The following is a 56,938-nucleotide window of genomic DNA, read 5'->3' as shown; positions in this document are numbered from 1 at the left end:
CTGGCCCAGCCCTCCGGGTCCGTACGGGCCGTCAGGGTGGGGTCGCCGCCGCCGACCAGGACGAGTTCGTTCGTGTCGGGCTCCAGAGCGGCCCTGGTGGTGAGGCGGTGGTCGGCGCCCATGGCGGAGAGCGCGGCGACGGCCGTGGCGATCTTCGTCGTCGAGGCGGGGACCAGCGCCTCGCCTGCCCCCAGGCCGTACAGGCGCTTTCCGGTGCCGACGTCGACGACTGCGGCCGTCCGACGGGTGCCGAGCGCGGGGTTCCTCAGGAGCGGGTCCAGAACGGCCGCGAGGGCCTTTCCGACGGGTGCCGCCCTCAGGGTGCCGGTGGCGCTGCCGAGGCCGGCCAGCACGGAGGGGGCGCTCGGCGCGGGCGCGGGCGCCCCGGCCGACGTACCGGAGGCACCGGACGTGTCGGACGTATCAGAATTACGACCGTGATCTGTGCCACCGGATCGCTCCTGGACGGCGGCCCAGTCCCGCTCGGCCGTACGCTGACCGGAGGAGTCCCAGGGGCCGGCGGCGGTCACCACGCCGGCGGTCAACGCCAGTCCGGCGGTGGCGGCTCCCGCGGTGTACTGCCAGGTCCGCAGGTTCTTCGGCATCGACAGCGGCAGTGTCTTCAGGGGCTGAAGAGTGCTCGGCCTCGGGAGAGCGGCGAGCTTCGGGGCCACCGCCTGTGTGATCCGTGCGACCCGCGGTTTCACGGCGGCTGTGGCTCGTCCGGCTCGTGCGAGTTGCGGTTTCACAGCTGCTGTTGCCCGTCCGAGCTGCGGTTTCACCGTTGCCGTGGCCCGGGTGAGACGGGGTCGTACGGTTCGCGCGAGCCGCGCCATCCGTGGCCTCGCGGCCCGCCACGGCCTCAGCTCTGGCACGACCACCAGCCCCTTTCGCGATCACACACCTGCGTGAGGGACACTTAACCACCAGAACTATGTGTTGATCATGGAGGAGCCACCGGTGGAGTTCGACGTCACGATCGAGATTCCGAAGGGTTCACGGAACAAGTACGAGGTGGACCACGAGACCGGTCGGATCCGTCTGGACCGTCGCCTCTTCACCTCGACCAGTTACCCGGCCGACTACGGCTTCGTCGAGAACACCCTCGGCGAGGACGGCGACCCGCTGGACGCGCTGGTCATCCTGGACGAGCCGACGTTCCCCGGCTGCCTCATCCAGTGCCGCACGATCGGCATGTTCCGGATGACGGACGAGGCCGGCGGCGACGACAAGCTGCTGTGCGTGCCCGCGCACGACCCGCGCGTGGAGCACCTGCGCGACATCCACCACGTGTCGGAGTTCGACCGTCTGGAGATCCAGCACTTCTTCGAGGTCTACAAGGACCTGGAGCCCGGCAAGTCCGTCGAGGGCGCCAACTGGGTCGGCCGCGCCGACGCCGAGGCCGAGATCGAGCGGTCGTACAAGCGCCTCAAGGAGCAGGGCGGCCACTGAGGCCCCCGGATCCCGTTGTGCTCAACGGGCCGCACGCGCACGCGTGCGGCCCGTTCGTGCGTCTGTGCGCATACTGAGGGGCGTACTGGAGGGGCACGCGCAGGGAGCGATACGGAGTGACGGACGAGGACCGCAAGCCGGCATCGGACGAAGCCAGGGGTGTCTACGCCGTTCCCCTCACAGGTGGGGCTTCGGGCGGTGGGGACGGGGACTCGTCCACCACCTCCGAGTTCGCGCTTCCCCAGGGGATGGCCCCGCCCAGGCCCGTCACCGTTGAGTCCGAGACCACCTCCGAGTTCGCCCTGCCGGACGGGCTCGACGCTCCGCAGCCGCCCGGTGGCGATTTCGAGGGGTCGGCCTTCAGCACCCCGCTCACGTACCGGGCGCCCGCGTTCACGCCGCCTACCGGTATCCCTGTGGTGAGTCTCACCAAGGACGTGCCCTGGCAGGACCGGATGCGCACGATGCTGCGGATGCCGGTGGCCGAGCGGCCCGCGCCGGAGCGGTTGCAGAAGGTGGCCGAGGAGGGCGGACCGGCCGTCCCGCGCGTGCTCGACCTGACTCTGCGCATCGGCGAACTGCTGCTCGCGGGCGGCGAGGGCGCCGAGGACGTGGAGGCGGCCATGTTCGCCGTCTGCCGGTCCTACGCCCTCGACCGCTGTGAGCCGAACGTCACCTTCACCCTGCTGTCGATCTCGTACCAGCCCTCGCTCGTCGAGGACCCCGTTACGGCGTCACGGACGGTCCGGCGCCGGGGCACCGACTACACGCGCCTGGCGGCCGTCTACCGGCTTGTGGACGATCTGAGCGACGAGGAGACCGCCACGTCGCTGGAAGAGGCTTACAGGCGCCTCGCGGAGATCCGGCGGAACCGGCACCCGTACCCCGGCTGGGGGCTCACCGTGGCCGCCGGGCTGCTCGCGGGCGCCGCCTCCGTGCTCGTCGGCGGTGACCTGGTCGTGTTCGTGGCGGCGGCGCTCGGCGCGATGCTCGGCGACCGGCTGGCGTGGCTGTGCGCGGGGCGCGGGCTGCCGGAGTTCTACCAGTTCACGGTGGCCGCGATGCCGCCGGCCGCGATCGGGGTCGCGCTGACGGCCGCGCACGTGGACGTGAAGGCGTCCGCCGTGGTCACCGGTGGGCTGTTCGCGCTGCTGCCCGGGCGGGCGCTGGTGGCCGGGGTGCAGGACGGGCTGACCGGGTTCTACATCACCGCGTCCGCGCGTCTGCTGGAGGTCATGTACTTCTTCGTGGGCATCGTCGTCGGGGTGCTGCTGATCCTGTACTTCGGCGTGAAACTGGGCGCCGAGCTCAACCCTGATGCGGCGCTGGGGAGCGTGCAGCGGCCGCTGTGGCAGATCAGCGCGTCCATGCTGTTGTCGCTGACCTTCGCGATCATGCTTCAGCAGGAACGTTCCACCGTGCTCATCGTGACGCTCAACGGGGGTGTGGCCTGGAGCGTGTACGGCGCGATGCACGACACCGGCGACTTCTCGCCGGTGGCCTCGACGGCCGTCGCGGCGGGGCTGGTGGGGCTGTTCGGGCAGTTGCTGTCGCGGTACCGGTACGCGTCAGCCCTGCCGTACACCACGGCGGCGATCGGGCCCCTGTTGCCGGGGTCGGCGACGTATTTCGGGCTGTTGTCGATCGCACAGAACGATATGGACGCGGGGCTGGTTTCGCTGTCGAAGGCGGCGGCGCTGGCCATGGCCATCGCCATCGGCGTGAATCTGGGATCGGAGATCTCGCGGCTGTTCCTGCGTGTGCCCAGCGGCTCCGCCGGGGGTAGGCGGGCCGCCAAGCGGACGCGAGGGTTTTAGCGCCGGGTTCCAGCAGCCGACTTCGCGCGGTTCCTGGCCACGCCGGACTTCCTGAGCGGTGAATTCATTCGGGCATGTTCGGTCATATGTCCGGCCACTCAGTATTCCGTGGTAGTCCCTGCTTGGGATCGATGTATCCCCCGCGCGCGGGGGCCGACGCGGCTACGACTGCCGCGAGTCAGGCCCGGCGGAGGCAAAGACCTGGCGGATGAACCGCCGTTGCCAGGGCACCTCGACCGCACGGGAGTGGTAGTTCCGCCGCACCCAGGTCACGGCTTCCTTGGGGTCCATGCCCTCGAAGACGCACATCGCGGACAGTGCCGTACCGGTCCGCCCGACCCCGCCCCCGCAACAGACCTCGACGCGTTCGCTCGTGGCGCGCTCATAGGCGACGCGGAGCTTGCGCATCGCGTCGCCGGGGTCGGCAGGAAGCCAGAAGTCCCGCCAAGGGACCCACAGGGACTCCCACGCCGGATCGGGTGGCTGGTGATCCGTTAAGTGGACAGCGAGTGTGGGTGTCTGGCCCTCCGGGAGGTCATACCTGAGCCCCCGTCCCCGAATCAGCCGTCCCGAGGGGAGTTGAATCACCCGCGGAGTATCGGTATTCCATTGTTCGGTCATCGTGAATCCCGTTCCGATCGGTCACGTGGAAATGTGTTTCCGACCATTGTGATCATCCCCAGCGGGATCTGGGGAAGTATTTGCTGGGCATGGAAGGCTGGTGCCCAGTTGACCCGGCAGGGTCGGCAGGATGTTGGACACCTCGATCGACAGCAGGATGAGTACCAGGACGGCCGCCGACAGCCGTAGATCGAGGGCTCGGGTGAGGAACGCCGCAAGCGCCACGACCGTGGCGACGACCTGCTCACCGCCCTCATCGACGCCGAGGACGACGGCGACCGGCTCGACCACGACGAACTGGTGGCCCAGGTGGCCATGATCTACGTCGCCGGCTACGAGACGACCGTCAACCTGATCTCCGGTGGGACCCTCGCGCTGCTGCGCCATCCCGACCAGCTCCGGCTCCTGCACACCACGCCCGAACTCGCCCGGAACGCGATCGAGGAACTGCTCCGCTACGAACCGCCGGTCCACCTCGCCCGGCGCATCACCCTCCGTCCCCACCGGGTGGCGGAACACAAGAGATCCCGGCCGGCGCGATCGTCCTCGCCAGCCTGGCTGGTGCCAATCGCGACGAGGATTTCTGGGGCCCGGACGCCGACCGGTTGCGGCTCGACCGCGAGAACGCGCGCCGCCACGTCACCTTCGGCGGCGGTGCCCATTACTGTCTCGGCGGGGCACTCGCCCGGATCCAGGGACGGGTCGCCATCGGGGAACTGGTCCGCCGTTTCCCGGACGTGGAACAGGCGGGCGAGGTTCGCTGGAACGGCCTGCTGAGCCTGCGAGGCCCCGCCCACCTCCCGATCCGCCTCTGACCGTACGGACCGGCACGACCACGCCCGTCGCCCGGACTCCGTTGCTGTGAGGAGCACGGGCCCGGGACGGCGGGCGTGAGAGCGGCTGATCCGGGCGCGGTCGGCTTCGTCTGCCGTTGGCACTCCGCGCAGGTGGTCGACGGGCGAGCCTCCGGACTGTGCCTCGCAAGCCTCCGCTGTCGCTTCGGGCGGCGCCCAGGACAGGTCAGTTCTGCGGGTAGCCGTTGTTGTACGGGTACTGCTGCTGGTCCTGGTGGTCCTGCTGGTAGCCCTGGGGGTATTGCGGGGTGTAGGGCTGCTGGGCGTAGGGCTGGTCGTAACCCTGGTCGTAGCCCTGGTTCTGGCCGTACTGCTGCGGGTAATCGTCCTGCTGCTGTGCCGGGGGGATGCGGCGCAGCTGAGTGGTCGCGTCGTCCATCGGGGCCGGGTACTGCTGCTGGGCCGGGGGCTGGGGCTGCTGGGGCGGGTTCTTCTTGGCCTTGCTGCGGGCCCGGGCGAACTCGATGATGATCGGGACGACCGAGATGAGGACGATCAGCAGCAGGATCGGTTCGATGTTCTTCTTGACGAAGTCGATCTTTCCGAGCCAGGAGCCGAGCAGGGTGACGCCCGCGCCCCAGAGGACGCCGCCGATGATGTTCCAGGTGACGAACGAGCGGTACTTCATGCCGCTGACGCCGGCGATGATCGGCGTGAACGTGCGCACGATGGGCACGAAGCGGGCCAGGACAAGCGACTTCGGACCGTACTTCTCGAAGAATTCGTGGGCCTTGGCGACATTCTCCTGCTTGAAGAGGCGGGAGTCCGGGCGCGTGAAGAGCGACGGGCCGACCTTCTTGCCGAACATGTAACCCGCCTGGTCGCCGAGGACCCCTGCGACACAGATCAGGGCGATCGCGCCCCACAGCGGGAAGTCCAGCGTGCCCGCCGTGATCAGCAGACCCGCCGTGAACAGCAGCGCGTCGCCCGGCAGAAAGAAGCCGATGAGCAGGCCGGACTCGGCGAACACGATCAGGAGCAGACCCCAGATGCCGAACTGGTCCAACAGGTAGTCCGGGTCCAGCCAGCTCGGTCCGAGGGCAAGCGTCGTCACTGTTCCGGGCTCCTGAGGCTTGGCAGAGATGAGGGGGCCAAAGCTATCAACGCAAGGTGACCCCTCCAGGTTCCCTCAGCTTCCATGCGCCACTCCGGGGTGCGCTGTGCGGCAACTGGGACCACCCTGTGAGGTTATGGGCATCGAAGAGTACGGCGGCGGCCAGGGACCTCAGTCCGACGTCCTGGTCGTGACGACGAACGACATCCCCGGCTACCGGGTGGAGCAGGTCATCGGTGAGGTCTTCGGGCTGACCGTGCGGTCACGGCATCTCGGCAGCCAGATCGGGGCCGGGCTGAAGTCGATGATCGGCGGTGAGCTGAAGGGGCTGACCAAGACCCTCGTCGAGACGCGCAACCAGGCAATGGAACGTCTCATCGAGCAGGCACGCGCACGTGGCGCCAACGGCGTGCTGGCGTTCCGCTTCGACGTGACGGACGCGCAGGACGTGGGCACGGAGGTGTGCGCGTACGGGACCGCGGTGGTCCTGGTCCGGGAGTAGCCCCGGACCAGGTCGCCTCTACGAGGTACGTCCACGAGGTGTGTCTACGCGGTGTGCCGGGCCGCGTTCGCCGTGATCGCCTCCCGGAGGTGCTCGGCGAGGCCGGGGCGCATGGAGTCGTAGAACTCCTTGAAACGCTCGTCGGACACGTACATGTCGGCGAGACCCTGGTGGATTTCGTACGTGCATTCGTAGAACCACTTGGTGATGTGCCGCCGGTGTTCCTCGGCCATGGCCATGGCGGCCTCGCCGGACGGGGGCCCACCGGCGGCCATCAGGGCGTCGTAGCGCTCGCCCCAGGAGGTCACCTCGGCCTGCATGCGCTTCCAGTCGTCCTTCGTGTACGAGGCCGCGCGGCGCTGCGACTCCGCGTACGTCTCCGTGCCGCCCCAGCGGCGCTCGGCCTCCTGCGCGTGTGCCTCCGGGTCCTTGTCGCCGAAGACCTCGAACTTCTCCTCGGGTGTCAGGTTGATGCCCATTCTGCGTGCCTCCATGGCGTGCTCCACGGCCGCCGCCATCTGCTGGAGCCGTTCGATCCGGGCGGTCAGCAGCTCGTGCTGACGGCGCAACTGCGCGCGCGGGTCCGCTTTCGGATCGTCCAGCAGGGCGGCGACCTCTTCGAGCGGAAACCCGAGCTCCCGGTAGAACAGGATCTGCTGCAACCGGTCGAGGTCGGCGTCGTCGTAGCGCCGGTGGCCCGCGTGACTGCGTCCGCCCGGCACGAGGAGGCCGATCTCGTCGTAGTGGTGCAGGGTACGCACCGTGACGCCGGCGAAGCCGGCGACCTGTCCCACGCTGTAGCTCACTTCCGCCCCCTTCTCGGTACGCACTCCACACTGCTTCCTCACGCTGCGTTAGGTGCAAGCCCCGCGGCCCGGCCCTACCGTCGTAGGTATGCCACTGCATCGTGGGGACAGCGAAACACCTGACGACAAGGGCGACGGGCGCAGGCTCGCCGTCAACCCCTTCTTCGGGGAGGCCAATCCGGTCGGCGGCATGACCGAGGCCCCGCCCACACACCGGCTCCCGGACGCCCCGCTGCCACCTACGACGGCGTACCAGCTCGTGCACGACGAACTGATGCTCGACGGCAACTCGCGGCTCAACCTCGCCACCTTCGTCACCACCTGGATGGAGCCGCAGGCCGGCGTCCTGATGGGCGAGTGCCGGGACAAGAACATGATCGACAAGGACGAGTACCCGCGCACGGCCGAGCTGGAGCGGCGCTGTGTGGCGATGCTCGCCGACCTGTGGAACGCGCCCGATCCGGCCGCCGTCGTGGGCTGTTCGACCACCGGTTCGAGTGAGGCGTGCATGCTCGCCGGGATGGCGCTGAAACGGCGGTGGGCGGCGCGCAACGCCGACCGGTATCCAGGGCGGGATGTCCGGCCGAACCTCGTCATGGGCGTCAACGTGCAGGTCTGCTGGGACAAGTTCTGCAACTTCTGGGAGGTCGAGGCGCGCCAGGTGCCCATGGAGGGCGAGCGGTTCCATCTCGATCCGCAGGCGGCGGCCGACCTGTGCGACGAGAACACCATCGGGGTCGTCGGGATCCTCGGGTCCACCTTCGACGGGTCCTACGAGCCCGTCGCCGAGCTGTGCGCGGCGCTGGACGCCCTTCAGGAGCGGACCGGGCTCGACATCCCGGTACACGTCGACGGGGCCTCAGGAGCCATGGTGGCGCCTTTCCTGGACGAGGACCTGGTGTGGGACTTCCGGCTGCCGCGCGTGGCCTCGATCAACACCTCGGGGCACAAGTACGGGCTGGTCTACCCGGGCGTCGGCTGGGCGCTGTGGCGGGACAAGGAGGCCCTCCCCGAGGAGCTCGTCTTCAGCGTGAACTACCTCGGCGGCGACATGCCGACGTTCGCGCTCAACTTCTCGCGCCCCGGAGCCCAGGTCGTCGCGCAGTACTACACGTTCCTGCGGCTGGGCCGCGACGGCTACCGGGCCGTGCAGCAGTCCACGCGGGACGTGGCGCGCTCCCTCGCCGGGCGGATCGAGGAGCTGGGCGACTTCCGGCTCCTCACGCGGGGCGACGAGCTGCCCGTGTTCGCCTTCACGACCGGGGCGGACGTGACCGCGTACGACGTCTTCGACGTTTCGCGGCGGCTGCGTGAGCGCGGCTGGCTGGTGCCCGCGTACACCTTCCCGGAGAACCGGCAGGACCTGTCCGTACTGCGGGTCGTATGCCGCAACGGGTTCTCCGCGGACCTCGCCGAGCTGTTCCTGGAGGACCTGGAGCGGCTGCTGCCCGAACTGCGCCGGCAGCCGCGTCCGTCGACGCACGACAGGGACGCAGCCACCGGTTTTCATCACTAGGGCCCCGCCTTACCGGCTCAGGCGCCCGAACCTCCGTACCGCCAGTGGGAAGAAGACCGCAAGCAGGGCCAGGGGCCAGACGACGGCCGCCCAGAGGTGGCCGGGTTCGCCGCCGGGGTTGCCGAACAGGTCGCGTACCGCGGTGGCCGTCTGGGACATCGGGTTCCACTGGACGGCCGTGCCCAGCCAGCCCGGCATGGACTCGGGGGTGGCGAAGGCGTTGGACAGGAAGCCGACCGGCCAGACCAGGATCTGGACCGCCTGCACCAGCTCCGGCTTGCCGGCCACCATGGCCAGCTGGATGCCGATCCACAGCATGGCGAACCGGAAGAGCAGAAGCAGGCCCACGGCTCCCAGGAGGGCCGCCACGCCCCCGTGGGCACGCCAGCCGATCGCGTACCCCACCGCGAGCATCACGGCGAGCCCCAGCGCCGACTGGAGCATGTCGGCGGCCGAACGACCCACCAGGACCGCGCCGTTGGCCATGGGCATCGACCGGAAGCGGTCGATCACGCCCTTGTTGAGATCCTGGGTGACGGCGAGCATCGTGCCCTCCAGGCCGAAGGCCATGGTGAGCACGAGCATGCCGGGCACCAGGAAGTCGACGTAGTCGCCCGCGACGTCCCGCCCGCCGCCGACCAGATAGCCGAACATCAGCAGCAGCATCACCGGGAAGACCAGCCCGACCAGCACCTGGACCGGTTGCCGTGCCCAGTGGGCGAGTTCGCGGCGGGTCATGGTCCAGCAGTCGGTCAACGCGCGCGTGCCCGGTGCCCCCGGTGCCGGGGCCGGAACACCGCTCCTCATCCCGTACGTCGTCACGCGGCCTCCTTCGTCCGTTCGTCGCCCCCGGTGAGGTCCAGGAACACCTCGTCCAGCGTCGGGCGCCGCAGCGCGATGTCCTCGGCCTCGATCCCGGCCGCCTCCAGGGCCCGTACGACCCCGGAGAGCGCCGCCATCCGGTCGGTGACCTGGGCACTCAGGAGCCGCCGGTCGGGGTCCACCGAAACGCCCTCTGCGGGTACGGGCAACAGGGCGACGGCCGCGCCCAGTTGGCCCGCGTCGCGCAGGACGACGTCGATGCGGTCGCCGCCCGTGGCGGCCTTCAGCTCGTCCGGGGTGCCGTCGGCGACGACCCGGCCCCGGTCGACGACCGAGACCCGGTCGGCGAGCTGGTCGGCCTCCTCCAGGTACTGCGTGGTGAGCAGGACCGTCGTACCGCCGCCCACGAGGGAGCGGACCGCGGTCCACACCTCGGTGCGGCCGCGCGGGTCGAGGCCGGTCGTCGGCTCGTCCAGGAACAGCACCTCCGGGTCGGTGATGAGGGAGGCGGCGAGGTCGAGGCGGCGGCGCATTCCGCCGCTGTAGTGCTGGACCGCCTTGCGACCGGTGTCCGCGAGTCCGAAGCGGGCGAGGAGTTCACCGGCCCGCACGCGCGCGTGGCGGGCACCCAGGCGGTAGAGGCGGCCGAACATCTCCAGGTTCTGCCGGCCGCTCAGCTTCTCGTCGAGCGCCGCGTGCTGGCCGAGCAGGCCGATGCGGAAACGGACCTCCCGTGCCTCGGTCAGCACGTCGTGACCGGCCACCTCGACCCGGCCGCCGTCGGGCCTGAGCAGCGTGGCCAGGATCCGGACCAGGGTCGTCTTGCCCGCGCCATTCGGCCCGAGCACGCCGTGCACCGTGCCGCGGGCGACCAGGAGGTCGAGTCCGGCCAGTGCGTGGGTGCCGCCGTACTTCTTGTGTGCGCCTTCGACGGTGATCGCCGCGTCGGCCACAGAATCCTCCTCGCTAGTCAAACTTGATTACCGATCCAAAGTAGCGCGCCCGTGAGCATTGGTCAAACTTGATTAATGTGCGGCTACCGCCAGTCGCCGGGGTGCCGCTCCTCCGACGCGTACGGGTTCTCCTCGCCCTCCGCCAGGATGCCGACGAACGGTTCGCCCTCCCCCGCGAAGGTGTACGCCCCGCCCTCGATCCTGGTGATCAGACCCAGCGTCCACTCGGCCTCGGCGTCGGCCGTGTGGATCCAGAGGTTCATGATCTCGCCGATATGGCCGAGCTGTTCGGGGCCGTCCTCGGGCACGTAGTGCTCGGTGACCGAGGCCCGCCACGCCTCGATCCCCCGGATCCGCTCCTTCAGGAGCGCCACGGCCTCGGCGCGCGGCAGTTCGACCATGAAGCCGATCGCCGCCGACTTGACGTCCATCTTCTGGTCGTACGAGGTCAGCGCCTCGCGCACGAGCCTGAAGCACTCCTCGGTGCCGGCCTCGGTGATCTCGTACTCCGTGCGCGGCGGGCCGCCGGCCGTGGAAGGGGCGATCTCGTGCGCGATCAGCAGGCCCTGCTTGGCCATCTGCTTGAGCGCGTGGTAGATCGAGCCGGGCTTGGCGTTGGACCACTCGTGCGCGCCCCAGTACTCCAGGTCGTTGCGCACCTGGTAGCCGTGGGCCCGCCCGTGCTGACGGACCGCGCCGAGCACGAGGAGACGGATAGCTGACATGCAGGCCACATTAGGACCCCGGCGTCAAGCGGCCCGCTCCCGGTCCGCCAGCTCGAAGGCGGTGGCGCCGTCGAGGGACTCGCGGACGATGTCCGCGTGACCGGCGTGCCGGGCGGTCTCGCGGATCAGGTGCAGCGCCAGCCAGCGCATCGAGACCCGGCCCTCCGGCGGGAACCAGGGGTCCGGCGGCAGCGCGAACGTGTCGTCGAGGCTCGGTACGGAACGCAGGAACACCTCGGTCTCGGCGGCGACCTTCTCCCAGTACGCGAGCTGCGACGCGACCGTCTCCCCTTCGACGAGCACGAAACACTCATGCCAGTTCGACGCGTCCCGCTTGACGGCCGGCGCCTCGCCCCTGGCCCGCGCGATCCAGCCCTGCTCGACCTCGGCGACATGCTTGAGCAGCCCGGACAGGGACAGCTCGCTGGCACTGGGCCTGCTCGCCGCCTGCTCCTCCGTGAGCCCCAGCAGGGCCCGCCGGATACCGCCGCGCTGCTCCTCCAGGAACGCGAGGAGTGCTCCGCGCTCGTCGCCGGGCGCCTCGGAGGGGACGTGAGTGACCATGAACGGCCGCCTTTCATCGGGTCGTTCTGCCTGACACCGATGACGTTACGAGGGCTTTAGGTCAGCTCCTGTCCGCATGGGTGGTCGATCAGAACGGGAAGAAGCTCCGCCCGTGCTGCACCGAGATCCACTTCTGGGTCGTGAACGCCTCCACCGTCGCCTCGCCGTTCAGGCGTCCGATGCCCGAGGACTTCTCGCCGCCGAAGGCGACCAGGGGCTCGTCGTGGACCGTGCCGTCGTTGACGTGGAACATGCCCGTGTCGATCTGCTTGGCGAAGGCGACGCCACGCTCCACGTCGGCCGTGTGGACGGCGCCGCTGAGGCCGTACGGGGTGTTGTTGACGAGGCGGACCGCCTCCTCCTCGCCGTCGAAGGGGACGAGGAGGGCCACCGGGCCGAAGATCTCCTGCTGGAGGATGGGCGAGTCGGCGGGGAGGTCGGTCAGGACCGAGGGCTCGACCAGGTTGTCCGTCGTCGTGCCGTGCAGCAGCGCGGTCGCCCCCTCCGCCAGCGCCCGCCGCACCACGCCCGAAATCGCCTCCGCCTGGGAGGAGTTGATCACCGGACCGATGACCGTCTGCGGGTCGCTCGGGTCGCCGACCTTCAGGGACCTCACCTTGGCCACGAATTTCGCGGTGAACTCGTCGGCGATTCGTCGGTCCACCAGGACCCGGTTCGCGGCCATGCAGACCTGGCCCTGATGGACGTACCGGCTGAAGACCGCCGCGTCGACCGCGTAGTCGATGTCCGCGTCGTCCAGGACCACGAGGGCGCTGTTGCCGCCCAGTTCGAGGACCACGTTCTTGAACAGGGGCGCGCAGACGGCGGCGACATGGCGGCCGACGGCGTCCGAGCCGGTGAAGGAGATGACCTTGGGGACCGGGTGCTCGATGAACGCGTCGCCGATCTCGGCTATGTCCGTGATGACGACGTTCAGGAGGCCGGGCGGCAGGCCCGCGTCCTCGAAGATCTTCGCGACCAGGGAGCCGCCGACGACCGGGGTGTCCTGGTGCGGTTTGAGGACGACGCCGTTGCCGAGCGCCAGCGCCGGGGCGACCGACTTCAGGGAGAGGAGGAAGGGGAAGTTGAAGGGGCTGATCACGCCCACCACACCCACCGGCACTCGGTAGACGCGGTTCTCCTTGCCGTCGACCGGCGACGGGATGATCCGGCCCTCTGGGGTCAGCGCCAGGCGGATCGACTCGCGCAGGAACTCCTTGGCGAGGTGCAGTTCGAAGCCGGCCTTGAGGTGCGTGCCGCCGAGTTCGGCGATGATCGCCGCGGCGATCTCCTGCTCACGGTCCTCGATGATGCGCAGGGCCTTCTCGAAGACCGTGCGGCGGGCGTACGGACTGGTCGCGGCCCATTCCTTCTGGGCTGCGGCGGCGGCGCGGTACGCCTCGTCGACCTCGTCCACCGTGGCGATCGTGATCGAGGCGAGCTTCTCGCCGTCGTACGGATTGAAGTCGATGATGTCCCAGGAGCCGGTGCCCGGGCGCCACTCACCGCCTATGTACTGCTGCGCGAGGTCGGTGAAGATGGACGACGACATGTGATCCCTCAATCCCTCAATCCCGTATCACGGTCTGATCGCACGTCATCGTACGTGCGTTCAAAGGGAGTTGGGGGATCACCAGGGACCCCGGTTACGAGAGTTGCAGCAGGCCCCTCAGCAGGTCCCGGCTCTCGGCCGGCCCGGGGCTGTCCTGCTGCAACTCCTTCATCGCCTTCTCGTACTGGGTGACGTCCTCCGCCTTGTCCAGGTACAGCGCGCTGGTGAGCTGCTCCAGGAAGATCACGTCGGACAGGTCCGACTCCGGGAAGCTCAGGATCGTGAACGCGCCGCTCTCGCCCGAGTGCCCGCCGAAGCCGAACGGCATTATCTGCAGCCGTACGTTGGGCCGCTCGGAGATCTCGATCAGGTGTTGGAGCTGGCCCCGCATCACCTCGCGGTCGCCGTACGGGCGGCGCAGTGCTGCCTCGTCCAGGACGACGTGGAACTCCGGGCCGCCGGCGGAGAGGAGGTACTTCTGCCGCTCCAGGCGCAGTGCGACGCGGCGCTCGATGTCGGCGGGGCTCGCGCCCTTCATACCGCGTGCGACGACCGCGCTCGCATACGCCTCGGTCTGCACCAGGCCGTGCACGAACTGCACTTCGTAGGCGCGGATCAGCGAGGCCGCGCCCTCCAGGCCCACATAGGTGGGGAACCAGCTCGGCAGGACGTCCGAGTAACTGTGCCACCAGCCCGCGACGTTGGCCTCCCTGGCGAGCGAGAGCAGCGCGTTGCGCTCGGCCTCGTCGTTGACGCCGTACAGCGTCAGCAGGTCCTCGACGTCCCGTGTCTTGAAGCTCACCCGGCCCAGTTCCATACGACTGATCTTCGACTCGGAGGCTCGGATCGAATATCCCGCGGCCTCTCGCGTGATGCCCCGCGACTCACGCAGTCGCCTCAGGTGTGATCCGAGCAGCATGCGCCGCACCACCGATCCCGGCTCTCCCGCGCTCACGTTCGTCACCCTCCCCAACCTCTCCAGGGGCCGCAGTCTGCCACTAAAACACTCCGAGCAGTACTCGTCCGGTTACTCAAATGGGAAGACGTCAGAGCGTACGCACAGGCAGAGGTAAGGGGAAGACCGGCCAGAGGTGAAAAGTTGGCGGAAAAAATGACCAAGAAGCGGTACGGGAGGGTCCAATTCAGGCACGTGCACGTGCATCTGCCCTTGCATCCGCCGTGAGCATCGGAAACCATGGTCTCGCGCCACCGCTGCATCGCAAGGACTGCATCGCAACGACCGCGATCTCCCGGGAGTGCCTCGCATGGGGATGAATGGATCGACCATGCTCGAGCCGTTAAGGCAGGGGCTTCCGCCACTGGATCCCTCGACCGTGGCCAACGCGGCGTCGTGTGCGCTGCCCGCCCGCTACGAAGCGGTGCGCGAGGCACGGCAGTTCAGCCGCAGAACACTCACCCAATGGGACATCGGCGACAGCCTCGACGACGTCTGTCTGGTCGTCTCCGAGCTGGTCACCAACGCCCTGCGGCACGCCCTGCCCGCCGACACCCCGCACTCGTCGGCCCAGGAGCCGCTCGTACGGCTGCACTTGATGCGCTGGACCGAGCGGCTGGTGTGCGCGGTGCGCGACCCGAGCCGGGAGAGCCCGGTGGCGTACGACGTCGAGGAGTTCTCGGAGGACTTCTCGGCCGAGTCGGGGCGCGGCCTGTTCCTGGTCGACTCGTTCAGCGACAGCTGGGGCTGGCATCCGCTCTCGGGCACCCTGGGCGGCAAGGTCGTCTGGGCGCTGTTCGGGCTGCACTCCGCCAAGTGAGATACCGCGGCGTTTCTTCGGGCCTCGGTTCTACGCGCGTCACCGTGTGCGGTACGACGATTACGCCCCGTTTCACCCGGCTCGGGGGCCGAGATGTCCGCGGGGCGGTCAGCTCGCTATCAGATGGTCGAACTCGCCGTCCTTGATGCCCAGGAGCATCGCCTCGATCTCGGCGCGCGTGTAGACGAGCGCCGGGCCGTCGGGGAAGCGCGAGTTGCGCACCGCGACCTCGCCGCCGGGCAGCCGCGCGAACTCGACGCAGGATCCCTGCGAGTTGCTGTGGCGGCTCTTCTGCCAGGCGGCGAGCCCGTCCAGCCGCGCGGCGGCCATGCCGTTGTACACGCCGGACTCATCGGCTGCGCCAACGCCGTACACGTCGTGGTCCACAGGTAGCTCCCTGGTGGTGCACTGGCTGGTGAGGCCATTGGTGCAGTGGTCAACTGAGCCGGATCATAACTCTGTTCACGTGCAGACGCATGGACCGATGCATTGGCGTATGCATGGGCATACGCACGGTCAGATGCACGTGCACGCCGGGTGCTCGCTCCGCTACAGACCTTGACGCGCGCGGGGCCCCGCGCGTTCCCTCACACGTCCGCACCCCCGCCTCCTGGGACCTACGGAGACGGGGGTGCGCATGGGGTGCGGAGGGTGGCGCGAAGGGGGCGCGACGGCTACCGGGACACGTACGGCAGCAGGGCCATCTCCCGGGCGTTCTTGATCGCGCGGGCGAGCAGCCGCTGCTGCTGGGCCGAGACCCGGGTGACCCGGCGGCTGCGGATCTTGCCGCGGTCGGAGATGAACTTCCGCAGCAGATCCGTGTCCTTGTAGTCGATGTACGTGATCTTGGCCGCGTCCAGCGGGTTGGGCCGGGCCTTGAGGGGCTTGCGTTCGATCTTGCGGGCCATGGCGGGGTCAGACCTCCAGGAGGGTGTCGAAGGCGGGCGGCAGGCGTTTCCAGGCGGTGCGTCCGCCGGCGTACTCGGCGTCGGTGAGCAGGCAGGACTCCAGGAGCTGGGCGAGCCCGTCGCGGTCGAGGCCGGGCGAGGTGAACACCAGGTGCTGGCAGCAGTCGCCGTGCTCGGGGTGCCAGTCGAGGGCGGCGGCGGCCCGGCGCACGGGCGGGACCATGTCCCAGGCCGCGTCAGGGAGCGAGGCGAGCCAGGGGCCCGCGCTCTCCACGCACAGCGCGCCGCCCGCCGCGTCCCAGTGGAGCAGTGTGTCGGGGTGGTCGGCGAGCCAGAACCGGCCCCGGCTGCGCGCGGCGGCACAGGTCAGGTCCTCCAGCGCCTCGTACAGCCGCTCCGGGTGGAAGGGGCGGCGCCGGTGCCACACGAGGGTGGACACGCCGTGCGCGTCGGCCTCGGCCGGCAGCAGCGCGCACGCCGGGTGCTGGGCAGCGGCGGCGGCCTCGACGTCGAATCCGGCGAGGGCGGCGGAGGCGAGGGCCGAGATCGAGGGTGCCCCGGTCGCGTCGGTCGCGCCCGCCGAGCCTCCTGGGCGACCGCCCGTGACGGGGACCTGGCGGGCTGTCGGGTGGAGCTGCGCGAGCAGCTCACGGTCCTCGTCGTCGGCCTCCGGGGAGTCGACGAGGGCGAGGACGGTGGCGTACTCCAGCTGGCGGGCGAAGGTGTCCGCGACCGTGCGCTGGTCGGTGGCCGCGGCGGCGAGGCCACCGTCGGCCAGATCGTCGCCGTTGCCGAGGTACGGCAGCAGCAGCGCCGGGTCGACGGCGGTGATGACGCCGGTGACCGTGAGGCCGCCGGCCGTCACCACCTCGGCCATCGCCTTGGGCTCGACGGAGTCCCACAGCTCGACGATCGCCAGCCGGGTCTGCCCGGCGTCCGCGAGCCGCCGCAGCTCCGGGACGAGGTCCTCTCGCAGGGCGCAGCACGCACAGTCGTTGACCAGGGGCGCCTCGCCCGCGGAGAGGATGCCGGTGGTGTCGCTGATGGTCCGGACGACCGTGCCGGCCACGGCCGTGGCGAGGTCGTGGTGGAGTACGACGCTGCCAAGCACGTCGGCGAGCAGCCGCGCGACGGTCGCCTTGCGGGCGTCGGCGTGCAGTCCGCCGACGATCGCCACGGAGAGCTCATGCTCATGCACCTGCACGTGTGTTTCCTCAGTCCTTCTTGCCGTACCGGCGCTCGAAGCGCTCCACGCGGCCGGCCGTGTCCAGGACGCGGGCCGTGCCGGTGTAGAAGGGGTGGCTGATGTTCGAGATCTCGACGTCGACGACGGGGTAGGTGTTGCCGTCCTCCCAGTCGACCGTCTTCTCGCTGGTCATCGTGGACTGGGTGAGGAAGGCGTGGTTCGCGGCCCGGTCGCGGAAGACGACGGGCCCGTACGCCGGGTGGATTCCTTTACGCATGGCGGCTGATCAGCGCTCCTCTCGGAAGTCGACGTGCCGGCCGGCGACCGGGTCGTACTTGCGCAGGGTCATACGGTCCGGGTCGTTGCGGCGGTTCTTGCGGGTGACATAGGTGAAGCCGGTCCCGGCCGTGGACCGGAGCTTGATGACCGGCCGGAGTTCGTTGCGAGCCATGCTGGTATCTTACTGAAAACGACTTCCATTTGCATAACCTGATCGAGAGAGGTGCGTCACCTTGTCCGCCCACTGCATGCTGTCCGGCGCCCAGCCTTGCTTCGGCAACAACATCAGCCACTCGCACCGACGTACGTCCCGTCGCTTCAACCCCAACATCCAGTCCAAGCGGTACTGGCTGCCGAGCGAGGGCAGGCATGTCCGGCTGCGGCTGAGCACGAAGGGGATCAAGACCGTCGACACGATCGGTGTCGAGGCGGCGGTCGCCCGGATCCGGGCCCGTGGGGTCAGGGTCTGAAGGTCCGAGGGAGTCCGCACGGCAACAGGCACGGCAACAGGCGCGGAAACAGGCACGGCGACAGGCACGGCGACAGGAGCGGCATGGCGAAGAAGAGCAAGATCGCGAAGAACGAGAAGCGACAGGAGATCGTCGCGCGGTACGCGCAGCGGCGGGCCGAGCTGAAGGAGATCGTCCGGCGGCCGGCTTCGACGGACGCGGAACGGGCGGTGGCGCAGCGGGAGCTGGAACGGCAGCCGCGTGACGCGAGCTCCACGCGCGTGCGCAACCGGGACCAGGTGGACGGGCGGCCCCGCGGGTACTTCCGGGCGTTCGGACTGTCCCGGGTCGGCCTCCGGGAACAGGCGCACGCGGGGTTCCTTCCGGGGGTGCGCAAGTCCTCCTGGTAGCTTGCTGCGGTCGTGTCGTGGGGTCGTGTCGTGCGGTCGTACGGCTGTTGCTCGCGGCTATTTGCCAGCGGCTACTGGTTGGGAGCTTCCCGGTGAATTCGGTGACGTACGCGCGCGTGCTGGTACGCAGGGTTGGTGCGGCCTCGGTGGCCGGGGTGGCTGCGGCGCTCCTGCTTGCCGGGTGCAGTGGTGACGGGGGGTCCGGGGAGGGGGCGGGGACCCCGAGCTCGGACTCCTCGTCGCCGTCGCCCTCCTCCGACTCGGCTGCCGGGGGCAGTGGTGGCAGTGGTGGCAGTAGTGGTACGACCGTTGCCGACAGTCAGCTGGTGGGCAGCTGGTTGACCACCAGCAAGGGCAGCGCCGTGGCCCTGGTGATCAACGGGACGAAGGCCGGGGTGTTCGCCACCGGGGGGACCGTGTGCAGCGGTACGGCGGGCAAGGAGGCGGGGATGCAGATGATCCGTCTCACGTGCTCGGACGGCAACAAGGACCGGGCCGAGGGGATGGTCGACTCCGTCGACAAGACGTCGATGAAGGTCACCTGGGAGAGCGGTCTCGGTACGGAGACTTACACGAGGGCGGAGGGCGGGCAGCTTCCCTCGGGGTTGCCTACGGCGGGGCTGGGGTCCTGAAACCTGGACGCGGGCTGGTGTGAGGGGTTTTTCGCCCCCGCCGCCCCTACCCGTCCCATCCTGTCCCTGGGGGCTGCGCCCCCAGACCCCCCAACGGCCCTGAACGGGCCTTGTCCTCAAACTCCCCCAGAGGGGGGACCCCCAGACGGGTTGAGTGGTGCCGGCCGGTGCTGAAGAAGTACCACTCGGCTGCAGAAGCAGGGCGGACCGGTGTCGCTAGGCGTCCGGCAGGCGTGGGTGGGTGTGTAGGGCTGCTCGGTCCGCTGCTGCTGTGCCCTCTGTCCAGCCCGCTTCGTCCGTCACGCCCCGTAGGCGGGTGGTCGTGGTCGTGGGGAACATCTGGTCCAGGTGGGCGGTGACCGCCAGGTCTCGGGTGGCCAGGACCGGGAGCAGGGGGGCGGTCGTCCGCGTTGCCGCCGCGTCCGCCGTTTCCGCTGCCGCTGCCGCTGCTGCCGCCAGGCGGATGCCCGTCTTGTGGGCGTAGGCCGCCAGGAAGGACTGACGGAAGGTCTTTGTGCGCTTGCGGCCCTTCGCCCGCTGCGCCGCCTCCGCCTTGGTCATCGCCGTCGTGGCCTGCACCAGCAGGGACGTGTAGAGGAGTTCCACCGCCTCCAGGTCGGGTTCGAAACCCACCACCGTGGAGAAGCCCAGGGCCTCGTTCCAGACCGCTCGGCAGCGGTTCGCGTCGGCCACCGCGTGAAGCAGGACCGCTTTCGCCTCCTCGTACGGGGCCTCCACCCCCAGGCGGCACGCGCGCGGGGCGTCGGCCGCCGGGGCGCCGGCCGCGAGCAGAGCCTCGTCGATGCTGTGCCGGGCCATCAGTTCCTGGGCCTTCGCGCTCAGCGCCTCCGCCTCCTCGGGGAACCCCGTCGCCTCCGCCTTCGCCAGCAGCGCGCGGATACGGGGCAGCATCCGGGACTCCGGGTGTTCACGGCGGGCCCCCTCCCCCGGCCTTGCCGACTGCTCGTCCAGGGATTCCAGCGTCGGCAGGGTCAGCAGCAGGCGGTACAGCTCCAGAAGCGTCGTCGCGTGCGTGAAGCGGTCCGTGCGCGGCGGGGCGGGGGTTTCGGTGAGGTCCGTCAGCTGGTCCGTCCAGCGCGGGCCCCGGGGTCGGTCGTTCGGCGCCTGGGCGGTGATCAGCGCCGACACCAGGCGTACGTGTACGTCGTCCAGCTCGCGCCGTACGAGGCGTACGACGTCGGCCGGCTGCCAGCCCCGCCGCCATGCCGACGCCACGAACTCCTCGCCGCGGCGGGCGAGTTCGGCATCCGCTTCCGGGTCGGCGGCGAGCAGGGAGGCGCCCGTGTCGAGGGAGGTGTCCGTGTCGGCGTACAGGGCGGCCTGGAAGGCTCGTTCGACGGTGCCGGGCGGGTGGGGTTTGGCGCTGGTCACCCGTTGATCGTGCCATGCCGCCACCATCGACTGTCAACGTTGGGTTGACAGTCCCCCTACTGACAACCTACGGTTGACACATGACGACCAATCAGCCCGTCCGGGCCTCTGTACGCCTCGACGACCTCATCGAGGCCATCAAGAAAGTGCACACCGACGCCCTCGAACAGCTCCAGGACGCGGTGATCGCAGCTGATCACCTCGGGGAGGTGGCGGATCATCTGATCGGTCACTTCGTGGACCAGGCACGGCGTTCTGGTGCCTCCTGGACCGACATCGGCCGGAGCATGGGCGTCACCCGGCAGGCCGCGCAGAAGCGGTTCGTGCCGAAGGGCGAGTCGGACCTCGACCCGAGCCAGGGCTTCAGCCGCTTCACGCCACGGGCCAGGAACGTGGTGGTCCTCTCCCAGGAAGGGGCCAAGGCCGCCGGCAACGACCAGATCGGCACCGAGCACCTGATCCTCGGCCTCCTCGCCGACCCGGAGAGCCTCGGGGCGAAGGCGATCACCGCGCAGGGCGTCTCCCTGGACAGCGTGCGCGAGGCCGCGACCGTCAGTCTCCCGCCGCGTGGCGAGAACGACCCCGCCCTCATCCCCTTCGACGCCAACGCGAAGAAGTCCCTCGAACTCACCTTCCGCGAGGCCCTGCGCCTGGGCCACAATTACGTCGGCACCGAGCACATCCTGCTCGCCCTGCTGGAGTTCGAGAACGGCGACGGGGTCCTGTCCGGCCTCGGCCTCACCAAGCCGGCGACGGAGGAGTACGTCGTCGCGGCCCTCGCCAAGATCAAGGTGGAGTTCGAGGAGCAGGGCTGAGCTGGGCTTAGCAGGAATGGGCTGAGCCGAGCTGAGCTGGGCTGAAAGCGCTGGTCGAGGGCGTTGTCAGACCCTCCTGCCACACTCGCGGACATGGCAGGCGTGGCGGAGACGGCCGAGCGGTGGGCGCTCGCTCCGGCCGAGGACGGTGGCGTGGAGATCGCCCCCCTCGGTCCGGACGGGCTGCCCGCCGGGCCGGTGCGGCGGGAGGCGGATCTCGGCGCGGCCGTCCGTGACCGGCCCGATGTCACGCGGTGGGTGTGGCGGTCCACCCCCGAGGTCTATCCGCGGCTGCTCGCCACGGGGGTGCGAGTCGAGCGGTGCTACGACATCGAGGACGCCGAGACGCTCCTGCTCGGCCACGAGGGGCGGCTCGGCGAGCCCCGGTCCGCGGCGGCGGCCCTCGCCCGGCTGCGCGGTGGTCCCGTACCGCCGGATCCGCCGCAGCGGTCCGCCGAACCCGGCGCGCAGTCGCCGCTCTTCGAGCCGGGGCCGGTGCATGTACCGCTGGCGGACCTGCTGGAGGTGTACGCCGACCAGCAGCGGCGGCACGACGCGACCGCGCACCCGGACCGGATGCGGCTGCTGACGGCAGCCGAGTCGGCGGGGATGCTGGTGGCCGCCGAGATGAACGCGGCGGGGCTGCCGTGGCGCGCGGACGTCCATCGCGACGTGCTCCACGAGCTACTGGGTGAGCGGTACGCGGGCGGTGGTGAGCCCCGACGGCTCGCCGAGCTGGCGGACGAGGTGTCGGCGGCGTTCGGGCGCCGGGTGCGGCCCGATCTGCCCGCCGATGTCGTCAAGGCCTTCGCACAGGCCGGGATCAAGGTGCGGTCCACGAGGAGATGGGAGATCGAGAGCATCGACCATCCGGCGGTGAAGCCCCTTGTCGAGTACAAGAAGCTGTACCGGATCTGGGTCGCGCACGGGTGGTCGTGGCTCCAGGACTGGGTACGGGACGGGCGGTTCAGGCCCGAGTTCCTCGCCGGCGGGACGGTCACCGGGCGGTGGGTCACCAACGGCGGGGGCGGGCTGCAGATCCCCAAGGTGATCCGGCGGGCCGTGATCGCCGACCCGGGATGGCGGCTCGTCGTAGCCGACGCCGACCAGATGGAGCCGCGGGTCCTCGCCGCCATCTCGCGCGACCCCGGGCTGATGGAGGTCGCGGGGCGGGAGACCGACCTCTACCAGTCCGTTTCCGACCGCGCGTTCTCGGGCGACCGGGCGCAGGCCAAGCTCGCCGTGCTGGGCGCGGTGTACGGGCAGACCTCCGGGGACGGCCTCAAGAACCTCGCCGCGCTCAGACGCCGGTTCCCGAAGGCGGTCGCGTACGTGGACGACGCGGCGCGCGCGGGAGAGGAGGGGAGGCTCGTGCGGACCTGGCTGGGGCGTACGTGTCCGCCGGCGGCGCGCGCCAACGACGACTCGGTGGAGGAGGCCGGCATCCCGCTCTCGGAGGACGAGGCGGGCATCGACCCTGCCGGGAGTGCGGGAGGGTCGGGGGCGCAGGAGTGGGTGCCGGGATACGCCTCCTCCAACTCCCGTGCCCGGGGCCGCTTCGCGCGCAACTTCGTCGTCCAGGGCAGCGCCGCCGACTGGACCCTGCTGCTGCTCGCCGCGCTGCGCCGGTCCTGTGCGGGGATGGCGGCCGAGCTGGTCTTCTTCCAGCACGACGAGGTGATCGTGCACTGCCCCGAGGAGGAGGCGGAGACGGTGGCGGCGGCGATCCGGGAGGCGGGAGAGCTGGCGGGGCGGCTGACGTTCGGGCAGACGCCGGTGCGGTTTCCGTTCAGTACGGCGGTGGTGGAGTGTTATGCCGACGCCAAGTGACGCGCGTCAACCTTGGGCAGTCGTCGGCTCGTCACTCGCCGCCTCGGCCGCGGCCAGTTCGCGTGCGAAGTCCCTGACCAGGTCGTGGGGCGCGTACTGGCCGTACGCGGTCTCCTCCAGGAGGGCCACCTCGACCAGACGGTCCAGGGCTGCACCGGCGCGGCGTTCGTCGGTCCCGGTGGCGCGGGCAAGGAGCGCGACGTCGTACGTGGGGAGGTCCAGGGCGCCGATGCGGCGCAGGGTGAGGGCCGCGCCTCGGTCGGTCTCGTGGGCGGAGGCGTGCAGCGCGTGGTGGGCGCCGGCGAGTGAGCGGCGAACGCTCAGGTCGTCGTACTCCAGATGCGGCAACCTGTTGTCCGTGGCGGCCAGTTGAGCGGCGAGCACATCCGGGGTGAGGGCCCGGCGGGCGGCGAGCCGGGCGGCGACCACGCGCAGGGCGAGGGGGAGGCGGCCGGTGAGTTCGACGAGGGGGTGGGCGGCGTCGAGACCGACGCGTCCGGAGACCGCGCGCAGCAGCTCGGCGCTCTCCTTGGCTGTCAGGGGGGTGAGGGGGAAGCGGCGGGCGCCGTCGAGGGCGGTCAGCGGGGAGCGGCTGGTGACGATCACGGCGCAGTTGGGGCCCGCCGGGAGCAACGGCCGTATCTGCGCGGCGCCTTCGGCGTCGTCCAGGACCATCAGCGTGCGGGTCGGTGCGAGAAGGGAACGGAGTAACGCGGCTGCCCCGTCCAGGTGTTCGGGGATGCGGAGTGGCTCGACGCCGAGGTCGCGCAGGAGTGCGGTGAGGGCTTGGGCAGGGGGGAGCGGGCGCGTGCCAGGGGTGGTGCCGTGCAGGTCGACGTACAGCTGGCCGTCCGGGTAGCGGTCCCGGAGGGTGTGGGCGACATGCAGCGCCAGGGCGCTCTTGCCCATGCCGAGCATGCCGTGGATCACGACGACGGGGGCGGCAGCCGTGACCTCGGTCCCGGGGCGCTTCTCCGGGGCCAGGGTCCGACGCAGGTCGTCGGCGACGGCTGTGCGGCCGGTGAAGTGGGGCGGGGATGGGGGCAGTTGGGCGGGACGCGGCAGGCGGGGCGGCGGTGTTGATGGCGACGCGGGGCGCGATGTGGGGGCGGGGCGAGGTGACGCCGCCCCGGGGTGCGGCCCTGACGCGGGGTGCGGTGACGCGGGGTGCGGTGACGCTGAGGCGGGTTGTGACGCTGGCGCGCGGCGCGGTGTGGGGGCGGGGTGCACTGACGCCGCCCCGGGGTGCGGCGCTGACGCGGAGTGCGGTACTGACGCGGGGTGCGCTGATGCTGAGGCGGGCTGCGACGCTGGCGCGGGGCTCGGTGTGAGGGCGGGGCTCGCCGATACCGACCCGGGACACGGCGCTGACACGGGGCTCGATGTGGGGGCGGGGCGCGGTGACGCCGAGGCGGGCAGCGACGCCGGCGCGGGGCTCGGTGTGAGGGCGGGGCTCGCCGATACCGACCCGGGACGCGGCACTGGCGCGGGGCTCGGTGTGAGGGCGGGGCTCGCCGATACCGACCCGGGACGCGGCGCTGACACGGAGTGCGGTGACGCCGAGGCGGGCAGCGACGCCGGCGCGGGGCTCGGTGTGAGGGCGGGGCTCGCCGATACCGACCCGGGACGCGGCACTGGCGCGGGGCTCGGTGTGAGGGCCGGGCGCACTGACGCCGCCCCGGGGTGCGGCGCTGACACGGGAGCCGGTCGCGGGGCGGAGCCCGACGTCGACTGTGCGGGGACGTAGGGAACCGCCAGGTCGGTGGGCGTCGCAAGGCTGGTGGGCATCGCGAAGCCGCCCAGAATATCCGGATCACCCGGATCACCTGGAACCCCCGGAGTCACCAGACCCGTTGGGCGTCCCGACCACTCTGGGCCTCCCCGCCCCTCTGGGCCCGCCGAGCCTCCCTGGCCCCCCGAACGCGTCGACCCCACCGAGCCCGCCGGACTCCCCGAACCCACCAGACCCACCAGACCCACCGGGCTCGCCGAACCTGCCGAACCCACCCGACTCGCCGAACCCACCGGACTCCCCGAACCCGACAGACCTGCCGAATCCGACAGACCCACCGGCCCCGCGAGCCTCAGTACCTCCATGTGGGCCGCCCGTACCGCCGGGCCCGGTTCCACGCCCAGTTCTTCCAGGAGGCGGGTGCGTAGGTCGCGGTGCACGGCGAGGGATTCGGCGCGGCGGCCGGTTCGGTGGAGGGTGAGCATCAGTTGGCGGTGGTAGGACTCGCGGAGTGGGTGCTGGGCGGTCAGGGCCCTCAACTCCGGTATCAGGGCGGTGAGTCGGGGGCCGCCGGCATGCAGCTCCGCGTCGTACCGCCACTCCAGCAGGAGGAGGTGTGCCTCCTCCAGGCGCTGGGTGAACGCGTATCCGACGGTCTCGCGCGGGAGTCCGGTCAGCGGGGCGCCGCGCCACAGGGCGAGGGCCGACGCGCTCTCGGCCAGGACGCGCGGCCAGTCATGGTTGGCGTGGGCGGCCCGCGCCCGTTCGACGTGGGCCTGAAAGACGTGCACGTCCAACTCGCCCGGGCCGACCCGCAGCAGATAGCCGGGCGGCACGGCTCGCAGCCGCCCCGGATCGTCGAGGAGCCTCCGCAGCCGGGCCACGTGGTTGTGCAGCGAGGCCTGCGCGGACGCCGGCGGCGCCCCGCCCCACAGCGCGTCCTTCAGTGCCTCGACCGGGACGACCCTGCCGGGTTCGAGGAGGAGGGCGGCGAGCAGCGTCCGTACCTTGGTGCTGCCTATCGGCTGGATGGGAGAGATGGAGGGGATCGGCTGGATTCCGTTCCCCGTAAGGCCGTTGAGGGCGTCACCGTCGTACAGAACGGGCGCTCCCAGCAGTCCGAACCGCAGACCGCACCGCATGTTCTCGCCCCACTGCCTTTTCGTTCGTCCGCCGGAAGCCCATGTTAGCGATCTGTTGGTGTGGCCTGATGTGATCACCTCAACGGAGCCGGTCCGACGGCGCGCGCGTACGTCGCGCAACTCGGGGGAGTGACGCCGTCGCGGCCGGGTCCGGATACGCGAGAGGGCCCGGGTCGCCAGAGGTGACGGCCGGGGCCCTCGTATCGCGTGCCGCGTGCCGCAGGCCTGCTCGCGGGGATCGCGCGCGGGTTCAGAGAATGGGCGGGCGGCCCAGCCTGGTCAGTGTCCACACCGTTCGCCACCGCATCGGGCGGCGCTCACCGGCCGGTTCGCGCAGGCCCTCCGCGAAGCCGGCGAACCAGGCCCGCAGTGCCCCGGTGGAGCGGGCGCGCAGGACGGTGATCGCAAGCCATACGCCCAGGTGCACCGGGATCAGCGGCAGCGGCAGCCGGCGGCGGGCCAGCCAGACCCGGTTGCGGGCGGTGACCCGGTGATAGATGGCGTGCCGGGCGGGCGAGGTGCTGGGGTGGCGCAGCAGGAGACGCGGTTCGTAGAGGATCTTCCAGCCGGCGTCGACGGCCCGCCAGGCGAGGTCGGTCTCCTCGTGGGCGAAGAAGAATGCGGCGGGCCAGTCGCCGGTCTCGTCGAGCATCGTCATGCGCAGGGCATGGCCGCCGCCGAGGAACTGGGTGACGTATCCGCCGAGCATCGGGTCGCCGGCGCCGGGCCGGGGGACGTGTCGACGCTGGGTCACGCCGTTCTCGTCGGCGATGCGGAAGCCGACGATGCCGAGTCGGGGGTCGGCGGCGTACAAGTCCCGTACGCGGGTGAGCACATCGGGGTCGATGAGCAGGCCGTCGTCGTCGAGGTCGACCACGACGTCGATGTCGCCGAACTCGCGCAGCCGGGCCAGGGCCACATTGCGGCCGCCCGGGCAGCCGAGGTTCTCGTCGACCTCGATGGTGGTGACCTCGCCGGAGAGGCCGGGGAGTTCGGGAAGCGGACAGCCGTTGCCGACGAGCACGATGCGGTCGGGGGCGAGGTCCTGCTTGGCGATCGACTCCAGCAGCGCGTTCAGCGCGACGGGCCGGTTTCCCATGGTCACCACGGCCACCGCGATACGCGGCTCCACCGCCATGCCACCCACCAGACCCACCTCGTTCCGGCCGCCGACGTCAACCATCGCGGTCGGATGCTATCTGTTTACAGTAAGGATGTATTAAGTACGCATTAAGTACGTCTCTTCTGCATAACACCCTACGACTTGCGGTCGGAGCCGGACTCCAGCCACGTCCGCAGCGCCCACCACCAGTGCACGCTACCCAGTGAACCGGAGGCCATGCCTGGAGAATCGTCCGTCAGTGACTCGCCGGTGAGCTGCTGGAGGCGGGCGAGACGGTAGCGGATGGCGTTGGGGTGGGTGAACAGGGTAGCCGCCGTCCGGTCGAGGCGGCGACCGTGGTCCAGGAACGCCAGCGCGGTGACCACGATCTGACGGTGGAAGCCGTCCCTCAGGGGCGCGGCCGGTGACACCACGACGAGCGCGCCGCCGACGCCCCGTTCCTCCTCCCCTTCCCCCTTCCCCCTTCCCCCTTCCCCCTTCCCCTTCCCACTTCCCACTTCCCACTTCCCCTCCCCTTCCCCGTCCTCGGTCGTCTCGCCCGGCGGCAGCCGCGGGTACAGACCCACCAGCCGTCCGTCCAGCATGCCGAAGAGGCAGCCACAGACCGACCTGTCGGGTCGCGTCCTTGACGCCACCGGCACCCCGGTCCCCGGTCTGTAGACAACACGACCGCGGCCGGCGGGGCAGTCGCCGGCCGCGGTCGTCCGCCGTGAGGCCTCAGAGGATCTGCCCGGCTCAGCTCAGGCCGAGCGTGGAGAGGGCCGTGGTCCAGTCGGTGATGATGGCGTCCTGAGCGTCGGACAGACTGACGGTCCCGGCGCAGACGGCCTTCTTGAGACGGTTCTCGACGGTGTCCTTGTTGCCGGCGGTCTTGTCCCCGTACTGGGGCTCGGGCCACAGGTTCAGCGCGTCCTTGGGGGCGCCGCCGAGTTCGAGCGGGACGAAGTGATCCTCCTCGTAGTCGGAGGTGCTGGTGTCGTCGTAGCCGTACTCCACTATCTGCTTCTTCTTCAGCGCGGTGGTGTACGAGCTGGAGGGCCGCACGGTCGCCGTCCAGCCGGAGACGCAGATCGTGGAGCCGATGGTGTCCTGCGTGACGTCCGGGTTGAGGGCGCCGGGCTGGCAACCGGGGTCGGGGAGGGGCAGATAGTCCTGGCTGCAGGTGGCGGCGTGGGCGGTGCCGGCGGTGACGGCGAGCCCGGCGGCGGCCAGCGCGAGGGCGGAGAGGGCGGTGGCGAGGGTACGCGAAGTACGGGCCGGTGTACGGGACATGGGGGGTCTCCCGACAGGGTGCCCGGCAGGGGTCCGGGCGAACATGCACATGCCAGCAGGCCGGACTTCTATGCGGGTAGACCTCTTGACCAGGAACAGGCCACCTTGGCGGAAAATTGGCCTGCCCCGAGCCCGGACCGGACCAAGTCCTGGCCCGGGCTTGATTGTTGGACCGCGTACCGCGTCAGGCACACATCAGGCACGCAGCGGGTTGGAGCGGGCCGCCGCCAGCAGGTACCAGGCGGTCGCGCCCGTGTGGCGGTACGGGTAGTAGCCGAAGCCGAAGCCCGTGTCGAGGGGGCTGCTCGCCGAGACGACCCCGGCGCGTTCGGGCAGGGTCCGGCTGCCGACGGTCTGGCCGGTGCCGAGGAGTTCCTGGGCCCGCTCGATGGAGGCGACCAGCCGGTGGGCGCGTGCCTCGTCGCCGTGTCCGGCGCGGTCCCGGAGGGCGAGGGCGAGGTGCGCGGTCCCTTCGAACCAGACTCCGTTACGGTCCGGCCTGGGCTGGAACTCGGCGATGGGGGCGTCCTCGTTCGCCAGCAGGCTCGCGGAGCTGAAGGTGACTCCCTCGTACGACTGTCCCGCCGGCACCGTGCTGTTCGTACGGTCGGCCCGGTCCAGGACCGCCAGCTCGGCGGCGGCCCAGTCCAGCGAACGGGAGTAGCGGCGGGAGTCGAGGGCGAGGTGGGTCCAGGTCTGGGTGTCCTCGGGGACCGGCGCCTTGTTGACGGTCACCCCGTCGTTGGTGCCCGTGTAGAAGAACCTGCCGTCGGGCTCCCACATCTTCTCGACGAAGGCCCGCGCCCTCCCCCGCCGCTGCCGCCACACCGGGTCGCCGGTGAGCAGGGCGAGCCGTCCGAAGAGGGCGACCAGGTCGGTGTTGTGCTCGGTCGAGCTGAACGGCAGTTTCGCGTTCGCCCCGTCGACCCCGAACTTGTAGCCGCCGAGGGGCTGGTCCGTACCGCCGTTCACCTCGATCCAGGTGCCGATGCGCACGGCACCGTCGAGGAAGCGGCGCTTCCCGGTCCGGCCGGCGAGGGCGCTGAGCGCGATCCCGGCCCAGGCCATGTCGCCCACGGCGGTTCCGGTGAACCCGAATTGGGTGCCGACGTTGGCGGTGCCGTCGGCCCGCACGAACCCGTCGGGCTGCGCGACGCCGTCGAAGAAGACGTACGGCCCGACGTTGTAGGCCTGCCGGAGCCTGCCGTCGTCGTACACCGGGTCGTGGGCCTGCGCGTACAGCAGGGCGTCCCCGAGGGCGACGGCCCGGCGCCGGCCCGCCTCGGTGCGGGTGGCGAGGTGGGCGAGGATCGCGAGGGCGTTGTCGTAGGTGAACGCCGTGCTGAACAGGCCCGCCTGGTCGGTGTAGCTCTGGGTGAGGCGGAGGTCGCCGTGGTCGGGGTAGCCGTCCATGGCTGCGGCGAGGAAGGCGTGGGCCCGGCGCTGCGCGGAACTCCCGGAGCCGGAACTCCCGGAGCCGGTGAGGGAGCCGGCGGCGCCCGCTGTGCCCGAGGCGGCTGCCGTGAGCGCCGCCGCGCCGAGGCCGGCGGCGCCGATGAGCGTACGGCGGCTGAGCGCGGGGCCTTGCGCGCCGGGCCTGTCGGACGGGGCGGACGGGTCGGACTTGTCGGGCCCGCTGGGCCTTCCGGAGCGGCCGTTCATGGGTCTCCTCTGCCGGACTGAGAGCGCTCTCATGAACGCGCGGGCTCATTCTGCTGGTGCGCCCGGTGCGGGTCAACGCCCTTGAGGTGTACGCAGGTTGGCAGGTCCGGGGGAACGAGGAAACCCCGGGCCAGGAGGGTGGCCCAGGGTTTCGGCAGAGGAGGCGGTCGGCCGGTCAGGGCGTGGACGACGCGTTGCGCAGCCGCGCGAACGACGTGTCCAGGCCTCGCTTCATCAGCCGCGCCAGGGGCGCTTCCACGAACTTGTGCACCAGCCAGCTCAGCACCATGAAGCCGGCGATCACGGACAGCACCAGGAGCCGGGGGTCCATGGTGTCGCGCAGCCGGTTGATGATCGTCGTACCGACGAAGTAGTGCATCAGATAGAACGGGTACGTTATCGCGCCCGCCGTGACCAGCCACTTCCAGCGGATGCGGTCGGTGTAGCCGAGGGCGACGGCGACCATGAACAGCAGGAAGACGGTGAAGATCAGCACGCTTCCGCGCCAGCTGGAGACCCGTTCGATCGTGTCTATCCGATGCCCGATTTCCAGTTGGCCCATCATCCACGACAGTCCGAGGATGCCCCACAGCAACAGGTCCTGGCCGAAGCGGTGCATGAGGTAGAGGGCGAGGCCCGCGATGAAGTACCAGGAGCCTTCCGGGTTGATGATCAGCGTCGCCGGCTGGAAGCCGGCGGCCGGGGCGATCATCGAGGCGGCGCCCCAGAGGCAGCAGAACACCACGACCTTGCGGTACGTCAGCCCGGTCACGACGACGGCCATGAAGAGGAGGTAGAAGCGCAGCTCGGACCAGAGGGTCCAGTACACGCCGTCGACGTTCCCGACGCGGGAGCCGGACTGGAGCATCGTGAAGTTGATCAGCACCTCGCGCGCGCGGCCACGCTCCCACACACCGGGCATGGCGACCAGGGCGGCCGAGGTGAAGATTATGCCGAACCAGTACGCCGGGTAGAGCCGGATCACGCGAGAGGTGAAGAACTGGCGCGGGGTGCGGCCCCAGCACGACATGCAGATCACGAAGCCGCTGATCACGAAGAAGATCTCGACGCCGATCCAGCCGTACGCGGAGAACCGGAACCAGGTCGGCATGATCTCGGACACCGACCGGCCCCAGATCGCGTTGCCCGGCGAGTCGACCCGCCGGGTTCCGGCGTAGTGGTGGAAGGCCACGAAGAGGGCGGCGAGCAGACGGAGCCCGTCGATGGCATAGAGCCGGCTGTTGCCGCGTCCCGGGATGGCGGCGTGCTTCGCGGACGTCCGGGTGGGCTTCTTCGTCGTGCCGTCGGGCCCGGGCGCCTGCTCGGTCGTCGCGAGCGGGAGGGGCTGCCGCGGCGAGGGGATCACCTTGTGCATCCCGCCCGCGACCCGCCCGCCCGTCGGCGGCCCACTGTCCGCGCCCTGCATCGACACCTGATTTCCTCCATCGGAAAGCCCGCCCACGTACCACCCCCCACCCGCACCCCGGAAACGGCAGGAGCAGTCGGCCTGTGGAACGGCGAGCGCTTGCCCAGCAGCGATCACGGCAAACCCGCAAACACCGTAGAACCCCATGGCCCACACACAGGGACTGCTGAGTCTAAGCAAGGGTTGTAGATCGGAACGGTCGAATTTCGACAAGATATGGAAGGTTCGGGTCCTCTTCAGTGCCGAGCGGTAGGAAGGGCGGCCTCCCGAAGAAGGCCGCCCTGGCGGCCGTAGCCGCGTGCCCGGGGTTTCCGGTGTGGGTTCTACCAGGTCCAGCGCTGCTCGTTGCCCGTCCCGCACGGCCACTGGATGACCTTGGTGCCGATCGCGGTGTTGCCGCCGGGGACAGCGAGACACTTGTCACTGTTCAGGTTCCGCAGCCGACCGATGCTGTCCTGGACCCAGATCTGCTCGCTGCCGGTGCTGCAGGGCCACTGGATGGCCTGGGTGGCGTCGTCCGTGCTGGCTCCGGGCATCGCGAGGCATTTCTTGCTGTTGTTGTTCCGCACGAGGTACCGGTCGTTGTTACCGCCCGCGACAGGCTCCAGGCGCCACTGCTGCTCGGTGCCGGTGCCGCAGCTCCACTGCAGCAGGAGGGTGCCGTTGGCCGTGCTGGCGTTGGGGACGGCCAGGCACCTCTGGGTCCCGACATTGGCGAGGGGGCGGAAGCCGTTGACGAAGCCCGACACCCAGGAGGAGAGGTCGTCGATACGGGTGGCGATGCCGCCGGTGCGGGTCTCGGCCGCGTCGATGCCGAAGCAGCCACCCTGGTAGGAGCGGCTGTTGAGGGCCGCCAGCTGAGGAACGCCACCGACGGTGCGTATGACGGGTCCGCCGGTGTCGCCCATGCACGCGGCCACGCCGTTCTTACCGGTGACCGTGACCGTGTTGGCCGTCGAGGCGTCCACGGACAGCGTGCCGGTGTGCAGGCTGAGCGGCGCCCACTCGGTCGCGGTGCGCCCGTAACCGGCGAACTGCAGCTCCTCGCCCGCGGTGGGCGCGGTGGTGGCCAGGGCGATGGGGGTGACGTTGGTCACCGCGAGGTTCAGACGGGCCAGGACGACATCGCGGCCGGCGCTGGGGACCAGCTCGACGACCTCGCGCACCGCGCCCGCGGTACCGGTCAGGTCGGAGCGGCCGATGGTCGCGGTGGTCTTGCGGGCAGGCTTGCCCGCGGGCACCGAGATGCTCGTCGCCGGGTCGTCCGCGAAGCAGCTGGCCGCGGTGAGGAGCCACTGCCTGGCGACCAGGACGCCGGAGCAGCCCCGGTCATGGTCGCCGACGACGAGCTGCGCGGCGTAGGTGGCGTTGGCGGCGGGGGCGGGCGTGCCGGTGACGGCGGAGGCGGGCGTGGGCGCGGCGCCCAGTGCGACCGGGATCGCGAGCAGGGCCGCGGCCAGCGTGGACAGAGGCTTTGGTCTGGTGTGTCGCATGACGGGATTCCTTGGGCAGCTGGAGGTCTGCGCGGCCGGTCCGGAGCCGTGCAGAACGAAGGGCGAGAGGTGAGAAGCGAGAGGTGAGAGGCGCTGGACGGGGGCTACTTGGCCGACCGGATCTCCACGAGCATGTGCTCACGGCCCTGCTCGTCGGCGCTCTCACCGACCGCGGTCCAGGTGTTCTTCTCCACGTCGAAGGACTTCTCCTCCGCACCCACCGTCATGTCGACCTCGGTCGCGTAGTCATTGCCCTTGATGGCGTAGACCGACGGGATCTCCAGGGTCAGCCACCCGGACGTCCCCTTCACCGCGAAGCAGATCCGGTCCGTCTTCTCCCGCGCCCAGACCTCCAACAACCCGGAACCACTCGCACAGTCGGCCAGCGTGATGTGCCCGTCCCCACGCTTCAGAACGATGTTCTGCTCCGCCAGGATCTTGTCCGCGTTCGGGTAGTCGAAGGTCTCCACCGCGTACCCCGGGGCCTCGTCAGCCACCGCTGTCACTGCTCCGGACGCCCGGTTCGCGGTGCTCTCCTCGGCGGGGGCACCGCCCGCCACGGCGGTCCACGCCAGGGCACCGGCGGCCAGAGCCGCCAGACCCGTCCCTATGAGTCTCCCGCGGTATGACCTCGACGGCATGGGAAAACGTCCCTTCATCACAATCCTGACCTTGTTGCTCCGGATGAGGAAAGACAGGCCGGAACGCATTTCGCGCACGGGTGTGAAGGAATACGAGATCGATACGCGCAGCCCCCACTCCCGGCAGAGAAAAGGCCCCTGATTACCTACCGGAAACCGCTTGTGACGCCTATGCAACCTTGCGCTCTCAAGGCTGTCCACTTCATGAACTCCCGCAAATCGGGCGAGACTTGGAGGGCCGATATGGGATCAGTCACACTCGCAAAAGGTTGTACCGACTCTCATGAAGAAATGGTTACGGACAGACGGGGGATCTGTCGGAAATAATGGGCAAAGGTGGCACTTTGAGGCAAAGGGCTGGGGGGAGTTGTCCATGAATCGCGTGTGAAAAATGTAAGGTGCGGTTAAAAGATCGGGCCCGGCGAGCCAGAGGCAATGGCTGCCGTAAATCTTTTGAACACCGAACAAGCTGAACATCAACGGAACGAGGGAGTAACACGTTGAGTATCAGATTGCGGGCCGTGCCAGGATGGCGCGGCTCCGTGGCGATGCTGATAGCCCTGGTGATGGTCCTGGGCATAGATCTGCGTCCTGCCTCGGCGGCCGACGAGGCGCCGGAATTCACGCGAGCTGACGTTCTCATGGAGTGGGAGTACGGCGATGAGGGCGTCCGGCGCGCGGCCGAGGCGGCCCTACTGGGTTCGACCGACGACATCCAGACGTTCATGGATGTGGATCTGCCTGTCGTCCAGTTGGAGGACCTGAGGGTCCAGGTGGCGCAGATCATGGCCATCGGCGGTCCTGGTGTGCGTGACGCGGCCAACACCGCGCTGGGCGGCGGTGAGACGGAGCTGCAGGCCTTCCTGGACGGTGGCTTCACCGCGGCCTACGAGGAGGACCAGCGCGTCCAGGTGGCGCAGATCATGGCCTTCGGCGGTTCGGGCGTGAAGAAGGCGGCCAATACGGCGCTGATCGGCACGGCCGACGACGTGAGCGCGTTCATCGAGACGGGGCAGTACAAGGCGCGGGCCGCCGACAACCGGGTCCAAGTCTCCCAGCTGATGTTCACCGGCGGCGTGAACGTGAAGCTGCTCGCGGGCCAGGCGCTGGACGGCACGGACGAGGATGTCCAGGAGTTCCTGGACGACGGGTGGGCGGTCGCCGCCGCGCGCGACCAGGAGACGCTGACCGTCGCGCAGCTGGCCGTACTGGCCGACACGGCGCAGAAGCGGGCCAAGGAGCTGACCGAGACCGCCAAGGAAGAGGCGGCCAAGGCGGAGAAGGCCACGAAGGCGGCGAAGGAGGCCGCGCAGGACGCGGCAGCGGAGGCGCTGGAGTCCAAGGAGTCGGCCGGCCGGGCGGCAGCGGCCGCGTCGCGGGCGGCGGCCGCCGCGGACCGGGCGGCCCAGGCGGCCCGTACGGCGATGTCCTCGGCGGCGGCAGCGAACGCGACGGCGCGGATGGCGGCCTCGGCGGCGGCGCAGGCGGCCTACGCCGCCGGCCAGGCCGGCAGCGCGGCGTCCGTGGCCAGGTCCGCGGCCGGTGCGGCCGCGGGGGACGCCACGCGGGCGAAGCAGGCCCGGGAGGCCGCGCAGAAGGCGAACACGGCGGCTGCCGGTGCGCGGAAGGCGGCGGTCGCCGCCGACCAGGCCGGTATCGCCGCCGACCAGGCGGCGACCGCCGCCGGTGCCGCGGCCAGCGCCGGGGTGAACGCGGCGGCTGCGGCCGCCGCGGCCGCGGACGCGGGCCGCTGGGCCGGCCAGGCCGGCGCCAAGGGGGATGAGGCCGCCGCGGCGGCGGCCAAGGCCAAGCGGCTGGCCGACCAGGCCACCCGGGCCGCAGGTGTGGCGCAGTCCAACGCCAAACAGGCCGCCACGGCTGCCCGGCAGTCGCGCGACGCGGCCAACGAGACCGCCGCACATGCCGAGGCCGCGGCGATCGCCGCGAACAAGGCAGCCGACGAGGCCGGCAAGGCGGTGGACGCCGCCAAGGCGTCCACCGAGGCCGCGAACGAGGCCACCAAGGCCGCGAACAACGCGATGACGGCGGCCGAGCAGGCCTCGACCGTGGTGGAGCTGGCGCGCAAGGCGGACGCCGAGCGGCTGGCCCAGCAGCAGGACGAGGCGGTCCTGGCGGCCGAGGAGGCCGCCGAGGCCTACGCCGAGAAGGTGGCCTCCTCCCAGTGGGAGATCGGCCGCATCCAGGAACTCGGCGACCGGACCCAGCAGTTGCTGACGGAGGCCGCGGCGGCATCCGACCTGTCGGTCACGGCCGACAAGGGACGCCAGGCCGCGGTAAACCTGCTCACCAGCGGTGGGACGTGGGTCAAGGACGCCGCCGGGGACGCACTGGCGGGCAGCGACGACGACGTGGCCGAGTTCGTGCGCGCCAGGCTGGCGCTGGCCATGGAGCAGGACGACCGGGCCAGCGTCGGCCACATCGCCGTGACCAGCGAGATCCCCGCGCAGCGGCAGGCCGCGCTGGAGGTGCTGGACAAGCCGATCGGCCAGGTGCGCGAGTGGCTGCGCACCCGCGCCTATCCGGGCAAGGCGGACGACGACCGGGTCGCGGTGGCCAAGATCGCGGCTGCGGGCGGTCCGGGAGTGAAGGCCGCCGCGAGCAAGGCGCTGGACGGTACCGCGGCCGACATGGCGGCGTTCCTGGAGACCGGGCAGTACAAGGCGCAGGAGGACGACGACCGCGTGGCGGTCACCCAGGCCCTGTCCACGGGCGGTCCCGAGGTCCAGGCCGCGGCACAGGCCGTACTATCGGGACCGGCGTCCGGTCTGCGTCCCTTCCTGGAGATCGGCCTGTACAAGGCGCGCCAGCGGGACGCCAACGCGGCCGCCCACATCGCCGAGGTCAACGTCCTGCTGCAGGCCGCGTACAAGTCGGCGGCGCTCGCCCAGAAGAACGCCGCCGAGGCACAGAAGGCCGCTGCCGAGGCCCGTAAGAACGCCGCCGAGGCCACCTCATGGGCCAACAAGGCCAAGGCGTCCTCCGACCAGGCGAACACGTACGCCGCGCAGGCCGACAAGTCGGCCGACCAGGCCGCGGACTCCGCCGCCGATGCGGCCGAGTCCGCACGGACCGCCCGGAACGCGGCCGCGGCGGCCCAGGCGGACGCACAGTCGGCGGCCCGCTCGGCGGACCGCGCCCAGCACTCAGCCGCGATCGCCTACGGCTACTCCCTCGACGCCAACAACTCCGCCTATCAGGCCGGTCTTTCCGCGCTGGCGGCGGACGCGGACTCCGCCGCGGCCGCCAAGGCGGCCACCTCGGCCATGAAGACCGCGGCCGACCTTCTGGTCGCGGAACTCAAGGCGCAGATCAAGGAGGAGGCCGCTCAGCAGACCAGCAAGCCGCTCACCGACAACGAACTGCGCGCGGCACTCGAGCGGCGGTTGGTCGACTACCGCTCCATCGTCCTGGAGAACGGGGAACTGAAGCCGGGCGAGACGATCCTCGTCTGTGGTGGTGACGGCGCCGGCGGCATGGGCTGCATCACCTCCACCACTCTCGACCGCCTGATCGCCTGGTACGTCGGTGCCGAGGAGATCGAGGAGTGCCTGACGACCAAGAAGCCCTCGTGCCTCACGGGCCTCGCGCTCAGCGCTCTCAAGCTCAAGATCTTCAAGAAGATCAACTGCGGGAAGAGCAGCTTCACGCCGGGCACCCGGGTCCTGATGGCCGATGGCCGGACCGAAAAGATCGAGGACATCCGGATCGGCGACCAGGTCAGATCCACCGACCCGGAGTCCGGCCGTACCGAGGCGAAGCCCGTCCAGCTGACCATCGGCAGCAGGGGTCAGAAGAACCTCGTGGACATCACCGTCACCAGTCCCGGCGGGCAGTCCACGGGCACGGTGACCGCCACCGACAACCACCCCTTCTGGGTGACGGGTGACAAGGGCACCTGGACCGACGCCGGGCAGCTCGCACCCGGCGACGCACTGCGGACCGACGCCGGTGCGTCCGCCGAGGTCGGCGCGACCAGGGCCTGGGCCACGCCCGAGCAGCGCGTCCACAATCTGACGATCGCCGACTTCCACACCTACTATGTGGTGGCGGGTGAGACCCCTGTTCTGGTGCACAACGCGAGCTGCCCCATCGGCTGGACGCAGGACACGGTCGGGGACGCGTTCACCGATTTGAACAAGGGCGGCGGTCACGCCATGCGACACCTGAAGGATGACGGACTGATTCCCAACAAGGGAAGCGTCGCCTCCCAGCTCGACTACTTCAAGAAGAACTTCTCGCAGGTTCTGACGTCGCCGGACAAGACGTTCGACTGGAAGACTGGTGGCACACAGGCCAAGGCCTTCGCCAAAAAGGTCAACGGCAGGGTGGTGGTGATCATGGTGGCAAAGGAAGGCCCCTACCAGGGCAAGATCATCACCGCGATGATGCCCGGGGCCAAGAGACTGGCGCAGTGGGGCCTCCTGTGAGCGCCCTCAAGGAGGCCATCACGTGGAGTGGCCCCGCGGTCGTCATCCTCTTCACGATCGGGCGGGTCGAACCTCGCCTGGAGAAAGGCGAGTTCGACATCTCCGGCACCTGTCCGGACGAGGTCGGCCTCTATGAGATGACCTCCGAGCCCAGGGAGCGGCAGGCGACCGTCCAGGAGTACGACCTCACCTTCGAGGACGATCGCCTGGACGACCCGGACTTCCCCGGATATCTGCGGGAGTGCCTGCGGAAAGCGGCTGCGCACGCGGAGGGAATCGCGTGGCTGACGTTCGAGGGGGCCTTTCATTTCGACCACCTCTTCACGGACGACATCGCGGACCAGATCTACGGCTACTGCGTGTCGGGGGACGAGCCCGTGGTCGCCTGGGATCGCGAGATCATGACGAGTGATCGATGGAAGCGTGAGATCAGGGAAGTGCGGTCAGTTCTGGACCGCGTTTTCCCGGCGTAACCGAAAGAGAAGGAGAAGGGCTCCCGGCATGTTCCGGGGGCCCTTCGTCGTCGTAGGCCCGGAACACTGAGTGGCGCTGACCGCCCACTCGAAAACGGCGGGCCCGCGTGACGACACGCGGGCCCGCTTCCGTGGTCACCTGACGTGACCTGAACGTCAGATCGGGGGCCGCTCAGCCAGCCCGCGCGACCGGGGACCGCAGGCCGAGCCACTGCTCGGCGTCCCAGGCCTCGAACCGCTCTACCTCGGTGAACCCCAGCTTCGCCGCGAGGCGCATCGAGCTGACGTTGGCGGTCTGGGTGGCGAGCACCACCGGCTCGCCGGGAAGGACGCCGTCGAACCAGTCGAGCGCCGCCGCGCACGCCTCGGCGGCGTACCCGAATCCCCACGCCCGCGGCAGGAACAGGTAGCCGAGATCGACCTTCCCCTCGGCCGCCGGGCGACGGTGCTCCGTTGCTCTTCTGAGCAGGATCAGGCCGATCATCGCCCCGTCGAGATCAACAACGAAACTCCCGGGCCACCGCTCGGGCACCCCGGGCATCTCGCGCTCAAGCTCGTCACGCGGCCGGGGGCCGCCAAGGTAGGTGTGCACCTCTGGCGACGCCAGCAGTTCGATGAACGCCGCACGGTCCCGGGCCTCGGACTCGCGGAGCACAAGCCGTTCGGTCCTTATCGGGGCAGGTGGCCAGGCAACGGGTCCGAGTCCAGTCATGGCGGGCAACCTATCGCGTCGTTGAACCGGTCGTGCTCCCTCGACTCGACGAGCGCGAGCAGTTCGGCGAACCACGGCTGGACCTCCGCGAACGCCGGCCCGGAAACGAACCGGCCGGACCGGCCGGGTCCGGCTCGCAGGACCCGTCAGGTTCCGGAGGAGGACGCCGTCGGCTTGCGACGAGTGCGTCGGCCCCTCGCCATGATGCCGTTGATGATCTCGGAGTGACGGCCCTTGAGCGCCGCGACCGGCACCTCGATGGTCTGGTAGGTCGCGTGCCCTTCCTGCCGTTCTGCCACGCTGTTCTCGTCGTGCCAGCGCAGATCGGTGCCGCCTGCCTCGATGTACGGGATGTCCGGGACGGTCTGGAGGAGCACCCGTCCGCCCGCCGGGACGGGGAGTTCGATCCAGAAGTGCTCGGGGACGCCGAAAGCGCCGTCCATCCGGTAGTGGCACATGATCCAGCCCGCCGGGTTCGCGGCGTCGATCCGCAGGCCGTGGGACTGTACGAAGGTCCGGACCGCCCGTTCCATGAGGGGGCGGATCGCGGCCTCGTCTTTCGGGGCGTCGAGGTTCCCGGGGTCGAAGGCCATGCCCGCGGCCGTGATGTCGCCCCGCAACCGGTCCAGATCGCTTCTGACCACGGGCTCCACCTGGTCCAGCTCCCGTACGTCGTCCTCCTGGCTCAGGCCGATGAGATAGCTCCAGTACTCACCCCGGTCGAGGCCGCCGGAGTCCGCGGCGGCCCGCACAGCCCACTCCCAGCAGGCTGCCTCCTCGGGCGTCTTGGGGAGCTTGCGCCCCTGCCCGCCCGCGTAGGTCTCCTCCCGCCCGGCGGAGGCGGCGATCAGGTTGACCGCGTCCTCGGAGATCTCCTCTTCCGTGCTCTCCTCGCGGGTGCGCTTCACCCGCTGGACGGCGCTGCCGTCGCCCCCGTGCGCGGAGCGGTCGGCGTCGACGGTCCGCGCGACGGGAGGACCGTTCAGCGCGCGCCGGGCGTTGGCCTCGGCCTCCCGTTCGAAGCGGTCGCCGGGGTCGGAGACGGACAGCCCGTCGCCGTTGTCGGTACCCGCGACGGGGCCCTGGCGCTGCTGGATGACGTGGGTCAGCTCATGGGCGAGGGTGTGCCGGTCGCCACCGCCGTCGCCGATGACGACATGGTTGCCGGAGGTGTAGGCACGCGCACCGATCTCGGCGGCGGAACGGCGGGCCTCGGCGCCGGTGTGCAGCCGTACGTCGGAGAAGTCGGCGCCGAGGCGGCCCTCCATGTCGGTACGGGTGGTCGTGTCCAGCGCCCGTCCGCTGCCGCGCAGCACGCCGGGCACCGTCGAACGCTGCACCACCGACTGCGCCGACGGCTCCGACTGTTCTGATTGCCTCGGCTCCTCGGTATGCCCGCATCCGGATCCGTGCCGGTGCCGGTCCAGCGCCCCGGGGTGCCCGGCTCGCCGCAGCAACTGCACCACCGCGGCGTTGCCGATCGCCGGCTGCATACCGAGCGGCCCGGCCGCACCCGCCACCGGCCGCTTCGCGCCGGCCGTCGGCACGGCCAGGAGTTCCCGCTCGCTGTCCCGACTTCTCCGTGCCCGCACGCCGGCTCCTCTTCCTCAGGGGTCCGACCTCCCTGTCTACCAGCACACACGCGCGCGGCACGAGAGACGAACGGGCAGACCCGCCTACCTGTAGGGGCAAGGAGAACCGGCGGGCGGGGGTCAGGAGTTGGAAACCACCACACCGCGCCACCGAGGAGCCCCGCCAGTAGCCCTCCCCGGATACGGGGAGGGCTACTGCGCGACGAGACAAGCTTCAGCCGTAACCAGTCTCCTGAGACACCACACCTAGATCCCGCCACTGACAACAGGCCGGAAACGGACGCTGGCCGACGCAGGTGTCTGTAAGCACTTGTTTTGGGGTCTGGCCCAAGTTGTGTAAGCCGGCTACTCGTTGTAGCTGTTGATCTTTATGGCGGGGGTTCGGAAGTCGCCTTGATTTCGCTCCTCGTATGGCTGAGGTGCTCGACATTCGGTTGCCGTGAACGAAGATCCGTCTCCAGTGCAAGAGTTGTTGTTCCCGTCGAACACGAAGGTCGTGTTCACGTCCGCCGAGATGGACGGCGAAGCGATACGCGTCGAGGTGCGATGCACCGCAAGCGGCGCTTGTTGCCCGGCCTGCGGGGACTGGTCGGCTCAGATCCACGGCTCCTACCTGCGCTTCCCCGCGGACCTGGCCTGTGCCGGACGGCCGTGCGTACTGGTACTGCGAGTCCGCCGGTTCGTCTGCGCGAGCGCGGCATGCCCGCGGCGCACGTTCGTCGAACAGGTGCCGGGACTCACCAGGCGCCACGGCCGGGCCACCGAGCGTCTGCGGTCCACGATGAGCAAGGTCGGGCTGGCACTGGCCGGCCGGGCCGGCGCCCGCCTCGCCACACACCTGGGCATCGTCACCAGCCGCAATACGCTGCTGCGGCGGGTGATGGACCTCCCCGACCCGCCTGCGACCCGGCCGAGGGCGGTCGGGGTCGACGACTTCGCACTGCGCCGCGGGCACGTCTACGGAACCGTGGTGATCGACGCGGAGACGCACCGGGTCCTGGACCTGCTGCCCGAACGGGACGCCGCCACCCTCGCACCGTGGCTGGCCCGGCACCCGCAGATCGAGGTCATTTGCCGCGACCGCTCCGGGGCCTACGCCGACGCGGCTCACACCGCCGCACCACAGGCTCTGCAAGTCGCCGACCGCTTCCACCTGTGGCAGAACCTCGCCAACGCGGCCGAGAAGACGGTCGCCGCCCATCGCCCCTGCCTCCGTGACCTTCCCGTCCCGGCACCTCGGCCCGAACCTGAGTGGGAGACCACGGACGCGCCGGCCCCTGAGGACGACGAGCCGTCCGGAAAGTTCGCCGAACGCGCCCGGGTGCATCACGCGCTCGTCCACGACCTGCTCGCCCAGGGACTGGGGCTCCGGGAGATCGCCCGGCACCTGAGCTGGGGACGGCATACCGTCCAGCGGTACGCCCGCGCCGCCCGCTGGCAGGACATGGTCAAGGGCCGAAAGCGCCAACAGCCCAGCAAACTCGACCCGTTCAAGCCCTACCTGACGCAACGCTGGGCCGAAACCGAAGGGAAGGTGACCATCCTCGATCTCCACCGCGAGATCACAGCCCGAGGCTTCCGCGGTCACTACTCCACCGTCCAGCTGTGGGTCCGCAAGGCCCTGCCCGCGTCGAACGGCACCCCGCCGGCGCCGGCCGCGCCGTCGATCCGCCAGGTCACCGGCTGGCTCACCCGGCACCCCGCAACCCTCACCGAAGAAGAGAAGATCCGCAGGAAGACGGTCCTGGACCAGTGCCCGGAGCTGGAGACGACCGCCCATCTGGTCGGCTCGTTCGCCGAGATGCTCACCACGCTCGACGGCGGCCGGCTCACCGACTGGATCACCGACGCCATGACCGCCGGCCTCCCCGGCGTCAGCACCTTCGCCGTCGGCCTGGAAGCCGACTTCGACGCAGTGACCGCCGGACTGACCACCGACTGGAACTCGGGCCCAGTGGAAGGGGCAGTGAACCGGATCAAGATGCTCAAGAGGCAGATGTTCGGCCGAGCAGGCTTCCCGCTCCTCCGGAAACGCGTCCTCCTCGCGTGACCCTGCGTAGTCGGCCCACACAACTTGGGCCAGACCCTTGTTTTGGCTCCAGTGCACGGAGTTGTTTTGGCTCCACGGCCGGGGTGGATGGGGCACGGACTGGTGTGATTCACGCCCCTGCAGCAAGGTGATTTGGCCCCACTTCGATTGGGTGGTTCCGCTGGCCCGGGTGGGGGTTGTTGGCGGTAGTTTCGAAGCCTCGGTGGACCTCCGTCACGCATCCCCGACAGGTGTGTGGAGGGTTGCCGACCCGGCTCGGCTGAAGTCGCGGACCTTTGGCCTCGAACGTCCGGTCCGGTCAGTTCAGCAGGGCAGTCGTGAACGTCTTGCGGTGGTCCACCAGCCACGTCTGCATACGGTCCCAGCGTTCCCATCCGCCACGCTCGGCCAGCGCTTGGAGATAGACAGGGTCACCGTCGGCCGTGCGGCGGGCAACGAAGGCCCGGCAAACCTCCGTCGCCTGCTCGATGACGCCGGGCAACTCAGTGCGGTCCCCCGCCGAGAGGCCATAGCTGTCGGCAAGGATCCGCAGCCGTGCGGGCGCATCCAGCCCGGAGGGGTGGAGGGCAGCTGCGGATCCGGGATCGAGCATGGGCACCCAATAGCGTGCGGTCATGGCGATGTCCCAGAGGGGGCGGCCCGGGGCCGCCAAGTCGAAATCGATCAGGGCAGCGGCATGGCCGTCGCGGAAGACGACGTTTTCCGGGCACACGTCGTTGTGGCACAGCATCGTTCCCCCCTCCGGGTCGGCCAGGTCCCAGGGCCACTCGGCATGGGTGTCGACCGCCACGGCCGCGCTGGTCTCATGCAAGCGCCGCAGCAGGCTCCCCACCGATTCGAGAGCAGCCTTCGTCATCGCCCAGTTCGGGAAGGGTGGCAAAGCCACGTCGCCTGGGATGAAGGTCAGCTGCTCACGGCCGTCCGCGGTGAGACCGACAGGGGCCGGCGCCGCGTCGAAGCCGTGCTCCTTCAGCGCGAGGAGATAGGCATGCAGGGCGCGTGCGTTGCGCGGCGCCGGCCGCTCAACCAGCGCACCCCGGCGGAAGACCGCCCCCGCGTTCGCCATCCCGCCGAACAGCGCCTCGCCCTCAGCCGTCATGACGATCACGCTACCGCCGGATCGATATGCGGACCCGTCCGCGAACTCGGTGCAAACAAGGGCCCAAGGCTCACACGCAAGATCGGGGCCACCCAAGCCAAGCCAAGCCATGCCTGTCAGGGACACAGCCCAGAGGGACCCCGGGAACCCCCCCAACCCATCCACCCGACCCGCTTCCGACCGCACGGACACACGGCTTCATGCAGACCACGGCAGAAGTCACCCGGTAGAGGTGGCCCCATTCTCATTGCCGATCATGACCCTGCGAAAACAGGCCGAGGCAATGATGTGGAGCGCACGATGCGAAATCCCACGTCGTCGATCCGGAAGGTCGGGTGGCTGCGCCGCCGCACCGACGCCCGGCAGCTCCAGTGCTCGTCGGCCCATCCACCACCACGGAGCACCCGGTAGGCCCCATACACCTCGGCGTCGTAGACGTCCCAGCACCAGTCCCACACATTGCCCAGCATGTCGTACAGGCCCCAGGCGTTGGGCTGCTTGCCGCCGACAGAGTGGATCCGCTCATCGGAATTCCCCTGGTACCAGGCAACCTCGTCGAGCTGGCCGTACCGCGGGCCAGTAGTGCCCGCACGGCAGGCGTGCTCCCATTCGGCCTCGGTCGGCAACCGGTACCCGTCTGCGGAGGTGTCCCACTCGGTCGTCTCGGCGTCGACGCACAGGTGATACGCGGGCGTCAGCCCCTCATGCCGGGACAAGGTGTTACAGAACTGGACCGCGTCCCACCACGAAACGCCCTCAACCGGCAGCCGCTCACCCTGGGCGCTACTCGGCCGTCGGCCCGTGACTTGTGCGAACCAGGACTGCGTGACCGGGAACGCCGACATCTGAAACGGTGCGATCTCGACCGGCCAACTGCTCTGCGTCCGCCGGTCCGACAGCGTCACCTGTCCCGACGGGACCGCAACCATCTCGTTTCCTGCCCCCGCGTCCACAACAGGCCACCCTACCGACGTCTGCCACCGCTCTACCGATCCTTCGACCGACGGTGGAGCCAGATCAACTTCGTACACCGTGGAGCCACTTCTGGTCCGTGCGGTGGTGCCCAAAGAAGTGCCTACAAACACGCAGGTCAGCACTCCTCGCTCAGGGCCTGGAGGACGTAGAGGCGTACGACGTTGTCGGTCGTCGTCCAGTTCGGGGGTCGGGGTGGTGGTTGCTGCCAGCAGTCCTCGTCGGGGAGGAGCAGGTCGGTCGGGTTCTTGTGCCGGTGCCAGCGTCGCCAGCGGGCGTCGCGGGGGCTGGGCAGCGTCCAGACGTACGGGTGCGTGGTGGCTGGGTGAGTTCGGGTGGGGCTGGTGGGCTTGGTGGGCGGGGGCGGAGTACGGAGGCGGGTTGGGTGACCAGTCGGGCCGTCAACCGGAACATGCGGGGGCGACTTCCGGCAGCGGGAAGGTGGCCCACGAGCACTTGGTGAACCGGCGCAGGTCGCATCCCCATTGCCCGGCGAGTGCCGCGAGCACGGCCAATCCGCGCCCGTTCTCGTCGTGTTGGCCGGCGGCACGGGGTGCGGGGAGCTTCTCCTTGTCGGGGTCGGAGACCTCCAGCAGGAGCTGGCTGCCATGGAGGGTGAGGGTCACCTCGATCAGGGCGAAGGTCACTTCGCAGTGCCGTACGGAGTTGCTGACGAACTCCGTGGCCACGAGGGCGACGTCGGCGGCGAGTTCGGTGGGCAGACCCCAGTCGGCGAGGACCTTGCGGACCTGGGCGCGGGCGTCGGGGACGTTTCTGGGGTGCTTGGGGAGGCGGAAGGTGGTGGCTTGGTTGGACTCGGGGCGGGGCTGGAGTGAGGTGGGTTCGGGCATGGCGGAGTACCCCTGACGCTCGGTCACATGCACGCCGGGTAGCGCTGCATGTGCACCTGGAGAGTCCCGAAGATCTGGCGGCTTACGCCAACGCGTACGACCTACTACGCTCGTCAGCACTGACACCGGACGCGAGTGCGAAGCTCATCCGGCGCGTCCTGCGGACCAGCAAGGAAGACGCAACGTGACCCAGTTCATAGGCCCCTTCCGGAAGTCATCGCATTCCATGCAGGAAGGCAACTGTCTGGAGGTGGCTCCCACAGCAGTAGGCAGCCGAGCCATACGCGACAGCAAGGACCAGGCCAGCCCCATACTCACCGTCACCCCCGACGGCTGGCAGGCCTTCCTGGCCGGCGCCAAGGCCGGGGAGTTCGACCTCTCCACGCGGAGCTAACCCTCAGATATGACCAGCCGGCAAGCGACAACGACCCTGTGGCGCCCCACCGGCCCCAAGGAACTGGACCTGGTCCGTGATCTGAACTGGCGTGCGTGGCCACCTCGGCTCCCCGAGCAGCCGATCTTCTACCCCGTCCTCAACGAGGACTACGCGATCAAGATCGCGCGAGACTGGAACGTGAAGCACGACGGTGCCGGCTTCGTCACCCGGTTCGAGGTCGACTCGGAGTTCCTGGGCCGGTATCCCGTCCAGCAGGCCGGGGGGCAGACGATCCTCGAGCTCTGGGTTCCGGCCGAGGAGCTGGACGACTTCAACGCCCACATTGTCGGCGAGATCCAGGTAGTGCACGAGTTTCGCTGAAGCGGGAAGTCCTGCCGCAGCCGCGCCCCCGCGTGCGCTACCCGCCGACCCGTGATCGGATGCTGGGGTGGACCGGCAGCGGGCCGGCGACGAGAGCGCGGGCAAGGGCGAGAGCGAGGCCACCGGTGTGGCGCCGCCGGAGGGCGATCCGGCCTTCTGGCACGCCTGGTCGGCGCGGGTGCACGAGCTGCTGGGTCAGCTCTTCGACGGGACGCCCGCGGCGATCGCCGTCCTCGACACCGAGCTGCGCTTCCGGTACGTCAACGCCACCCTGGCCCACATGAACGGCGTACCGGCCGCCGAGCACCTCGGCCGTACCGTCGCCGAGGTCGTCCCGGGGGTCGAGGCCCGCGAGGACGTACTGCGTGCCGTCATCGCGGACGGTATCCCCCGCGAGACGATCTCCAGCGGCCACACCCAGGCCGACTCCCCGTTGGAACGCCGCTACTGGCACGGCGCCTACCACCGGCTGAAGCAGGACGGCCGAACCCTGGGGATCGTCGGCATCGTGCTGGAGATCTCGGCCGCCCGGCAGGAGCAGCGGGAGCTGGAGCGGGCCCGTGAGCGCCTGGCCCTGCTCGACGAGGCCGCCACCCGTGTCGGTACCACCCTGGACATGGACACCACCTGCCAGGAGCTGGCCGAGTTCCTGGTGGCGAAGCTCGCCGACTCGGCCACCGTGAAGGTCCTCCCGGAACACGGCACCAGCCGGGCGCCCCGCGACGGATCCCTGCGGCTGCGCCGGGTGGCGCTGGCGGCGGTGCCCGAGCTGGAGACCGTGATGCGGCCACTGGCCCGGCCCGGCGAGTACGTCGACCACAAGCCAGGTTCCTCCGTCGTCCGCTGTCTGGCGGCCGGGCGTCCGGTGATCGACAACCTGATGGACGAGCAGGACATCGGCCGCGCCGCCGCCCACACCGGGGACGTCTCCGCCTACCTTGCCGCCGGCATCCACTCCGCCCTGGTCGTGCCGCTGACCGCACGCGGCCACGACGTGGGCACCGTCACCATGATCCGGGCGGGCGGCTCTCCCCTGTTCGACGAGACCGACGCCGTGATCGCCCAGGACCTGGCCGGCCGGGCCGCGATCAGCCTCGACAACGCCCGCCGCTACACCACCGAGCACAACGCCGTCGTGCAGCTGCAGCGCGCCCTGCTGGCCGAGCCGGGCCGCCCGCACCCGGACATCGACGTCGCCTACCGCTACCGGCCCGCCGGGCGGGGCGTGCTCGTCGGCGGGGACTGGTTCGAGACCGTCGCCCTCGACGACGGACGTACGCTGCTGGCTCTCGGCGACGTGATGGGCCACGGACTGGAGGCCGCCGTCGCGATGAGCCGCTACCAGGCGATGCTGCGCGTGGTCGCCGCCCGTGAACCCGGCCCCGACCGCATCCTGCTCGAACTCGACCACCTGCTGCACACCACGGCCGCCGACCGTCCCGCGACCTGCGTGATCGCCATCGCCGACCCCGCCAAGGGCATCTGCACCTACGCCAGCGCCGGCCATCTGCCCCCCGTCGTCTTCCAGCCCGACGGCCGGGCCACGCTCCTCCCCGTCCCACCCGGACCGCCCCTGGGCACAGGGCACAGCCGGTACGTCTCCTTCACGGCCCCCTGCGAGCCGGGCCACACCCTCCTCCTCTACACCGACGGCCTCATCGAACGCCGACACGAGGACATCGACGCCTCCCTGCGCCGCCTCACCCGCGTCCGCGGCTGCCCGGCCCCCGAGGACCTCCTCGACCAGGTCCTCGACCAGGTCGCTCCCGCCGACCCGGAGGACGACATCGCGCTGGTCGCCGCCAGGTACAACCGGGCCGGCGACTAGGATTTCGCGCGGCCACGAGCAGCGACGAGAGTGAGCGGGGAAGTCATGACAGCGGAGCAGACGGAGCGAGCCGATCAGTCGGAGCGAGCGGATCAGGCGGATCAGGTGGAGCGGTTCGAGGTGACCCGTGCCATCGCGGCACCGGCGACCCGGATATTCGGCCTCCTCTGCGACCCCGACGGGCATGTGGCGATCGACAGTTCGGGCATGCTCCAGGCCGCCGACGGCGACGCCGTGCGCGCGGCCGGCGACTCGTTCGTCGTCCACATGGACCGCGAGGCGCTGAACGACCGGCCGATGGGCCGCTACGACGTCACCGTGGAGATCACCCGGTTCGAGCAGGACACGCTCATCGAGTGGACCCCGACGTCCCCCGACTTCCAGCCCTCCGTCAACCACCACTTCGGCTACCGCCTCCGCCCCACCGCGAACGGCACCGAGGTGACCTCGTACTACGACTGGAGCCGCATCCACGAGCGGTACCGGGCCGCCGGGGTCTTCCCCATCCTCCAGGAGTCGGCGCTGCGCGCCACGCTGGGAATCCTGGCGCGGACTGTCGAGCGAGCCGAACGGGGCGAACGGAGCCTTTGACCGGTACGTGGTGCTGTTTGACCGGTACCTGGTTCTGATGGATATGGGGCTGCTGTTAGCTTTGGGGCGCCTTGCATGGGGGACAGCCGGGGGGCTGGAGATCATCCGCAGTACCACTGACGCGCGGCTGTGACCGCGGTCGTCCCGCCACGCTTTCTGCTCTTCCTTGCCCAGGAGGCCCCGCGTTGGCCCGTCGTACCGCCGCCCGTGGCGTCATAGCCGCGCTCGCCGTACTCGCCGTGACCGCCGGTCCCGGTCCGCTCTCCGTCCCGGCCGGCGCGGAGACCGCCGTCGCGGCGGACACGGTCTTCCAGTCGGACCGGTACGTCCCGCGCGGGGACCACCTGTACGCCGCCGGCGCGAGTGGCTATCTGCACGCCCAGGAAGGCAGTTCGGGCTATCTGTGGACGTCGTACGACACCGGTACGACGACTGAACTGGGCGCCCTCGCCCGGCTCGACCTCCCGGCGTACCTCGGCTCGTCGGCCGACACCGTGGCCGATGTCGTCTCGCCCACCGAGAAGGTCGTCCTGCGGGACATGGCCGCCGGTACCAGCACGGACGTCGCGATCACCCACGGCCGGTACATGGCCACGTACGGCGGACACGTGCTGACCCAGGCTCAGGACGCCGACGGCAACCGGGTGTTGTGGCTGTACGGCGACGGAGCGCCCGCCGAGGGCACGGTCGTCGACGGCTGGCCGACCGGCATCACCGCCAACTTCACGGTCCTGGGCGGCGACAGCGGCACCGCCGTCATCAGCTACACGCTCGGATACAAGCGGCACCTGGCGCTGGTGGACCTGGCCGCAGCGAAGGTCGTCGGCGACGTGACGGTGTCCGCCGCTCCGACGGCCGTCGCACTGAGCGCGGACCGGCTGGTCTGGTACGCGTCCGGCCCGACCGCCCACGTCCTGAACCGCGCCGACCTGTCCGCCGCCGAGACGACGGTGAGGCTGCCCGGCACCGAGGGCACCCCCTACCTGGGCATCGCCGGACGCTGGCTCGTGGTCGCCCGTTCAGTGCCCTCGGACCCGCACGACTTCGTCGACATGTCGGGCGAACAGCTCATGGCCGTTCCGCTGGCAGGCGGTGACCCGATCACCCTGCTCCGGCACGCGAACACCTCGGTCACCCCGGCGCCCGACGGCGGCCTGCTGGTCGCGGGCGGTGCCGACGCCGGGCACTGGGCGGTACGGAAGGTCGCCGACACAGGGGCGGGCGCGCCGACAGTGTCGCAGACGACTGTCGTCCCTCCGATGATCGCCAAGATCGACCGGCTGTCGCTGCAGAACGGCAACCTGGCCACCGAGGAGGCCGACAGCAGTTTCATGGGCGCCTTCTACACCCGCCGAGTCTCGACCACCGGGACGTCCTACTCGCCGGGCACACCAACCTGGCGGATGTGGGACGGCTTCGGAAGGACGGGCCCCTACTCCACCGGCGACGGGCGCGCGGTGATGTTCACCGCCGACCCCACCCCCAACGGGCCCGGGTCACGCGTCGGGTCGATCGACAACGCCGACGACGCGGGCACCTTCTTCAACCCCTCGGCCGCCGGAACCGTTCTCGACATCACCGGCCGCTACGCGATCGTCAACGGCTCCTCCCCCGCCAAGCAGTACGTCGGCGACCTCGGCGTCTACACCGACCTCAAGCCGATCCTCACCCGCTCCGTCACCGCCGCCTCCGTATGGGGAACCAGGCTGTGGACCCCGGGCACGGCCAACGGCTACGTCAACGCCCGGGACCTGAAGACGGGCAAGACCACCGACTCCGTCAACACCGGTGCCCCCTGCATCCCCAAGGAACTGCAGGCGGTCGGCCGCTGGATCTACTGGTCCTGCGGTCCGACGGCCTCCGCCGGCGTCTGGGACCGTACGGCGAAGAAGAACATCCCCGTCCCGTCCGGCGAGGCGCTGCTCGGCGACGGCTATCTCGTACGCCACGACACCTCGGCTGGAGCCCTCCTCCTCACCGACTTCGCCGACGGCAGCGCGGCCACCCGGAAGATCGGTGACCTGGCGGTGGGCAACTCCAGCCTGCGCGGGGTGACTTGGACCGTCGACAAGTTCGGCGGACCGGCGGCCTACGTCGACGCGGACCACCGGATCCATCTGGTGCCCAGCGGGGTCGCCGCCCAGCCGCTCGCCGTCACCGAGTCCGAGGTGACCGACAACGCCTGGGAGAGCAGCGCGAGCACCAACCCGTGGTGGCAGTGGCGCGGACTGCTCTCCAAGCCCGCCTCCTCCTGGACGGCCACGTTCACCAGCAAGGCCACCGGCGCCGTGGTGCGTACGCTCACCGGCGGCGAGGTGGACGGCAACCTGACCGCACGGTGGAACCTCCGCGACACCGCTGGTGCGCTCGTGCCCAACGGCGCGTACACGCTCAAGCTGACAGCGCGGCCCGCCGACCGGTCCGGCGCCGCGCTGACGATGTCGCAGGCGGTGAACGTGTCCACCGGGGCCGCCGTACGCCGCGACTTCACCAACAGCGGCACCTGGGCGCCCGACGGGATCGGGGACATCCTCACCCTCTCGTCATCCGGTGTCATCAGCTACCGGCCCGGCACCGGCAAGGGCACCTTCGGCCCTGCCATGGCGGCCTCGGGCTGGCCCTCCTCAGTGACGCCGGTCCCGTTCGGCGACCTGAACGGCGACCGCCGCAACGACATCCTCGTACGGTTCAGCAACGGCGAACTGCGGGCGTACCGGACCATGCGTGGGCAGGCCTTCCTCACCGGCACCCCGCACACCTCCCTGGGCACCGGCTGGAACCAGTACAACCTGCTGACCTCTCCGGGTGACATCACCGGCGACGGCCGCCCGGACCTGATCGCGCGCAAGGCGTCGACGGGCGAGCTGTTCCTCTACAAGGGCACGAGTGCGGGCAAGCTGTCGGCACGGGTGCGCATCGCCGCGAACTGGTCCGGCTACAAGAAGATCGTCGGCGTCGGCGACTTCAACGGCGACGGCCGCGGTGACCTGCTGGCCCAGGACAAGTCCAACATCCTGTGGCGGTACGACGGCACCGGCACCGGCGGCTTCAGGGCCCGGGTGAAGGTCGCCACCGGCTGGGGCTCGAACTACAACACCGTCATCGGCGTCGGCGACATCACCGGCGACGCCAAGGCGGACATCGTCTCCCGAGACACGGCCGGCAACGTGTGGCGCAACTCCGGCAACGGCAAGGGGGCGCTCGGCGCCCGCACGAGGATCGCGACAGGCTGGCAGGCGTACAGGGGCCTGTACTGATCCGCTGCTGAGCTTCTCGTGCCCCTCTGTTCGACGGCGGGACTCGGTACAGTCGTACGGCGAATACGAGAACCTGCTTCGCGAGCAGGAGAACCTGATGCGCGCTGCTGCTTCTTCCTCGGACATCGTGGTGAAGATGCGGAGGGCGTCGTGAAGGTGGGTCACTTGGTCACTTGGACTCGACCTGCCCGAGCGGGTCGGAGCCGGCCGCCAGTTCGTCGCGCGCCGTCTGCCAGGCGGGGTCCCCGGGGTAGAGCTCGGTGCGGAGGTAGGCCCAGGTGAGCCGTTGGACCACGGACACCCGGGCCGGGCTCTCGTCCGTGGTCTCGGCGACGTCGTATCCGGAGATACCGCCGAGGCCGTGCTCCGCGTCGAACAGCGTGAGCAGGGACTTGGGGCCCGGGGCGAGGACGTAGGGGTCTGTGTGCCAGTCCGGGCCCATGACCGTCAGGAAGGCGGAGGCGTCCTTGTCGCCGGCGACCACGAGCGCGGGTGTCGTCATGCGGGAGAAGTCCGTGGTCGAGAAGAAGGGCCAGTTCTCCGTGACGTGCGGGGTGAGGGCGTCGCCTCCCCGTCCGGGCGCGGCGAGCAGCACGCCCGCCCTGATCCGGGGCTCGGTCAGGTTCACTTCCGCCCCGTCGTCCGGGTCGGCGAGCCGGGCGCCCAGCAGCAGGCTCGCGGTGTGCCCGCCCATCGAATGCCCGATCACTGCGACCCTGCCCCGGTCCAGGCGCCCGGCGAGCTGCGGGACGGCGGCCTCGATCTCGTCGAGCCGGTCGAGGATGCGCGTCATGTCCTCGGCGCGTGACCGCCAGTACATGGGCGCCCCGGGGGTGTCGGAGGGCAGGGTCAGCGTCGTCGAGCTGAGATGGGTGGGCTGGATGACGACGAAGCCGTGCGCCGCCCAGTAGTTGACGAGGGGGGCGTAACCGTTCAGCGAGGAGAGGTTGTTGGAGTAACCCTGGCCGTGCGAGAGGAGGATGACGGGCAGTTCGTCCCCGGCCATGGGAGCGGAGACCCGTATCCGCAGGTCCACTGGCCGGTCGGGGGTCGGCAGCACTACCGGAGCGATGGAGAGGACGGGTGTTTCGCTCATGACACGTACTTCCCTTACACTGAAACGCGAAAGCGGAACGTTGCTCCGTTTACGATACGGAGCACTGTTCCGCTTTGTCAAAGGTGGAGAAGCCGGAGGTAGAACAGCGTGGTGAAACCTGCAGGCCAGTCCGGGGAAGTGCCTGCCCGGAGCAGGCGGGCCGACGCCCAGCGCAACCAGCAGACGCTGCTGACCGCCGCCGCCGCAGTGTTCGTCACCTCCGGTGTCGACGCGCCCATCCGCGAGATCGCGGCCCGAGCGGGCGTCGGGATGGGGACGATCTACCGCCACTTCCCGACGCGGGCGGATCTCGTCGTCGCCGTCTACCGCCACCAGGTCGAAGCCTGCGCAGAGGCCGGGCCGGCCCTGCTGGCCGGCGCCGGCTCACCGCTCACGGCACTGGTCCAGTGGGTCGACCTGTTCGTCGACTTCCTGGTCACCAAGCACGGCCTCGCCAACGCGATGCAGTCGGACACCAGCGGCTTCGACGCACTGCACGCCTACTTCCTCGACCGCCTGGTACCGGTCTGCGCACAGCTGCTGGACGCGGCGGTCGAGGCCGGCGAGATCAGGCCCGGTACGCCCGGTACACAGGCCTACGAGCTGATGCGCGGCATCGGCAACCTCTGCATCGGCCATGACAGTGACGCCCGGTACGACCCGCGGCGACTGGTCGAACTACTGCTCAAGGGGCTGGCGAGGGGCTGAGCGCACCTCCGCCGCCCGCCCCACGGGTGGGCCGGGCGGCGGAGGGCGGAGGGCGGAGGATGCAGGGCGGAGCTGGTGACCTGATTCACGGCATGCACAGACACGTCGTGGCCGCCGTGCACGGCAAGCCGCCCGCGTCCCAACCCGCCCAGGTGCTCCTCGACGGGGCAGACGTCGCGGTACGAGGCGTCGGGGATGTACGTATGCCACTGGTCCCGGGACGCCGGGCAACGCCGCGCGGGTCTCCGTAAGGGGCGCGATCCGCCAGGCGGCCAGGCTCAGCAGCTCCAGGCCGCAAAAAACCTATGCCCTGCCTGACCGCGATTCGGAAGTTCACCTTCCGACGCTGACCCGGGTCGGCAACCCGGGTCAAAACCGGTCATGGAATCCGTAAGAAACGAACGCGGAACGGATGGGCAATCTACGTGCGTCACTCTCGGCCTGGTCGTCCGGCGGCAGACAGTCGGCACCGAGCACGGAGGGAAGCGCGATGAGCCTTGTCAGCGAGCGCGGCACGGACCTCCGGTGCCGTGTCCATCAGTCGGCCTGGACGCGCGGACGCGTGGCGCACGGCTCACATCCGACGTCCGAGGGTGCTCCCGGCTGACCTCGTACCGCTGACGCGGCCGGAGTCCTGCCCGGTCCGCGGTTTCGCGGTGTCCCTCCCCGGACCGGCCTGCCGACGCACGCTCTTCCCACGCACCTCTCCTACGCCGTCATCCTGGCATGCACGCCTCATGAGTGCTTGCCAGGCCTTCCGGCCGCGCCAGGAGGAACTCCTGCGAGCAGGCCATCCGCGGGCGTCTGCCGCTCCCGCGGCCGCACCCCCGAACCTCTCCTCGGCCTCCGGCCCCAGGTGGCCGCCCGACCGGAGAACGGCCCGGCAGTGTCCGGGCCTCGCTCCATCCATGTTCTTCATGTCCGCCATGAGCCGGCTCCCACCCGGCCAGTGAAAGGAACTCGCGCCATGACCAGAGGTACGAGCAGTGACGACAGAGCGTTCGCCGCGACCGACCGCCGTCTCTTCCTCAGACGGGGACTGCAGCTGGGCGGTGCCGTGCTGCTCGGCGGCCCGCTGCTCGCCGCATGCGGCGGCTCCGACTCATCCTCCTCCCCGTCCTCCTCGTCCCCCGGTGGCAAGAGTTTCGGTGAGCTGACGCTTCGGCTGTCCTGGATCAAGAACGTCGAGTTCGCGGGCAGCTACATCGCGGACAGCAAGGGCTACTACACGGACGAGGGCTTCTCGAAGGTCACGCTGATCGGCGGCGGCCCGTCCGCGACGCCGATGGAGACGGACGTCGTCACCAAGAAGGCACTCGTCGCGATCAGCGCCCCCGACATCACCGGCGCCGCCGTCGCCAAGGGCGCGCCGCTGAAGATCATCGGCGCCCAGTTCCAGAAGAACCCGTTCTGCATCATGTCGATGGCCAAGAACCCGATCGCCAAGCCGGAGGACATGTACGGCAAGAAGATCGGCGTCCAGGCAGGCAACGAGTCCGTGTGGGCGGCGTACGTCAAGGCCACCGGGCTGGACGAGTCGAAGATAACGAAGGTGCCGGTGCAGTTCGACCCGCTGCCCCTGACCCAGGGCACCGTGGACGGCTGGTTCTCCTTCGTGACCAACGAGCCGAACACGCTGCGTCTGAAGGGCTTCAAGGTCTCGACGATGCTGCTCGCCGACACCGGCTACCCGCTGGTCTCGGAGACCTACTGCGTCCGCCAGGAAACCATCGACGATCAGCGCGACCTGCTCAAGGCGTTCCTGCGCGCGGAGATCAAGGGCTGGAAGGCGAACATCGCCGACCCGGGTCTCGGTGCGAAGCTCGCGGCCGAGACCTACGGCAAGGGGCTCGGGCTGACGACCGAGGAGCAGACCCTCGAGTCCAAGGACGAGAGCAAGCTGATGGTGAGCGCCGACACCAGGAAGAGCGGCCTGTTCACGGTCACACCGGAGCTGATCGAGGAGAACGTCAAGACGCTGAAGTACGGCGGCCTCGACATCACCGCCGACAAGCTCTTCGACCTCTCGATCCTCGAAGAGGTCTACAAGGAGGACCCCAGCCTCGTCTGAGGTTCCGGCGGTACCAGTGCGGCCCCGTCGGCCCGCCGGTACCGGTTTCCCGTACCCCTACCCGTACCTGCACCCGTACCCGCACCGCACACCGCACACCGCACACCGCACACCGAGGTCGCCAACTGATGAGTACCGCAGCCGCTGTTCCCGAAGCACCCGACGACCCCGCACCGTCCGCGTCCGGTGCCGGCACCGGGCTGTCCCTGCGCGGGCTGAGCAAGGAGTTCAAGCTCGGCCGACAGCGCGTCCCCGCACTGGCCGGCGTCGACCTCGACACGACCGAGGGCCAGTTCCTCGCGCTGCTCGGGCCGTCGGGCTGCGGCAAGTCGACCGTTCTGCGGATCCTCGCCGGGCTCGACAGCCCGACCTCCGGTACGGCGCTCGTGCACGGCGAGGACCCGGAGGAGGCCCGCAAACGGCACCACCTGGGCATCGCCTTCCAGGACGCCGCGCTGCTGCCGTGGCGCTCGGTCGCCGCCAACATACGGCTGCCGCTGGAGATCAGCGGCATCAAGGCCGACCCTGCGGCGATCTCCGACCTCATCAGGCTGGTCGGCCTCGAAGGCTTCGAGAAGGCCCGCCCCGCCCAGCTCTCCGGCGGCATGCGGCAACGCGTCGCCATCGCCCGCTCGCTGGTCGTCGACCCCAAGGTGCTGCTGCTGGACGAGCCGTTCGGCGCCCTGGACGACATGACCCGCCAGCGGCTCAACCTCGAACTCCAGCGCATCTGGCAGGCCCGCGCGGTGACCACCCTGCTGGTCACCCACTCCGTCAACGAGGCCGTGCTGCTCAGCGACACCGTCGCCGTGATGTCCCCCCGGCCCGGCCGGATCGTGGAGGTCGTCACCATCGACCTGCCCCGGCCGCGTACCCCGGAGATGATGCGCTCGGCCGAGTTCCACGCGTACGCCGACCGGTTGTCGGAACTCCTCTTCGGCCGCGCCGACACCCCCGCCGACACCGACACCGACGCCGCCGGGCTCGCGGCGGAGGCGTCATGAGTGCCCGGCGCTCCTCCTGGACCG

At 70.0% G+C, this 56,938-nt stretch carries 53 protein-coding genes and 2 pseudogenes (2 of these 55 running past the window's edge); 24 read left to right on the top strand and 31 right to left on the bottom strand.

All coding sequences use genetic code 11. From position 1 onward, the window contains the following. Positions 1–881, bottom strand: partial view of a D-alanyl-D-alanine carboxypeptidase/D-alanyl-D-alanine endopeptidase gene (gene dacB / locus OG734_RS27850; RefSeq protein ID WP_443064920.1) — the 5' portion only. It extends 856 nt beyond the left edge of the window; the window shows 881 of its 1,737 coding nt (coding positions 1–881); it begins with the start codon at positions 879–881; its stop codon lies beyond the left edge, outside the window. A gap of 79 nt (positions 882–960) precedes the next feature. On the opposite strand from dacB, the gene OG734_RS27845 reads away from it, so the two are divergent. Beyond that, positions 961–1,452: an inorganic diphosphatase gene (locus OG734_RS27845; RefSeq protein WP_164412192.1), complete on the top strand. Its 492-nt coding sequence runs from the start codon at positions 961–963 to the stop codon at positions 1,450–1,452. A 116-nt stretch (positions 1,453–1,568) separates the two neighbouring features. Then, complete coding sequence (locus tag OG734_RS27840; protein ID WP_330290220.1) at positions 1,569–3,269, top strand: threonine/serine ThrE exporter family protein; 1,701 nt, start codon at positions 1,569–1,571, stop codon at positions 3,267–3,269. A 162-nt stretch (positions 3,270–3,431) separates the two neighbouring features. Here the strand turns inward: OG734_RS27840 and OG734_RS27835 are convergent, their stop codons facing one another. Beyond that, the gene (locus OG734_RS27835) at positions 3,432–3,890 is read right to left on the bottom strand and encodes a protein-tyrosine phosphatase family protein (protein WP_330290219.1); all 459 of its coding nucleotides are present in this window, start codon (positions 3,888–3,890) and stop codon (positions 3,432–3,434) included. A gap of 189 nt (positions 3,891–4,079) precedes the next feature. Between OG734_RS27835 and OG734_RS27830 the strand changes: the two are divergent. Then, positions 4,080–4,226, top strand: a pseudogene (locus OG734_RS27830) (hypothetical protein); the annotation flags it as partial. Positions 4,227–4,414: 188 nt separating this feature from the next. Then, positions 4,415–4,705, top strand: a complete 291-nt coding sequence (locus tag OG734_RS27825; protein ID WP_330293805.1) for a cytochrome P450 — start codon at positions 4,415–4,417, stop codon at positions 4,703–4,705. A 205-nt stretch (positions 4,706–4,910) separates the two neighbouring features. On the opposite strand, the gene OG734_RS27820 is transcribed toward OG734_RS27825, so the two are convergent. Continuing rightward, positions 4,911–5,798: a DedA family protein gene (locus tag OG734_RS27820; protein ID WP_330290218.1), complete on the bottom strand. Its 888-nt coding sequence runs from the start codon at positions 5,796–5,798 to the stop codon at positions 4,911–4,913. Between the two features lie 136 nt (positions 5,799–5,934). Here OG734_RS27820 and OG734_RS27815 point away from each other — a divergent pair, with 136 nt between their 5' ends. After that, positions 5,935–6,300, top strand: a complete 366-nt coding sequence (locus OG734_RS27815; protein WP_330290217.1) for a YbjQ family protein — start codon at positions 5,935–5,937, stop codon at positions 6,298–6,300. A 44-nt stretch (positions 6,301–6,344) separates the two neighbouring features. Here the strand turns inward: OG734_RS27815 and OG734_RS27810 are convergent, their stop codons facing one another. Next, on the bottom strand, positions 6,345–7,106 hold the full coding sequence (locus OG734_RS27810) for a MerR family transcriptional regulator (RefSeq protein ID WP_330290216.1): 762 nt from the start codon (positions 7,104–7,106) through the stop codon (positions 6,345–6,347). Positions 7,107–7,194: 88 nt separating this feature from the next. Here OG734_RS27810 and OG734_RS27805 point away from each other — a divergent pair, with 88 nt between their 5' ends. Beyond that, positions 7,195–8,622, top strand: coding sequence for a glutamate decarboxylase (locus OG734_RS27805; RefSeq protein WP_330290215.1), 1,428 nt, complete (start codon positions 7,195–7,197; stop codon positions 8,620–8,622). A gap of 9 nt (positions 8,623–8,631) precedes the next feature. Here OG734_RS27805 and OG734_RS27800 read toward each other — a convergent pair whose 3' ends face one another. The 6 genes from OG734_RS27800 to OG734_RS27775 all read right to left on the bottom strand — a co-directional run bounded on the left by OG734_RS27800 (position 8,632) and on the right by OG734_RS27775 (position 14,157). Continuing rightward, positions 8,632–9,429, bottom strand: a complete 798-nt coding sequence (locus tag OG734_RS27800; RefSeq protein WP_330293804.1) for an ABC transporter permease — start codon at positions 9,427–9,429, stop codon at positions 8,632–8,634. An 11-nt stretch (positions 9,430–9,440) separates the two neighbouring features. After that, positions 9,441–10,397: an ATP-binding cassette domain-containing protein gene (locus tag OG734_RS27795; protein WP_330290214.1), complete on the bottom strand. Its 957-nt coding sequence runs from the start codon at positions 10,395–10,397 to the stop codon at positions 9,441–9,443. A gap of 83 nt (positions 10,398–10,480) precedes the next feature. Then, positions 10,481–11,122 (bottom strand): PadR family transcriptional regulator, encoded by a 642-nt coding sequence (locus OG734_RS27790; protein ID WP_330290213.1) that lies wholly within the window; start codon positions 11,120–11,122, stop codon positions 10,481–10,483. Positions 11,123–11,146: 24 nt separating this feature from the next. Continuing rightward, positions 11,147–11,686 carry a DinB family protein gene (locus OG734_RS27785; protein ID WP_330290212.1) on the bottom strand — a complete coding sequence of 180 codons (540 nt, stop codon included), beginning with the start codon at positions 11,684–11,686 and terminating at the stop codon, positions 11,147–11,149. An 88-nt stretch (positions 11,687–11,774) separates the two neighbouring features. Continuing rightward, positions 11,775–13,238 (bottom strand): aldehyde dehydrogenase family protein, encoded by a 1,464-nt coding sequence (locus tag OG734_RS27780; RefSeq protein WP_330290211.1) that lies wholly within the window; start codon positions 13,236–13,238, stop codon positions 11,775–11,777. A 94-nt stretch (positions 13,239–13,332) separates the two neighbouring features. Further along, on the bottom strand, positions 13,333–14,157 hold the full coding sequence (locus OG734_RS27775; protein ID WP_330293803.1) for a helix-turn-helix domain-containing protein: 825 nt from the start codon (positions 14,155–14,157) through the stop codon (positions 13,333–13,335). Positions 14,158–14,524: 367 nt separating this feature from the next. Between OG734_RS27775 and OG734_RS27770 the strand changes: the two genes are divergently transcribed. Then, on the top strand, positions 14,525–15,013 hold the full coding sequence (locus OG734_RS27770; RefSeq protein ID WP_330290210.1) for an ATP-binding protein: 489 nt from the start codon (positions 14,525–14,527) through the stop codon (positions 15,011–15,013). A 108-nt stretch (positions 15,014–15,121) separates the two neighbouring features. Here the strand turns inward: OG734_RS27770 and OG734_RS27765 are convergent, their stop codons facing one another. The 5 genes from OG734_RS27765 to rpmG form a co-directional block, all read right to left on the bottom strand. Further along, entirely contained in the window at positions 15,122–15,400 is a 279-nt protein-coding gene (locus OG734_RS27765; protein ID WP_330290209.1) for a DUF397 domain-containing protein, read from the bottom strand. A gap of 287 nt (positions 15,401–15,687) precedes the next feature. Continuing rightward, on the bottom strand, positions 15,688–15,921 hold the full coding sequence (gene rpsR / locus OG734_RS27760) for a 30S ribosomal protein S18 (protein ID WP_006376563.1): 234 nt from the start codon (positions 15,919–15,921) through the stop codon (positions 15,688–15,690). Positions 15,922–15,928: 7 nt separating this feature from the next. Next, on the bottom strand, positions 15,929–17,125 hold the full coding sequence (locus OG734_RS27755; protein WP_330290208.1) for a CobW family GTP-binding protein: 1,197 nt from the start codon (positions 17,123–17,125) through the stop codon (positions 15,929–15,931). Between the two features lie 10 nt (positions 17,126–17,135). After that, a complete protein-coding gene (locus OG734_RS27750) occupies positions 17,136–17,384 on the bottom strand; it encodes a type B 50S ribosomal protein L31 (protein ID WP_164321877.1) in 249 nt (82 codons plus the stop codon). Between the two features lie 9 nt (positions 17,385–17,393). Beyond that, positions 17,394–17,558, bottom strand: coding sequence for a 50S ribosomal protein L33 (gene rpmG / locus OG734_RS27745; protein ID WP_015658813.1), 165 nt, complete (start codon positions 17,556–17,558; stop codon positions 17,394–17,396). 61 nt (positions 17,559–17,619) lie between these two features. On the opposite strand from rpmG, the gene rpmB reads away from it, so the two are divergent. The 3 genes from rpmB (at position 17,620) to OG734_RS27730 (ending at position 18,877) form a co-directional block, all read left to right on the top strand. Further along, on the top strand, positions 17,620–17,856 hold the full coding sequence (rpmB, locus tag OG734_RS27740; protein WP_330290207.1) for a 50S ribosomal protein L28: 237 nt from the start codon (positions 17,620–17,622) through the stop codon (positions 17,854–17,856). Between the two features lie 83 nt (positions 17,857–17,939). Next, entirely contained in the window at positions 17,940–18,245 is a 306-nt protein-coding gene (gene rpsN, locus OG734_RS27735; protein WP_330290206.1) for a 30S ribosomal protein S14, read from the top strand. A gap of 326 nt (positions 18,246–18,571) precedes the next feature. Then, positions 18,572–18,877 (top strand): hypothetical protein, encoded by a 306-nt coding sequence (locus tag OG734_RS27730; protein ID WP_330290205.1) that lies wholly within the window; start codon positions 18,572–18,574, stop codon positions 18,875–18,877. A gap of 216 nt (positions 18,878–19,093) precedes the next feature. On the opposite strand, the gene OG734_RS27725 is transcribed toward OG734_RS27730, so the two are convergent. Next, positions 19,094–20,296, bottom strand: coding sequence for a DUF2786 domain-containing protein (locus OG734_RS27725; RefSeq protein WP_330290204.1), 1,203 nt, complete (start codon positions 20,294–20,296; stop codon positions 19,094–19,096). A 53-nt stretch (positions 20,297–20,349) separates the two neighbouring features. On the opposite strand from OG734_RS27725, the gene OG734_RS27720 reads away from it, so the two are divergent. Next, a complete protein-coding gene (locus OG734_RS27720; RefSeq protein WP_330290203.1) occupies positions 20,350–21,084 on the top strand; it encodes a Clp protease N-terminal domain-containing protein in 735 nt (244 codons plus the stop codon). Positions 21,085–21,177: 93 nt separating this feature from the next. After that, positions 21,178–22,914: a bifunctional 3'-5' exonuclease/DNA polymerase gene (locus OG734_RS27715; RefSeq protein WP_330290202.1), complete on the top strand. Its 1,737-nt coding sequence runs from the start codon at positions 21,178–21,180 to the stop codon at positions 22,912–22,914. Between the two features lie 6 nt (positions 22,915–22,920). Here OG734_RS27715 and OG734_RS27710 read toward each other — a convergent pair whose 3' ends face one another. The 9 genes and pseudogenes from OG734_RS27710 to OG734_RS27675 all read right to left on the bottom strand — a co-directional run bounded on the left by OG734_RS27710 (position 22,921) and on the right by OG734_RS27675 (position 33,405). Further along, positions 22,921–25,788, bottom strand: coding sequence for a BTAD domain-containing putative transcriptional regulator (locus OG734_RS27710; protein WP_330290201.1), 2,868 nt, complete (start codon positions 25,786–25,788; stop codon positions 22,921–22,923). Positions 25,789–26,038: 250 nt separating this feature from the next. Further along, positions 26,039–26,971 (bottom strand): glycosyltransferase family 2 protein, encoded by a 933-nt coding sequence (locus OG734_RS27705; protein ID WP_330290200.1) that lies wholly within the window; start codon positions 26,969–26,971, stop codon positions 26,039–26,041. A gap of 74 nt (positions 26,972–27,045) precedes the next feature. Then, positions 27,046–27,495 carry a helix-turn-helix domain-containing protein gene (locus tag OG734_RS27700; protein ID WP_330290199.1) on the bottom strand — a complete coding sequence of 150 codons (450 nt, stop codon included), beginning with the start codon at positions 27,493–27,495 and terminating at the stop codon, positions 27,046–27,048. Between the two features lie 151 nt (positions 27,496–27,646). Beyond that, on the bottom strand, positions 27,647–28,183 hold the full coding sequence (locus tag OG734_RS27695) for a hypothetical protein (RefSeq protein WP_330290198.1): 537 nt from the start codon (positions 28,181–28,183) through the stop codon (positions 27,647–27,649). Between the two features lie 195 nt (positions 28,184–28,378). Further along, positions 28,379–29,845, bottom strand: a complete 1,467-nt coding sequence (locus OG734_RS27690) for a Tat pathway signal sequence domain protein (RefSeq protein WP_330290197.1) — start codon at positions 29,843–29,845, stop codon at positions 28,379–28,381. Between the two features lie 175 nt (positions 29,846–30,020). Next, positions 30,021–31,277 carry an acyltransferase family protein gene (locus OG734_RS27685; RefSeq protein ID WP_330290196.1) on the bottom strand — a complete coding sequence of 419 codons (1,257 nt, stop codon included), beginning with the start codon at positions 31,275–31,277 and terminating at the stop codon, positions 30,021–30,023. A 317-nt stretch (positions 31,278–31,594) separates the two neighbouring features. Beyond that, positions 31,595–32,020, bottom strand: coding sequence for an RICIN domain-containing protein (locus OG734_RS48085; RefSeq protein ID WP_443065108.1), 426 nt, complete (start codon positions 32,018–32,020; stop codon positions 31,595–31,597). Then, positions 32,015–32,764, bottom strand: a pseudogene (locus OG734_RS48080) (S1 family peptidase); the annotation flags it as partial. The pseudogene OG734_RS48080 and the gene OG734_RS48085, both read right to left, overlap by 6 nt. Before the next feature lie 104 nt (positions 32,765–32,868). Beyond that, positions 32,869–33,405, bottom strand: coding sequence for a hypothetical protein (locus tag OG734_RS27675; protein WP_330290194.1), 537 nt, complete (start codon positions 33,403–33,405; stop codon positions 32,869–32,871). A 500-nt stretch (positions 33,406–33,905) separates the two neighbouring features. Between OG734_RS27675 and OG734_RS27670 the strand changes: the two genes are divergently transcribed. Beyond that, positions 33,906–37,853: a polymorphic toxin-type HINT domain-containing protein gene (locus OG734_RS27670; RefSeq protein ID WP_330290193.1), complete on the top strand. Its 3,948-nt coding sequence runs from the start codon at positions 33,906–33,908 to the stop codon at positions 37,851–37,853. Beyond that, positions 37,850–38,326: a hypothetical protein gene (locus OG734_RS27665; RefSeq protein ID WP_330290192.1), complete on the top strand. Its 477-nt coding sequence runs from the start codon at positions 37,850–37,852 to the stop codon at positions 38,324–38,326. Before OG734_RS27670 ends, OG734_RS27665 begins: the two co-directional genes overlap by 4 nt. 172 nt (positions 38,327–38,498) lie before the next feature. Here OG734_RS27665 and OG734_RS27660 read toward each other — a convergent pair whose 3' ends face one another. Both OG734_RS27660 and OG734_RS27655 read right to left on the bottom strand, forming a co-directional pair. Continuing rightward, positions 38,499–39,038, bottom strand: coding sequence for a GNAT family N-acetyltransferase (locus OG734_RS27660; protein WP_330290191.1), 540 nt, complete (start codon positions 39,036–39,038; stop codon positions 38,499–38,501). 146 nt (positions 39,039–39,184) lie between these two features. After that, on the bottom strand, positions 39,185–40,630 hold the full coding sequence (locus OG734_RS27655; protein WP_443064919.1) for an eCIS core domain-containing protein: 1,446 nt from the start codon (positions 40,628–40,630) through the stop codon (positions 39,185–39,187). A 460-nt stretch (positions 40,631–41,090) separates the two neighbouring features. Between OG734_RS27655 and OG734_RS27650 the strand changes: the two genes are divergently transcribed. Continuing rightward, positions 41,091–42,680 (top strand): ISL3 family transposase, encoded by a 1,590-nt coding sequence (locus OG734_RS27650; RefSeq protein ID WP_330287809.1) that lies wholly within the window; start codon positions 41,091–41,093, stop codon positions 42,678–42,680. 298 nt (positions 42,681–42,978) lie between these two features. Here the strand turns inward: OG734_RS27650 and OG734_RS27645 are convergent, their stop codons facing one another. The 3 genes from OG734_RS27645 to OG734_RS27635 all read right to left on the bottom strand — a co-directional run bounded on the left by OG734_RS27645 (position 42,979) and on the right by OG734_RS27635 (position 45,602). Then, positions 42,979–43,779 (bottom strand): aminoglycoside phosphotransferase family protein, encoded by an 801-nt coding sequence (locus OG734_RS27645; RefSeq protein WP_330290190.1) that lies wholly within the window; start codon positions 43,777–43,779, stop codon positions 42,979–42,981. 254 nt (positions 43,780–44,033) lie between these two features. Continuing rightward, entirely contained in the window at positions 44,034–44,708 is a 675-nt protein-coding gene (locus OG734_RS27640) for a formylglycine-generating enzyme family protein (protein WP_330290189.1), read from the bottom strand. Positions 44,709–45,152: 444 nt separating this feature from the next. Beyond that, positions 45,153–45,602, bottom strand: coding sequence for an ATP-binding protein (locus OG734_RS27635; RefSeq protein ID WP_330290188.1), 450 nt, complete (start codon positions 45,600–45,602; stop codon positions 45,153–45,155). Positions 45,603–45,786: 184 nt separating this feature from the next. On the opposite strand from OG734_RS27635, the gene OG734_RS27630 reads away from it, so the two are divergent. From OG734_RS27630 to OG734_RS27610, 5 genes are all read left to right on the top strand, one after another. Then, a complete protein-coding gene (locus OG734_RS27630; protein ID WP_330290187.1) occupies positions 45,787–45,996 on the top strand; it encodes a DUF397 domain-containing protein in 210 nt (69 codons plus the stop codon). A 9-nt stretch (positions 45,997–46,005) separates the two neighbouring features. After that, complete coding sequence (locus OG734_RS27625; protein ID WP_330290186.1) at positions 46,006–46,359, top strand: hypothetical protein; 354 nt, start codon at positions 46,006–46,008, stop codon at positions 46,357–46,359. A gap of 67 nt (positions 46,360–46,426) precedes the next feature. Further along, positions 46,427–48,187, top strand: a complete 1,761-nt coding sequence (locus tag OG734_RS27620) for a SpoIIE family protein phosphatase (RefSeq protein WP_330290185.1) — start codon at positions 46,427–46,429, stop codon at positions 48,185–48,187. 45 nt (positions 48,188–48,232) lie between these two features. Beyond that, positions 48,233–48,778, top strand: coding sequence for an SRPBCC family protein (locus tag OG734_RS27615; RefSeq protein WP_330290184.1), 546 nt, complete (start codon positions 48,233–48,235; stop codon positions 48,776–48,778). A 185-nt stretch (positions 48,779–48,963) separates the two neighbouring features. After that, on the top strand, positions 48,964–52,035 hold the full coding sequence (locus OG734_RS27610) for an FG-GAP-like repeat-containing protein (protein ID WP_330290183.1): 3,072 nt from the start codon (positions 48,964–48,966) through the stop codon (positions 52,033–52,035). A 169-nt stretch (positions 52,036–52,204) separates the two neighbouring features. Here OG734_RS27610 and OG734_RS27605 read toward each other — a convergent pair whose 3' ends face one another. Next, positions 52,205–53,131 carry an alpha/beta hydrolase family protein gene (locus OG734_RS27605; RefSeq protein WP_330290182.1) on the bottom strand — a complete coding sequence of 309 codons (927 nt, stop codon included), beginning with the start codon at positions 53,129–53,131 and terminating at the stop codon, positions 52,205–52,207. A 111-nt stretch (positions 53,132–53,242) separates the two neighbouring features. Here OG734_RS27605 and OG734_RS27600 point away from each other — a divergent pair, with 111 nt between their 5' ends. The 4 genes from OG734_RS27600 to OG734_RS27585 form a co-directional block, all read left to right on the top strand. Next, positions 53,243–53,839, top strand: coding sequence for a TetR/AcrR family transcriptional regulator (locus tag OG734_RS27600; RefSeq protein ID WP_443065107.1), 597 nt, complete (start codon positions 53,243–53,245; stop codon positions 53,837–53,839). Positions 53,840–54,806: 967 nt separating this feature from the next. Beyond that, positions 54,807–55,910 (top strand): ABC transporter substrate-binding protein, encoded by a 1,104-nt coding sequence (locus OG734_RS27595; RefSeq protein ID WP_330290180.1) that lies wholly within the window; start codon positions 54,807–54,809, stop codon positions 55,908–55,910. A gap of 128 nt (positions 55,911–56,038) precedes the next feature. After that, complete coding sequence (locus OG734_RS27590; RefSeq protein ID WP_330290179.1) at positions 56,039–56,914, top strand: ABC transporter ATP-binding protein; 876 nt, start codon at positions 56,039–56,041, stop codon at positions 56,912–56,914. Next, positions 56,911–56,938: the 5' portion of an ABC transporter permease gene (locus OG734_RS27585; RefSeq protein ID WP_330290178.1), read on the top strand. 752 nt of this gene lie beyond the right edge of the window; only the first 28 of its 780 coding nucleotides appear in the window; it begins with the start codon at positions 56,911–56,913; its stop codon lies off the right edge, out of view. The genes OG734_RS27590 and OG734_RS27585 overlap by 4 nt, the downstream gene beginning before the upstream one ends.

The organism is Streptomyces sp. NBC_00576 (assembly GCF_036345175.1).
GTDB lineage: Bacteria > Actinomycetota > Actinomycetes > Streptomycetales > Streptomycetaceae > Streptomyces.
The sequence above is the reverse complement of the archived record's forward strand: the minus strand, read 5'-3'. Positions and strand labels throughout refer to the sequence as shown.

Bases quoted from the DNA above. Each gene is read 5' to 3' on its own strand.
- OG734_RS27615 (WP_330290184.1), top strand. From the start codon at position 48,233: ATGACAGCGGAGCAGACGGAGCGAGCCGATCAGTCGGAGCGAGCGGAT.
- OG734_RS27695 (WP_330290198.1), bottom strand. From the start codon at position 28,183: ATGTCCCGTACACCGGCCCGTACTTCGCGTACCCTCGCCACCGCCCTC.
- OG734_RS27800 (WP_330293804.1), bottom strand. From the start codon at position 9,429: ATGAGGAGCGGTGTTCCGGCCCCGGCACCGGGGGCACCGGGCACGCGC.
- rpmG (WP_015658813.1), bottom strand. From the start codon at position 17,558: ATGGCTCGCAACGAACTCCGGCCGGTCATCAAGCTCCGGTCCACGGCC.
- OG734_RS27805 (WP_330290215.1), top strand. From the start codon at position 7,195: ATGCCACTGCATCGTGGGGACAGCGAAACACCTGACGACAAGGGCGAC.
- OG734_RS27605 (WP_330290182.1), bottom strand. From the start codon at position 53,131: ATGAGCGAAACACCCGTCCTCTCCATCGCTCCGGTAGTGCTGCCGACC.
- OG734_RS27675 (WP_330290194.1), bottom strand. From the start codon at position 33,405: ATGCCGTCGAGGTCATACCGCGGGAGACTCATAGGGACGGGTCTGGCG.
- OG734_RS27690 (WP_330290197.1), bottom strand. From the start codon at position 29,845: ATGAACGGCCGCTCCGGAAGGCCCAGCGGGCCCGACAAGTCCGACCCG.
- OG734_RS27705 (WP_330290200.1), bottom strand. From the start codon at position 26,971: ATGGTTGACGTCGGCGGCCGGAACGAGGTGGGTCTGGTGGGTGGCATG.
- OG734_RS27835 (WP_330290219.1), bottom strand. From the start codon at position 3,890: ATGACCGAACAATGGAATACCGATACTCCGCGGGTGATTCAACTCCCC.
- OG734_RS27625 (WP_330290186.1), top strand. From the start codon at position 46,006: ATGACCAGCCGGCAAGCGACAACGACCCTGTGGCGCCCCACCGGCCCC.
- OG734_RS27700 (WP_330290199.1), bottom strand. From the start codon at position 27,495: ATGCTGGACGGACGGCTGGTGGGTCTGTACCCGCGGCTGCCGCCGGGC.
- OG734_RS27710 (WP_330290201.1), bottom strand. From the start codon at position 25,788: ATGCGGTGCGGTCTGCGGTTCGGACTGCTGGGAGCGCCCGTTCTGTAC.
- OG734_RS27725 (WP_330290204.1), bottom strand. From the start codon at position 20,296: ATGGTGGCGGCATGGCACGATCAACGGGTGACCAGCGCCAAACCCCAC.
- OG734_RS27645 (WP_330290190.1), bottom strand. From the start codon at position 43,779: ATGACGGCTGAGGGCGAGGCGCTGTTCGGCGGGATGGCGAACGCGGGG.
- OG734_RS27640 (WP_330290189.1), bottom strand. From the start codon at position 44,708: ATGGTTGCGGTCCCGTCGGGACAGGTGACGCTGTCGGACCGGCGGACG.
- OG734_RS27780 (WP_330290211.1), bottom strand. From the start codon at position 13,238: ATGTCGTCGTCCATCTTCACCGACCTCGCGCAGCAGTACATAGGCGGT.
- OG734_RS27785 (WP_330290212.1), bottom strand. From the start codon at position 11,686: ATGGTCACTCACGTCCCCTCCGAGGCGCCCGGCGACGAGCGCGGAGCA.
- OG734_RS27720 (WP_330290203.1), top strand. From the start codon at position 20,350: ATGACGACCAATCAGCCCGTCCGGGCCTCTGTACGCCTCGACGACCTC.
- OG734_RS27635 (WP_330290188.1), bottom strand. From the start codon at position 45,602: ATGCCCGAACCCACCTCACTCCAGCCCCGCCCCGAGTCCAACCAAGCC.
- OG734_RS27660 (WP_330290191.1), bottom strand. From the start codon at position 39,038: ATGACTGGACTCGGACCCGTTGCCTGGCCACCTGCCCCGATAAGGACC.
- OG734_RS27715 (WP_330290202.1), top strand. From the start codon at position 21,178: ATGGCAGGCGTGGCGGAGACGGCCGAGCGGTGGGCGCTCGCTCCGGCC.
- OG734_RS27750 (WP_164321877.1), bottom strand. From the start codon at position 17,384: ATGCGTAAAGGAATCCACCCGGCGTACGGGCCCGTCGTCTTCCGCGAC.
- OG734_RS27770 (WP_330290210.1), top strand. From the start codon at position 14,525: ATGCTCGAGCCGTTAAGGCAGGGGCTTCCGCCACTGGATCCCTCGACC.
- OG734_RS27775 (WP_330293803.1), bottom strand. From the start codon at position 14,157: ATGCTGCTCGGATCACACCTGAGGCGACTGCGTGAGTCGCGGGGCATC.
- rpsR (WP_006376563.1), bottom strand. From the start codon at position 15,921: ATGGCCCGCAAGATCGAACGCAAGCCCCTCAAGGCCCGGCCCAACCCG.
- OG734_RS27790 (WP_330290213.1), bottom strand. From the start codon at position 11,122: ATGTCAGCTATCCGTCTCCTCGTGCTCGGCGCGGTCCGTCAGCACGGG.
- OG734_RS27590 (WP_330290179.1), top strand. From the start codon at position 56,039: ATGAGTACCGCAGCCGCTGTTCCCGAAGCACCCGACGACCCCGCACCG.
- OG734_RS27815 (WP_330290217.1), top strand. From the start codon at position 5,935: ATGGGCATCGAAGAGTACGGCGGCGGCCAGGGACCTCAGTCCGACGTC.
- rpsN (WP_330290206.1), top strand. From the start codon at position 17,940: ATGGCGAAGAAGAGCAAGATCGCGAAGAACGAGAAGCGACAGGAGATC.
- OG734_RS27595 (WP_330290180.1), top strand. From the start codon at position 54,807: ATGACCAGAGGTACGAGCAGTGACGACAGAGCGTTCGCCGCGACCGAC.